Genomic DNA, 43,733 nt, shown 5'->3' with positions numbered 1-43,733 from the left:
CCACTTAGGCTAGATGATTATCAGGTCTTGCCCCGTGCCCCTGAGTTTGAGGGCGATGCTTTTGACAAAAATTCTTGTGTGAGTGCAGGTGGCATGTTGTGTAGGCATAGAAGTAAAACTCATCGCTGAGACGGTTGAGCTTGCTTCTGGCGAAGATGATTTAACGGACTGAATTCATAGTGATACTGCGAAATGTGAAGCTGTCGTATTGAGTGGGGCACGGGGCAAGACTTGACCCCATTGTAGTGCTCTATGCACGGGGCAAGACCTGACCCCGTTTGTTCCGAAGTGGGCAACGCAAACCGGTTTTTATGAGCATACCAACCGGTGTCAACATCTGCAGGCACCGACAGCCATTGCCCGCCCCGCCGATTTGCCCTGACCAGCGCAACCGGAAAAGGGTGACCAAGCTGCTGGCGGTTTTGCCACTTGTTGGCAAAGCAAGGTGTCTGCTCGACAAGAATCAAATTGCTATCATTATAGGAGCATGATCAATAATTTAATTCATCATTTTTCAATCAAAAAAAACGCCACCCTTGTTTGAACATTAATTTATTACTTATCCCTATAATAAATCATAAAAAACCTGGCAACACTAAAAACAGCTAATGTCGCAAAAAATACAACCCAGAAATAGAAAATAATAGGATGCGAATCCTTCGAGTAAAAAGTTCCCTTAAGGTAAATATATCCCTTTTGAAAAATCCACACACTAATAGATGCAAAAGAAAAAAAAGCAACCAATGTTGTTATTATATTTTTCATCACACACCCCAAATAATTTTAATTACCTTGCTTTAATTTTTCTTGGTGAGAAGATACTCCTTCTCCTATTAAGTATCCTGTTGTCCCTTGTGCTAGATCTGAATAAACCCCACCTCCAGGTATGCGCGAACTCCAATATCTGTTAAACATCTCTCCGATTCCATTTGAAATAAGACCTGAGCTACTACCGCTTCGAAGCATATTTACCCCTGCGACTCCCCATGAAAACGCAGAGCATTGTGGCAAACTACAAAATCCAGCAAGCGTCGCAGCATTATCAAGACCAGCAAAGACTGGCTCTGATTTACTGTTAATATGATCTCTTATTACGCCTCTTAATACCTCACTCTGAGTGAAAGACGGGATGCCGATTATGTCCCCAATGCGACTATTGATTCGCTTTAAAGCATCGTTAATGGATACACTATCATAACCAGCATTACGAGCATCAATTAAGCCAGATCGAATATCACTTAGCTGGTCATAGGATAAATCATCTATATTGCCTAATGATACTTGACCACACTTGCTACAGCTTCCTCCAGAAGTTTCGCTGCTATTAAAAGATCCGCTCCGGAACTCTCTAACTGTACTTGCAAATGCGGAGCTAATTGCGCCATTTGCGAACTTGCCACCTGTAAATGAAGATACCGTTCCACCAATTAAACTACTCACAGTAATTCTTGCGTAAGGGTTACTACCACCGGCGCCGGCAAATGCATTGCCAACATAGGAACTGATAAAGCCATGCCCAAACTTCCCTCCACCCAATACGCTGAATATCCCCCCAACAACACCGTCAACTACAAAGTTTAAAGCTGCATTTCCGAGATTAGCGCCACCAGGCATTGCCGCAGACAACGCCCCAGCTCGCAGCCCAGCACCTAAACTCCCGGTTACTGCGGTTGTTTTCAATCCTTGATAAATCGCGGTACACCATCCTTGACAGCCAGGGATAACATAAAGCGCTACTGAAATTATTGCATCCAACACCGGAACATCTGCAATATCACGCAACCACTTACCTATTTTCCCAAGAGAGATGAACCCACTAGGAACGGTATAACTCAGCGGATTATTCAGCACATAGCTATAGCGGTTATAACTCTGGGTATTAGTCGGTGCCTGCACAAAAGGATCCGCCTGCATAAACCTTGCTAAGGTTGCATCGTAAATGCGGCCGTTCATATGAATAATATCCAGGCCTTCCACGTTTTCATGGCCTGTATAAGCACGACGGCTGGCAGCTGGCGCTATAGGGTTAGTCCCGACAAAACCTGTCATAATCTGGCTTTGTTTGCCCCAGGCGTCGTACAGATAATTCGCCATGAGCACGGTTTCCTTGTTGCCTTGCGAGTCTTCAATCTGACGCGTAACGGCAACTGTAGAACCTAAAGCGTCCCCATGCAGTACTTCGTATTGCTCACCCGGGCCACTTTCAAAGTTGGTGATCACCACAGGGCCTATATACCAGCGGTGCTCTATGCTTGGCGTGCTTTGGCTACCGGTCTTTTTATGGTTTTGCTCGTATACTTTGCCGGCGTAAAAGGTTTCTGTAGTTGTCGCCACACCATTTTCAGTGCGGCTGTCTTTACGGTAAAACCTTTGATTATCAGGGCCATAAGCAAATTCAGTGATAGTGCCATTCTGTTCAATTTTCAGCGGCATATCGCTGGAGGAATACTTAAACTCACGCTGGCCATCATGAGTGATATTGCCGTGTGCGTCGTAGACCATGCTGTAGTTTCTGTTGCCTGTCACAGTGTTCAGCTGATAAGGGTTGGTTTGATCATAGGTGTAGATATTGTCTACAGTGCCCGTTTTGCGGGTGATATTGCCAAAACCGTCGTACTCCATGCTTTCAGTGATAGTGCTGACATGGTTACTCAGCGCAGCATTGGTCACCGTCATCACCCTGTCAGTCAGTCGTGAATGACCTTCAGTTGAGTACACAAAGTCTTCACTGATGGTCTGGCTCAGTACATGATTCTGGTCATAATACTGGCTGGTTCTGAGTTCCGTGGTGCCTTTATTATCGTAGTCGTAGCTCACGTTATAAATTGAAGAGCTACCCTTAGACACAGTGATGCTGTCTATAAAACCACGGTCTTGATCAAAGGCTGTCGCGGGTTTTAACCCTCGTTTACCAGTGCATCTGCTACAAGATTTTCTGTTATCGGAATTCATTAGTTATGGTGAATATTTCTTCGCTGTTTAGTTGACAGCATATTAATCATACAATAGCATGATTTGATAAATGAGAAAAAATGCCTCGAAGGTCTGTTGTGTTTTGACTGGGAAGGCGTAATAAAACCATGACAAGGGGAGAGGAAAATATGTTTAAGCGATCCGTCTTAAGCAGTGCGGTATCTATGGCTTTGGTTCTTATGAGTCAGCCAGTTACAGCAGCTCAGCAAGATAACAAAGCAACAAAAGCAACAGAAGTAGAAATTATCGAAGTCAAAGGTATTCGTGGCAGTCTGAATAAAGCCCTGGGCGTTAAAAGGTTCAACGAACAAATTGTTGATGCCATAGTGGCAGAAGATATAGGGAAATTTCCGGATAATAACGTGGTTGAATCCCTGCAACGTGTAACAGGTGTGCAGGTGACGAACCGTGCTTCAGGTGAGGTCGCTTCAGTTTCAATCCGCGGTTTAAGCGATATCACCACCACCATTAACGGCCGTAATATTTTTACAGCAGCAGGCACAGCTGTCGCCTTACAGGATATTCCAGCCAGCTTGCTCAGGCAGGTTGATGTGTACAAAACCCGTTCTGCCAGCCAGATTGAAAGTGGTATTGCCGGTTCTATAGATGTAAAAACCCACAGACCTCTTGATTTTGATGGCGCTAAGTTTATTGCCAATGCCCGTGGCATTTATACCGAGCAAAATGAAGAAACAAATCCAACCTTTAGTGCTTTAGCCAGTAACAACTGGCAACTGGACTCTGGTCAGTTTGGTGCCTTGGTGAACGTCTCCTATTCCAGAATGCGTTATCGTGATCAAAGTGTCACAGCAGGCGCAATGTTACCTTTTATGACGGAAAACCCCACAGCTCCTTTTACTCCCTATGAGCGTATTTTTTTGGACAAGCCTGGAGTGGCTGAAAACCCAATCTGGCAACCTGGTTTATTAGCGGGTTTGCCTTCGAGCCAGGGTTCTACTTTAGATATTAATGGCGTTGCAACGCCTTATATGCTTAGTCGTGACGCCGTATTCCAAAGTGATTACAATGGCGAACGTGAGCGTCCTGCCGCTAATATTTCTTTGCAGTTTGCGCCTAACGAAAAGTCTGAATATGTGTTTGAATCCTTTTACAACGGTTTCCGCAACGAAGGTTTTAACAGTTTGCTGTTTTCTTTTGCTGACTGGTGGGGCAGTTACGCTGGAATGACTCCGGCCCAGGCTGCAGCTTCAGCTAATGTACAATTTCATCCTGGCACAAATATAGTGAAGTCACGTTCGGTGAACGACCCATGGGTGTTTACCAGTGGCGACCTGGCAACAGGTAAAACAGATAGCTACCTGCATGCTTTGGGTGGACGTTGGGAGTTGTCTGATTACATGACATTGAAATCTGAATTGGTGTATCAGGACAGCGAATACAATACTGATTTTTTTGCGATGCGTTTTGTGCGTCCAGGCAATAACTACAAGCTCAATGTCGATTTCAACGAAAGTGGCGGTATCCCTGGTTTTAATTTTGAAGACAACCCGGCTACAGCTGGCATGGATGAATCCAGCATGGCTGATCCATCGGCTTATGTGACAGATGGTATGTACGACAACGCGAATAAAGATGAAGGGGATGCAGTCACCTTTACCTCAGATTTAGCCTATCGTTTGGATGGTTTCTTTACTACTGTGGAAACAGGTGTTCGTTATGACAAGCGTGGCGCCACGACCTCATTTAGCCGTCAGGACCGTGGTGGTGGTGGTATTAATGTTGCCACTCTGGATGGTTTGGCTTCGATCAACAGTGGTTTTATGGATGGTGAAGCCAATGTCCCAACCTCATGGGTCGTAGCGAATGGCCACCTTATACGCAACAACGCCGACCAATACCGTGCTATGTATGGCATGAATAAACTGGATTTACAGCGCTCGTTTGACATAGATTCCACCACTTTGTCCTTGTATTTGCAGGGGAAGTTTGAGACTGAAGTTGCAGGTCGTGCATTAAATGGTGAAATAGGAGCCCGTTATACCGGCATAGATACCGATTCCACTTTCTATCAGGAAAGTGCACCAGGCGCAGCGCAAAACACCAGTCTGGGAGAAAATAAAACCCGTAAAATTCTGCCCAGCCTAACGGCTCGTTATCAGTTAACTGATGATTTACAGGCTCGCGTTGCTTATACCGAAACTTTACGTTATCCGGGCTTTGGCGATTTAAACCCGCTGATTATCTATAACGAAGATGTTACAGGTATTGGTTACGGCACTGCAGGTGGCGGTAATCCTGATCTGAAACCTACAGAGTCACAAAACTATGATGTATCGCTGGAGTGGTATTTTGCCGAAGCCAGCTCGCTGTACGGTACTGTATTCAGACGTGATATCGACGGCTTTGTGGTTGGCTTCCGTCGTTCAGTAACAGCGCCAAAATCTGCAACTGATCCAACTCCATACAAGTTTGTACTCACTCAGCCCTATAATGCCTCTGAAGGGGAACTTTCAGGTGCTGAAATTGGTTTAGTCTGGTTCCCTGATTACTTACCTGAAGCCTTAGATGGTTTTGGTGTGCAGGCCAGTTACACCCGACTGTCGTCTTCGCAAACTACTCCTGATACCAATAGTGAAGGCGAGATCACAGGTTATCGAAATACCGATCTGTTTGGTGTATCTGATTCGTCTTACAGCGTGGTGTTGGCCTATGACAAAAACGATCTGGGCATGAGATTGTCGTATTCATGGCGTGAAGGTTTCCTGGCTAACTATGAAGCGGCTTTGTTTGCCAATCCACTGGAAAGACGTAATAAGTCAGAGGCCAGTATGGACTTCCAGTTAAGCTACAAACTGACAGAACAGTTTGAGCTGACACTGGATGGTACCAACCTGACCAACGAGCTGTATCAGAACTACTATGGCAATGATGCAACCACAGGTAACTTTGGTACCGCTTTGTATAGCCGAACTTTTGCTTTAGGTGTGCGCTACAGCATGTAGTAGTTTTAGTACTACTTTTTTATAAAACACCGGCGCTATGCCGGTGTTTTTGTCTGTAGCATCCGCACTTAACGCCTCCTGTGGGCTATGAGCTTGCCTCCCTGTTACATAAGGCGCTATTTTCCTCATCATTTAACTGAGTTCTTCCTGTATTAATCTGTGAATAGTCTGGTATTCTCGAGCGATGGCTCTTTGTTGCAGATTTTATCGTTTTCAGTGAAGAGTGACCACTTGAGGTTGCAACTACAGAGATATCACAGTGTATGAAGCAGTGGACTTTATTTGATTTTTCAGCAGGCTCTGATATTACAGCTTTAACTGCAGCTCAGCTGAATCGGCTGAAACAAATTGTCTGGATTTGTTTGCTCGCGGTGATTTGTGGCGCCGCGGCCTCTGGTCCTAAATCGGCTACTGTTTTATTGGCTACAGCTATTGGTTTAACATGCATTTTAGTTTTGCTGAAGCGACAAAACCTCCGTTTTGCCATAGGCGCTTTATTGTGGCTGCTGACTTTGATGATCTGCAGTTTGATCAGTATCAATCTGGGTATTTTTGACTTGATGCTGTTGGGCTATCCCTTGGTGCTGGCGTATGCTGCTATGTATAGCGGTCGGCGTTTTTATCTGCTGCTATTCGGATTCATAGTGCTGTTTTGTTCCTGTTTAGCTCTGGCGTCTTTACAAGGCTGGGTATATTTTAAGCCTGCAGTTGTTACATTGAACACCTTTATTAGCTTGAATCTTTTACTGCTGGTCAGTGGTTTTACCATGAGGCTGATAGCCCGCGATACCAAAGATGTACTGCGCCAGCTCAGGCAAGAAAACGACAGAGTGCTGAAGTCTCAGCAGGAAATTCAGCGCTTAGCGCAGCATGACCCGCTAACAGGGCTTGTAAACCGTACTCAGTGTGAACTGGCATTTCAGCGTGCTTTTACCAAAAACACAGAGCAGTCTGTCGCTTTGTTGTTTATTGATTTGGATAACTTTAAGCCTATTAATGACGCTTTAGGTCATCAGGCCGGGGATGAAGTATTACAACATCTGGCGGTCATGCTGCAAAGCCAGTTGTCAGAGCAGGATCTGTTAAGTCGTTTTGGCGGAGATGAGTTTGTCGTGCTGATCAGCCAGTGGCAAGACAGGGCTGAACTTGAGCAACGCATTCAGAACTTACTGCTAAGTTGTCAGCAAGAATTTTTGGTACAACAACATAAAGTTCAATTATCAGCTTCTGTTGGCGTCACTCTTGCGCCGCAAGATGGCACCGATTTTCACCTGCTATGCAAAAAAGCTGATACCGCTATGTACCAGGCTAAAAAGATGGGGCGGAACAGATTTTGTTGGTACAAGGCTGAAATGGAGCAGCAACAGCTGGATAAATTTAACCTGATGATGCGCCTGCGTCTGGCGGTAAAACAGCAGCTTTTTACCCTGGCTTATCAGCCGACTTATGATTTAACCACTCAGAGTATCACTGGGGCTGAAGCCTTGTTGCGTTGGTTTGATGCAGAACTTGGACAGGTGCCTCCTGACGTATTCATTCCTCTGGCAGAGGAAACAGGTTTAATTCAGGAGCTGGGGATCTTTGTTCTGCAAAAAGCTTGCGCTCAGGCTAAATCATGGCAAGAGTCAGGTTTTAGTTTAAATATAGCGGTCAACATCTCCGCCATACAGTTTAAACAAGGGGACTTGCCTGCAGTAGTGACTAAAGTACTGGCTGAAACCGGTCTGGCGCCGCATGCGCTTGAGTTGGAGCTAACCGAGTCTGTGCTGATTGAGGATCGGATGCTGGTAAAACAACAAATGGAGCAGTTGTCTGTGTTAGGAGTGCGTTTTGCCATCGACGATTTTGGTACAGGCTATTCTAATCTGGGGTATTTAAGTCAGTTTAATTTGAACAGTTTAAAAATAGACCGCTCTTTTGTAGCTCGTATCGCTCAGAATGACAAAGACTTGGCATTGGTTGATGGCATTATTCAGTTAGCGCGCAGTTTAGGTCTGGATACTGTAGCCGAAGGAGTGGAAGACCCGCAAAGTCTGAAGCTATTATTACGGGCAGGTTGCAGTTGTGGCCAGGGCTATTTCTGGTCAAAAGCTGTATCTGTGGACGAGTTTTCTGCTTTGCTTTGAAAGGAGCGGTTGCAGGCAACCGCTGTGAGTCAGAGTATTTTTAAAAACTCAGTTAAGGCGTGCTGTTCTGCTTTACTTAACTGTAGTTTTTGCAATAAAGGTGAGTGTTCAGGAAAGGGGGCTGCATCCTCTTTTAAGCCATGTTTTGGCAGCCGGGCTTTTAATCCGGCATTGTTGTAAAAAGCTACAATACCGTCAAATTGCGTAAATAAGCCATTGTGCATCCAGGGGCCTGTGTGAAATACCGCGCGCAAAGACGGGGTGCGGAATTTACCTGAATCAGTGGCGACTTTAGTTTCCAGATAGCGTCCTAAATCTTCGAAAGGTCTGCCATAAAAGTGTAGGCCCGTGACATGAAACTTATTGTCAGACAGCAGTGGCCCCTGGTGGCAGTTTAAACAACGGGCTTTGGTGCGAAATAGATGCAACCCCAACAACTGTGGGTCATTTAACGCTTCGGTGCTTTTATTCTGCCGTTGTGGATCCTTGCTGTAAGCTGCATCAAGGAATTCATCATATGCAGTGCGTGGAGCTTTGATCTGCAGTTCAAAATAAGCTAGAGCGTCGGCTAGCTGCTCTGCATCAATCAGGGTGCTGTTATACACTTGCGAAAACAATACTTGGTAATGCTTCGATGCATTTAACTTTCTGACTGCCTCTTCGATCGGCAGATCCATTTCTATTGGATTACTGATAGGCTGTAAAGCCTGAACTTTAAGGCTTGTAGTGCGACCGTCCCAGAAATAACTATGCCAGAGTTCCAGATTAAACAAGGCAGGCGTATTGCGGTTGCCGGTTTTGCCTTTAATTCCTACTGCTGTGGTTCTGGCATCAGAGAACTGTAGCTTTGCGTCATGGCAACTAGCGCAACTGACGCTATTATCGGCTGACAGTATCACATCGGAAAACAGTTGCTCACCAAGCTGGTATTTCAATAACTCTGTTTGGCTTTGTGGCTTTGCTGTGGCAGGCAAAGGTGCCAGCTCAGCTTGGCTCACTCCTGCGTCCAGTTGAGCTTGTGGCCACTGAGCTACAGGCTGATTGTATAAAGCTCGAAGGGAGGTGGTTTCGGTACTCGCCACCGATAGCAGAGGGCAGAGCATCGCAGTGATCAGCAAGTTCCGCTTTGTGTTTTTAATAATAGTCATACGATATTCCAAACCAGAACTGGCGTCCTACTTCTACACCATTAGCCCCAGGGCTTATTTGATGGGTACGGCTGTCAAATAAATTGGTGATATCCGCACTCAGAGCCAAATTGCCAGTAGCAGATTGATACAATTGATAGTTAATGGCTAAATTCAGTAGCGTAGTGCCGTCCAGTCGCTTTGTGCTGTAAACCGGGACCAACACAGCGCCTGAGCTGCACTCAGGGCACAACCAGTTTGTATTGCCACTGATATCGTACGCCCCTGTAGCGACAGCGGTAGTGTAGCTGGCTTTATAGGTTGCGGTCAGGCTGCTGTTGAGGTTATCTGTCCAATCGGATGACCAGCCAAAATTCAGCACCAGTGGTCGGGCAAAGTTAGTATTTATTCTGTTTAATGCGTCCAGACTGGTTAGTTGCCCGTCCAGAATTACCAGTTCATCCGCTGCTGTATTGTTGATGTTTTCGTCGAACTCATTGCTGCTGCTAAAGGTTTTACTGAAGCTGGTATTCAACCAGAAGCTATGATCTTGCCACTGCTGGCTCCATGACAGAGACAATCTGTTGCTGTAACCGCTGCCGCTATTGGTTTGGTACTCATAGAAATAACCGTCACTTTCCCGCACAGGAGCTGAGGCTGCGGCCAGTTGATCTTTTTTCCAGCGTTTTACGGCTTTAATGCTAAAAGTACCAAAGTGTTCGGTATTCTGCTTAAAGCCTAAGGTGGCTTCATCGTCATAAGGTGTTTTTACATTATCGTACCGTACACGAGTATCGCTGTCGCTAGAGGATCTCAGCCAGCCCTGCAGTACACCGTTACGGATAGGCCTGTATTGCACATAATAAGGCAGTTGTGCCTCTTTAATTTTGTAGCCCAGAAGTCCTGCGTCGTAATAGCGGTTCAGGCCAAATGTCAGCAAAGAATCTGCATCGCCAAATAAGCGATAACCAGCACTCAGACGGGGCGCCAGGTTTTGATTTTTGAAAAAATTGTCGGTGCTGTAGCGCAAGCCCAGATGCCAGTCCCAGTCGCCGGACTCGAGTTGGTCGGTCAGGTACAGCGCATTTTTTATCACTTTTTCATCAATGAATTCAGATGGATACACAAGTCTGGATTCAAAGTACTGAGGGGTGGAGCTAACGTTTTCGCTGTACAGCAGCATGTCTTCAACCCTGGACAAATCCAAGGGTCTGCCCAGCTCTTGTTCTATGTCAGCTAAAGGCCTGAAGAAACCAAGCTCAACACAGTCGAACAAATAGCCGTTACAGTTCAAAGGGGTTTGAGTGCTGGAGTATTGTCGGGCAGCTATATAGTTATAACTGTCATAAAACCGCTGGCGTTTTATGTGTTCAGATTCAAGATCCATACCCAGCAGCATTCGATGCTTTAAGCCCAATGCTTCAAAATCATTCAGTTGCAGGCTGCTTTCTATTCGAATGTTGTTTTGGGTTTTATCCAAATCGCCAAAACCACCTTGTTTTGATACTGGCGTTACTGAGGAGTTGTTTACCTGATCCAGTTGTCCCCAGTCTTTACCTTTGGCTTGCAGCCAGACGTAATAATGATCGGCGGCTTCTCTGCTATTTTCGCTGCTGCTATAGCTAAGTTTACCAGACCACTGACCCAATGCCAGATCCTCAGCCAGGTTCAGCGCAGTACTGAAACCACCGCCTTCCACTACAAACTCGCTGTCTTTGACGTTTGTCTGTATGTTGTGATTTTTATAAGGCGCGTAGGTGGCTGTTAAATCTACGCGGTCAAGCCACAAATCCCGCTGCGAGTACTTCAGCAGCAGGTTGGTGTTTTCCCTTTGTGTATTGACCATCTCACCTAAAGATAACTCACTGACGGTACTTTCCAGATAGTTGATATTGATAAGCAACGCATGATGACGGTTAAAGGTATGACTGGCGGATGCACCATAGCTATTTTTTTCATAAACAGGCGCATCGCCGGTACTGACTTGGGTGGCGTTATCGTTATCACCTGTGATGAGTTTGTAGCGCCCCCAATCACTTTGGGTACCCCGATAACTCAGACTAAAGCTATTTTGATCAAAAGCTGAGCGCGATGTTACATCGACCACACCACCAGAAAAATCACCAAAGTTAGCTGGAATATTACTATCATAGACATCTATAGACTCTACTAACTGACTGTTCAGGGTAAAAGCCTGGGCCGAGCCTCTTACGTCGTTGGCTTCATACAAAGCACCAGAACTTCCGCTCGGATCTAGTCTGCTGTTGTAATTCACTCCGTCGAGGAAAAAACCGGTTTGCCAGGGTTGAGCGCCGGAAATGGATAGCTCTTTTGCCTGAATTTCTGCCGCCTGATCCAAAGCATAGGCCGATTCCGACAACTGCACGCCTGGCATTAAGGCAATAAGCTCGTTAATGTCACCTGTAGATTTTGGGCTGCGCTGAATAAAATTGCGGTCCAGGTGATAACGCCCAACTATTTCTGGAAGTTCTGGGCCTGTATAACGTCCTTTGACTTCAATTTTCTCCATCACTTTAGTTTGCTGCAGGCACTGTTGAACAGCAGCTACTTCCTTGCTTTGTTTCTGACACAGCACCACATCGGCTTCTTTTAACTTGTATTGGCGCATCAGTTGCTGTGTATCCGCGCTGCTGCTTTGTGCGTAGCCATAGCAAGAGACAAATAAAGGCAGCAGCGCCAGTGGCTTATAACGAGAGTTCATAGTCTGCTCCAAGGGTTTCGATCTTTGGATCAAAACCTTGCTGTAATAGGTTAATTGTTTGCAATCAGCGGGCTCAAATCGTCAGCATCGGCAATTCCGTCATTGTCAGCATCATGGTCTGCAGTCAGGCCTGAGGCGTTTATTTGTTCAGCTGTGGCGCTGAGTAAGAAGAAGTTGGGTAACCCATCGTTATCTGTATCTACGTTAGCCACAGTAGTACCCGGGAAATGGTTTTGCAGCGCATAGTGGGTGGCCACCTCAGTGTTGAGGCTTATTTTTTCTGCCGCGGCGACTGCATCAGTCCGTATGATGGACAGGGCTTCCTCGCTCATATCAGACGCCAGATTTAATTTAATCTGGTTTTCATGCAGCTTTTGCTGTTCGTTGACTGACAGTAAAGCAATCTTGGCATTGAGCGCAGAAACCCTTTGCTTTAACGCCTGATAAGCCGCTGGAATATCCACAGTTTTAGCCTGTGCTGAGGCGTAGCGTAAAGCTCTGATATAGTTGCGCTGGTTAAAGATTGTTTCAATGTCTGTTGCTTCGTACAGATCGCCGCTGTAAGTCAGCAGAGCGTTGAGTAGCTCGCTTAGTTGCTCCTGAGTGAGCGAACCAGCCAGTAAGCTATCCAGATCCTGATAGGCTTTAGCCAGCAGATCGGCAGCCTCGGAATAAAAACCTGCGGATGCCAGCAAACTCGCAGCATTGCTGGAGCTGATAAAACGCTGTTGCGTATCAGTTAATGAAGTCAGTAGTGATGTCAGCAATAGAGCGCTGCTTTGTGCTGTTTCTGTACGACCTGCCAATTGAGCTGTTGACAGCAAAAAGCGATACCCAAGGATGGATTGGGATATATCCAGCCGTTTTTTGTCCGGATGGAAATACTGAGCGGCTATGCTTTCGCACTGCAGTGCTTGTTGGGTTGCTAAATCATCTGCCGCCATCTGCTGATAGGCTTGAACCAGTCGATAACAGCCGTTGCTACCCAGCATATAAGGCGCTGTGGGTCGTTCGCTGAAATAGGCCTCTGAATTCAATACAGTGGCAGCAGCCTGCATCAGCTCCAGCGCTTTGTCGCGATGGCCTGAGTAAAACAACTCCCAGGCCAGCCCCGGATTGGCAGAACCGTTTTCGAATAACGCTGGGTAATAATCCCGTAACCTGTTGTAACTGCTTTTCAGCTCAGCCAGCACTGTTGCTGTGTCGTTGCCTGCCTGCAATTTTTGCAATGCTTTATTAACAGCAATATCATTTTTAGCATTGGTTGTCGCAGTGCCAGTGGCGGGCAAAAGTGACAATGGCAGGTTTGTGCTTAAGCTGGGGTAGTGGTATTGAAACAAACCAGCAGACGATTGCAGTGGAAAACTATAGTAGCCTAAGGTGGCTGCGGCATAGTCAGATTTAGTGTAGTTATAGCTAGTGTCATAACTGGTATTGGTGTAAATGGCCAGAGTTTTGGCCAGATACTCTTTGGTCTTTTCAGTGGCATTAATCTGTTGAAAACGCTCAGCTACATAGGATAAATGCAAAGCGCGGTAGCGGTACACTTTTTGGCCTCTGTAGACACCGCTGGTTGGTACTTCATAACTGGTTTGTTCTGCCAGTTCGGCATAAGCCTGAATACTGGATAGAGCAGCCAGATAATTGGCTTCGCCAGGTTCGGCCAGATAGCTTTCGATAAACGCATCGGCATCGGCCTGGTAAGCCGTCAGGAAATTGCCGTAAGTTACCGAGTACACCTCGGTTTTTGAAGCTAACGCAAAGCTGGTTATCTGTGCCATCAGATTATCGGCATCATTGGATGCGCCTGCTCTGCTGTAGTCTCTGGCTAACGACATCAAAAACCGGGCATCTGCTGTGGTGATATTGGCTATGCCTTTTTCCAGCAATTTTTGGGTGTAAAGCCGCGAGGAAATGCTCCGATAGTGGTTACCCAATGTAGTATTTCCGATGGCATCGGCATGAGTGGCTGCTTTTCGGTAAGCCAAAGCCTGGGCTCCAGCTTCAGTGATCGTATTACCAAGGATTTCTTCAGCTTTGGACTGGAACCCCGCAATCAAATAGCCTGAGGCCAGCTCTGTATTGGCTGCGTCTTTGGCATTATCGTCTGATAGCTGGGTAATAACGTCTTCACTTTTCTTCAGGTGCGAGCTGCTACTGCTGTAGTAATAATTTAGTTTATCTGCGTTGGTGATATAGCTGGCTCTGAGTTCTATCTGCTGTGTTACAGCTGTTTCGATAATACCGTCTGTAACCGCCACCAGAAAAGAGCCAGCAATGATGCTGAGTACTTCTGGTGTATAGACAAATTCACCAGTAGAGCCGTTGATCTCTAAAGTGCCATGTTCCGGGCGACTGGCCAGACTAAAGCTCAGAACATCGCCATCCTGATCAAAAGCTTCTATTTTTCCGGTGGTGATACCGGAGCTACTCACTATCACATGGCTACTGAGTATTTTGGGACTATCGTTTACATTGTTGATAGTGAATGCCAAATCAACTGCAGCTTTGTCCTTGCCGTCACTGACAGACAATCTGACGTGGTCAGTACCATGAAAGTCAGGAAAAGGACTGTAACTGAAATGGCCATTTTGTAGGAGCTGAAATACGCCGTTATTGGCAGCTGACTCAAGCATATAGTTTAATGTGTCGCCGTCAGCATCCGTCGCTTCTGCCTGGGCGGTCAGCTTAGTGTCTTCATCTAGCCTGAACACAAGTTCAGTAGCACTAAATGCAGGGGCTGAATTTGAATCTCCGCCACCACAGGCAGTCAATACTGTTATAGCTAAAGCGATTAAGCTAATTTTTTTCAAGATCATGCTGACAACTTCATACATAACAAGAACATCCGGATAAAATGGATGCGCATAATAAATGCATTATCAAATGAGATCAATTATCATTAAGTTTTTAAAGTGTAAAGATTGGCTTATTCCGATTTTTTCCATGCTAAGAATCAGCAAGCTGTCAGGGGTGAGTTACATGTTAAGTTGGAAAGTCGTTGGTGTCGCAGCCTTGTTATGTCAATCGGTTCCCGCTACCGCGAAAGTATGGCTGGACGCAGATCGTGTTTATTACAAAGGACAAATTTCTGCCGAGGACAATAAAAAGTTGATGCAGTTGTATCAGCAGGCTAAAAGCAAACCCACACGTTTGGTGATCCAAAGTGGTGGCGGTAATATTGATCTTGGAATGGATTTGGCAGACTTTGTTATCCAACAGCAACTGGATGTGGAAGTGCCAGAATTTTGTTTTTCCTCTTGTGCCAATTATGTCTTTGTGGCGGGTAAGAGCAAATGGCTGGGTGAAAATGCTGTGCTGGGCTGGCATGGAAATGCCGCATCTGCACGCTGGCTTGATGAAGACATAGATGCCATGGTTAAGAACTTAGAAGGTGAAGAACGTCAGCAGCAATGGCTAAAACTCAGGCTTCATTATGATCAGGTGATCCTGAAAGCAACTCAAAGAGAAGCTTTGTTGTATCAGCAACTTGGTGTGGATCCAGCCTTATTAACTATAGGACTGCAGCCTGAATTACGCAGTGTGGCAAAGCAACAGCGTTACCGGGGCTGGACTTTTAACTCCTTAGTGTTAAATCAATTGGGGGTTCAATCTATCAATCCAGGCACTGCAGCTAAAAATGGCTGGCAGCCTAAACTGCATCCGCGTTTTAAGCTGATGATTATTAGTGAGCTGAGCGCATCCTGATCTGGCGACTTTTGGCTCCCGAACAAAAAAAGGCCGCAATAATGTGCAATGCCGTTGAGATTTAGTCGTTTTTATTCAAAACGGCTATTCACTAGTTGGTGCGGACGCAGCGAAAAAGGTAAAGCCCAGGCTGCCAGGCCTTAAATCCATCCTTGGGGAGAGACAAGCGTGTTGCTCTGTTTCCGGCCCTTTGCAGAGCAAAGTACGTTATTGCGGCGATAAGCCAAATTACTGGTTTATTGAAATCCCGCAATTACCCTGACAGGGGTTGCTTAATGCTTTGCCTTTCCTCGCTTTGGATGGTCAGTTTTTTCAGGCTCAGTGCCAAAAAGTCCATGCGTGCTGTTGAGGGTACAGCCATTCTGTTCCAAAAAAATAATGCCAGTCAGTTTTACTGACTGGCATTAACAATAATCTGGCCTTTTTGATTCAATGATGGTTAATGAGCACTTTTTGTTGTGTGCTCAGGCAACACATCGTCATCCTCTTCGTCCATCACCTTGTCATGACTGTGATCTTTGGCAATCAGCATATAGACCGAAGGTAAAACAAAGAGCGTCATAAAGGTACCTATGGTCATACCCAATACCAGCACTATACCTATGGAGTTACGGGCTTCAGCGCCTGCACCTTCAGCAAAAATCAGCGGCGTGTGGCCTGCGATAGTGGCGAAGCTGGTCATCACTACAGGGCGTAACCTCAGCACTGAGGCTTCGCGAATGGCTTCCAGTTTGGTTTTGCCTTGTTCCTGTAGCTTATTGGCAAACTCCACCACCAGAATACCATTACGCGCTATTAATCCCACCAGTGTGACTAAACCCACCTGCGAATAGATATTCAGCGTACTGGTAAAACCGTCGGTGAAAAATGGCATCGGAGCTGGAATTTTCAGGAAGGTAAAGACCAGAGCACCAAACAGAGCCAAAGGCACTGAACCCAGCAGAATGACGATAGGATCGCGGAAGCTGTTGTACTGAGCCGCCAGTACCAGGAAAATCATAGTCACAGCCAGCGTAAAGGCTGGCAGGAAGGTATTGCCTTCACGTTTTAACTGGCGCGATTCACCGGTGTAATCAATAGAGTAACCACTTGGCAGTAACTTCTTCGCTTCAGTTTCGAGGAAGGTTAAAGTTTCATCCAGAGGTTTAATAGTCACACCACTGATTTTGACCGCATTTAACTGCTGCATGCGGTTGATGCTACGTGGCACAGTGCTATGGCTCAGGCTGGCGATTTGATCCACCCTGATCATCTGGCCTTCAGGGCCTTTGATATAGAGACTGGTTAAATCATCAGGAGTTAAACGCTCCAGACGTTTCACTTGGGGTATCACTTTGTAGCTTTGGCCCGACATATTAAAGCGGTTCACGTAACCGCCGCCTAATAAAGTACCTAAGTCCTGCACTACATCGCGCATATTCAGGCCTAAATCTGCCACTTTATCGCGGTCGATATTCAGTTGATACTCGGGCTGATCCACTTTCATATCAATCAGCTGGAATGGAAACATGCCACTTTCACGCATTACTTGTTCCAGCTTCAGCGCATAGTCGTAAATCTCTTTTGAATCCGCTGTAGAGGCAATCACAAATTCAACAGGGAAACTACCACCACCCGGCAGGGCAGGGGGAGTGATAGGTAAGATCCGTACACCGGAAATTTCCGCCAATTTCTGTTGCACTTCCGGCATGATTTCAAATACCGAACGTTCACGTTCCGCCCAGGGTTTGGTGACCATGCCGCCAAAACCACCAGTTGGGAAGGTGATCTGGAAGGTAAAGTCTGTTTCTGGCACAGACATAAAGGCTTCATTGACGTATTTACCGTAATAAGACGACTGATCAACAGTAGAGTTGGCCGGAGAGTCGACAATACCAAAAATAACACCCTGATCTTCGACTGGAGCCAGCTCTTTCGGTGACATGCTGTACAAGGGCACACAGAGCAGCATAATACCAATCCAGAACACATAAACCCCTGTTCTGTTGTTTAAGGTGCTTTCGAGTTTGCGGCTGTAAAAGCCCTGGAATTTATTGAAAATGCCATCCAGCGGTGCTTTGTTGCTGGTATGAGGTTTTAACATGCGGGACGCCATCATAGGCGATAGCGTAATAGCCACTACGGCTGAAATAGTTACAGCTCCAGCCAGGGTAATAGCAAATTCACGGAATAAAGTACCGGTTAAACCGCCTTGTAAACCTATTGGCACATAGACCGAAATCAGCGTCACAGTCATCGCAATAATAGGACCACCCAATTCACGGGCTGCGACCAAAGAGGCTGTAAAAGGTTTCAGGCCATTTTGGATATGGCGCTCAATGTTTTCTACCATAACGATAGCGTCGTCGACCACCAGACCTACAGATAACACTATCGATAATAAGGTCAGCAGGTTTAAGGAAAAGCCAAAGACTTTCATAATAAACATGGCACCAATCAACGACAGCGGAATGGCAATAATGGGAATAAGTACAGAGCGACTGAAACCTAAAAACAAGAAAATCACTACGACAATGATCAGTAATGTCTCAGCCAGTGTTTTTACTACATCGTCGATGGCGGCTTCAATGTATTTGGTGGCGTCATAAGAAACGCCTCCGGTTAAACCACTTGGCAATTCCGCCTTAATGGCTTCCATTTCCTTGGTGACCGCTTTGATAACATCCAGTGAATTGGCATTAGGTGCTACAAATACCCCCATAAAGACGGCAGTTTCACCTGAATAATTGACATCAACGTTGTAATCGTCAGCGCCAAGTACTACGTCGGCAACATCAGATAAACGTACTATTCCCTCGCTGTTTTGCCGTAAAATCATGCGCTTAAATTCGTCAACACCTTTCATATCGGTGTTGGCGCGCAAATTCACCTGAGTGTAAGCGCCGCGGGTTTGACCTATAGTGGCCTGGATATTGTTGTCTGTTAATGCAGTACGGACATCCGAAGCAGTGATGCCGAGCGCCGCCATAGGCTCTGGTTTTAACCAGACTCGCATCGCAAAAGTGCGGCCACCCAAAATATCGGCTTTTTGCACACCGCTGATGGCGATGAGCCTGGGCTGTACTGAGCGGCTTAAAAACTCAGTGATCTGGTTTTGCTCCAGAATATCTGAACTGAAGCTTAAATAAGCTGCTGCAAACTCACTGTCTGCCGCTTCAATGGCAATAGCTGGTACTTCGGCTTCAGGCGGCAAATCACCGCGCACCTGATTCACCTTGGCACTGATTTCCGTCATGGCTTTCAGTGGATCATAGTTCAGATGCAAGTGGGCTATGACAGTGGAAACGCCCATAGTGCTCTGTGATTCGATGTAGTCGATACCACCGGCTGAAGCGATAGCGCGCTCTATAGGGGTGGTGATAAAACCACGGACTAAATCAGCGTTGGCGCCTATATATGCTGTGGTAATTTTTATCACAGCTATATCGGAACGTGGGTACTGTCGTACCGTCATATTGCTCATCGACTGGAAACCAGCCAATAAGATCAGCAGACTGACCACTATGGCCAGTACAGGCTTTTTAATAAAAATATCGGTGAAATTCATAATCTGCTCATTAATAATGGCTGGTGATTCTATGCGTCAAATCAGGTATCAGCTGGTGTTGGCGTTGTTTTAAATTCTGGTGGCTGCGTTTTACTCAGCACCACAGACTGGCCATTAAATAACTTAAATGCACCTGCGCTCACCACCTGATCACCAATTTTTAAGCCGTCAATCACTTCAACAAAATCACCACGGGCTTTGCCTAATCGAATAAATTGCTGACGGGCTTTTAAACCGCCTTTGTCATCTTTTTCTACCACAAACACAGTGTCACCAAAAGGCGCATAAATAATGGCTGTGCTGGGTACCACCAACAGCTGATGAGGGGCTGTTAAGGTGACTGTGGTAGAAACGGCCATGCCCGGGATCAACACAGCTGCGTTGTTATCTAAAATAGACTGAACCACGACATTGCGGGTACTGGTATTAATTTCTGCACCTATAGCGCTGATTTCACCTTTGACTATGACAGCCCCATCACCTACAGAGACTTCAACAGGTAAACCTTTAGTAATTTGCGTCAGCCAGTTTTGTGGCACAGGGAAATTTACCCGCACTTTGTTAGTCGCTTGCAACGACACTATGGCGGTGCCTGTTTGCAAGTCGGTACCTAAATCAACCTGACGAATACCAATGCGGCCATCAAAAGGGGCACGAATCACTTTTTTCTGCAAAGTGGCTTTTAAGTTGTCTACTTGAGCTGAGGCGCTGTCGAGTTGTTGTTTGGCGTTGTCTAACTCACTTTGAGTGGCAATATTAGAGCGGCGTAACTGCACTAAACGGTCATAGCTTGTTTTGGCTAACTTTAAACTGGCTTCAGCTGAACGTAACTGAGCTTGTTCGTTGGTAGCTTCCTGCTCTATCAGCACTGTACCTGCTGCGACTTGCTGACCATTACTGAAACTGATTTTCTTCACCCGGCCAGCTACTTCGGCTGCTATGACAATACCTTCGTCAGCCAGCACTGTACCTATGGCATTGTAAGTGTTAGGCCAGCTTTGTTGCTCTACACTAAAAGTACTGACGTACTCAGGGGGCGGCACAAAAGTTTCGCCTGATTCGATCATGGCTGCAATCTGGCCTCCTTTGACCCCTGCAAGTACAGCAAACACACAGATCAGGCCCAAAATGGCAAATAAAATGGATTTAAATCTTTTCATAACAGTGACCAGATTAAAAAGTTAATTAAGGAGCCAAAAGCTTTGGCGTTCAACGTACGGCTTGACAGCACTTTCGGATTTCAGCCAGCCACAGGTTAATGTCACTTCATTGTTTTGAACTGATGCATAGCTCAACCTGATATGGGCCTACTAGTTTGCCACGTTTTTTTTGAGTTTGTGACGATTAGTCATAAATTAATAAAAATTTGATAAAACTGAAGCAGTTGGTCTTAATAACACCGGGCAGGTAAAGCGTTCTCAGCCGCTTTTTCGTCGGAAATTATTAGAAAACTGCTGCTACAGTGTAGCGATCAAAATGGCTTTGCCCTACTGAATAGTGGTAGAAAATTGTAAGCAAATGAAGGGATGATTCAGCCACTGCCGTGAAGGCTGAAAAAAATAAAAGCAGTCAGAAAAGTTGATGAGTGTAAGGCCGCCGTCGGGCGGCCTTACACTTTGCATCAGATCACAAACTGATGTTCTGCAGCGGATAACCCAAGGCCTTCAGTTCAGGTGTCAGACGTTTTGCATCACCGACGACTAATATAATCATCTCCTTTGTATCCAGATGTTTAGCTGCCAAGGCATTCACCTGTTCTTTACTGATACTGGAGACAATTTGATTACGCTCACGTACAAAATCCGGCGTTACATTAAACTCCAGAATTTGTGCCATAAAACCTAATTTGGCATTAGGCGTTTCGTACTTCAGCGCATCCGACTGATTGATAGCCAGGCGCATAAACGCCAGTTCGTCATCCTGAATGCCGTTCTGTCTGAAGGTGTCAATTTCATTGATAAACTGACGAATAGAATCGACTGTGGCATCAGCTCTTACTGCTGCTGAAGCTGTGTAAGTACCTGCAAACTTATCGGCGTTAAAGCTGGCTCGGGCACCATAGGTGTAACCTTTGTCTTCACGCAGATTCAGGTTAATACGGCTGTTAAAAGTGCCACCTAAAACAAAGTTCATTAAACTGGCCTGATAAAACTCACCAGTAAGATCTTGCGTCAGTGAACGCTTACCAATGCGAATTTCTGATTGAGGCGCATCAGGTTTATCCAGCAGATAAATAGTACCAGGCTTAGCTTGCATTTTACCTGTATTAACCTGTATCGACGGGCCTTTGCCTTGCCAGTCAGACAACTGATTTTTCAGCTCTGTCGCTATAGTGTCCTGAGTTAAATCGGAGACGACGATCAACTGGCCACCTGCTGGCTTAAAGTGAGTCTGATACCAGCTTTTCACATCGTCCAGAGTCAGTTTACTGACAGACTCCAGAGTTCCCTCGTTTGGAACTGCTGCAATACTGCCATCGTGCATTATTCTGTTATAGGCCGTTGCTGCTATGTACCCAGGGTTAGTAGCGCTGTGCTGAATACCTTGTAGTGTTTGTTGTTGCAGACGGCTGAAGTCTTCTGCTTTAAAACCCGGATTACGTAACTTCTCTTCCAGTAAGACTAAAGTTTGTGGCAGGTTTTTACTTAAGCTGGAGACGAATACATCAACGTAGCTGTCGCCACTGCTGATACTGATACTGCTGCCCAGTTTTTCCAGCTCCAGGCTCATTTGCTCTGTGCTGTAATTTTGCGTGCTTTCGTTCAAGAGTGCAGCCATTAACGCGGATACACCGGCTTTATCTGCCGTTTCATAATAACTGCCAACAGGAATTTTCAATAATAATGAGGTGGTTGGCGTTTCTGTACTTTGGCTACCCAGCACTTTAATGCCGTTGCCCAAATCTGTGGTCCAGGTGGCAGGCAATTCAACAGCTGGATTCATCCCAGCAACAGGTTGCTTGCTGCGGTCAAAATTATCTACTGCTTTCCGTACCTGCAGATCTTCAGCTTTAGTGGTTGAAGGGCCACCAAAATCATGTTGCAGCGGCTTAAAGTTATCTGCTTTGGCAATCAGCTGAGTTTGGCCTCTTGGTACCACACTCATCACCACAGAGTGCTGATTTTTGATGTAGGTATTGTACACCCGCATTACATCGTCTTTGGTTACAGCATTGTAACGGGCTATATCGTCGCCAATAGTGTCTGGCTTACCTAAAAAGGTCTCGCTGGCGGCCAGCTGACTGACTTTGCCTGAAACACTTTGCAGGCCAAAAATACTGCCGGCTTCAATTTTTGCTTTTACTTTTAACAGGTCGTCGTCTGTCACACCCCGTTGTTCAAATTCAGTCAGGCTGGCACGAATGATCTGCTCTATATCGGCCAGGTTTTTACCTGCAGCAGGATTTGGCAAGGCATATAACGAAAACTCACAGGCCAGTTCGCGGCAAGGGTGAGATACCGCAGCCTGCACTGCTAACTGGTTTTTCACCAGATTCTTATACAGCAGTGAGTTGTTACCACCACCTAAAATTTCTGCCAAAATATCCAAAGCCGCTTCGTCTTTATGATGAGCATAAGCTGTTGGATAAGAGATGTAGACCAGCGGTAAATGCACATTGTCTTCCATCGAGATATAACGGGTTTCTGGCAGTTTTACTGCAACTTTGGCGGAGGCTGAAACTTCAGGACCACGAGGAATAGAACCAAAATACTTTTGTACCATAGGTAAAATGTCTTCGGCTTTAACAGCGCCACCTATGGTTAAAGTTGCGTTATTAGGGCCATACCAGCGCAGGAAAAAGGCTTTCACGTCATTAACGTTGGCGCGGTTTAAATCATCCATATAACCAATAACTGGCCAGGAATAGGGGTGACCATCAGGATACAATGCCTGAGATACGCGTTCATTTAAACGACCGTAAGGTTGGTTATCAACGCGTTGACCCCGTTCGTTTTTCACGGTTTCGCGTTGTACTTCAAACTTCTTCTCTGTCACAGCGTCCAGTAAAAAGCCCATACGGTCGGCCTCTAACCAAAGCATTTTCTCAACCTGATTGACGGGCACAGTTTCAAAATAGTTGGTGCGATCGGAGTTGGTGGTGCCGTTTAACGTACCGCCTGCTTCAGTGATGATTCGGAAATGCTCTTCATCACCGACGTTTTCAGAGCCCTGAAACATCATATGTTCAAAAAAGTGGGCAAAGCCTGATTTACCGGGCTCTTCCCTGGCTGAACCCACATGATAAGTCACGTCCACATGCACCATTGGATCGGAATGATCTTCATGAACAATTAAGGTTAAGCCATTGTCCAGCTGATATTTTTTATACGGAATATGAATACCTTGCTGGGGTTTGGATTGTTCAATCAGTTTGATACCAGCTGGTAAGTTCGTTTGTGTCTGTGTGCCACAAGCGGCTAAGGTCAAAGCAAAAGCTATGGCTATTGTCAGTTTAGAATGTTTCATCAGTTCCTCCTTGTCTATTGACAGAATTAGAACACGTTTCCGGCGCGGTAAAAAGCTACAACTATGTAACAAAACGATACAATGCTGCAGAGGCAGGATTAAAAGTACTGGTCGTCGATCGACTTTAGCGCCAGACTAGCAGATTGAGTTCACTGCCGGTTCAGTCAGAGAGCTTAAAGTTAAAGTCAGAAAAAAAGGGGATGATGTGGCAAAGGCTGGTGCTGGTATAAAAAAATCGAAGTCCTGGTTCAAGTGGAATTTGCTGCTGTTGCTGCTGGCAGGCATTTTATTTGCTTTTATTCAGCTGCAGTACTGGTGGAATCAACTGAACCCCAAATGGCAAGGCCTTGATTTATCCTGGGGACAGCTGCGTATTGAACAGCTTTCGGTACAACTGCCGTTTTATGGCAAGCAACTGCTGCAACTGGAACAACTGGAGTTAGGCTGGACAGGCTGGCCCTGGCCTTTAGATCTGGTGCAGGCTCAATCGCTAAAGGCCCAACTGGATTTGCAATTGGCAACTGCTGAAACCCAAGCCGAAACTACGCCTGAAACAAAGGCTGCTACTCTGCCTGCGTTGCCATTGTGGTTGCCACAAGTATTAGTTTTTGAACAGATTGAAATTTCGTTACCTTGCGCCCGTTTAAACAGCAAGCTGAGCAACAGTGTTGAAAACACAGACTGTTTGCTGCTGGGTTTTTTAACCTACAGCGAAAATAGCCAACAAATACAGCTGCAACTGGCCAATCAACAAGCCGTATCTGTTGAAGGCATTGGTGATGTAACGCTGGCTCTAAAAGCCTTGATCCAGCCAAAGGCTGAACAACTACAAATTCCAGAGTTTGAACTGAGCCTTGCAAGCAGCCAGTTAAGCTGGCAACAGCATCAGTTTTCTGAGCTGGATTTAAAGCTCAGTGGCAATGCTGTCTGGCAAAACAATCAACTGAACTTTGAAGCGACTAAGCCTCTGCAGTTGAAATCTGGTTATCAGCATGCGGATCTGAACATACAACAGCTGATGCTGGAAGCTAAGGATTTGAAGCTTCAATTGGATCCGGCACAGCCGGCAACTACGCAACTAAAAACTGAATTGAAACTTGAAGTAAAACAGCTGCAGCATGCTCTGGTAAAAACGCTGGACTGGAATTGGGCGGGAAAAGCCTCGTATCAACAGCAGCAAGCAGAAGCGGAAGGTAGGTTGGCGAACAGTCAATCCCTGGCGTTGGAGCATAAAGTAAAACTGGCTGAGCAGAAAGTTAGCCTGGACTGGACTTTGCCCGAACTGTTTTTTCTGGCGGGTAATCCATTACAAATGGGGCCTTTTTGGCCTGAACTTTTGACATTGCAAAAAGGCAAAGTATCAGGCGAAGGTCAACTGACGTTTGATATGGCCAGCATGACGCTGACCAAACAGCAAACAGCACTGGTAGTACGCGATTTAAGTGGCATCTACGACAGAACTGTATTTAATGGTTTGACTACAAAGTTAAGCTTATTCAGCGAAGGTGCGGCATGGACTGTTCAAACTACTGATTTGAAGCTGCAGCAAGTAAATCATGGTCTGTTGTTTGGGCCTGTAGAGCTTCAGGCCACCTACAAAACCAAAGCGCCAGACTGGTTTGCCGGACAGCTTGATCTAAAGCAATTGCAACTGGCTTTGTTTGGCGGTCAGGTGATGGTTTCGCAGCAGAATATTGATTTAAGCAGGGATGCTAAAGTTATGCTGCAACTGGATAAATTACAGCTAGCTGAACTATTGAAACAGCACCCCAGCGCCGATATGACAGGGCAGGGAACACTATCCGGCACTTTGCCGCTAAGCATAGAGCAAGGTAAGCTGACGGTAGCTCAGGGCTCTGTGGCTGCTTTAGAACCTGGCGGCAAGATTGCATACCAGTCGGATAAAGCCCTGGCTATGGCTGCATCGAATCAGGGCATGAAGATCGTAATGCAGGCGCTGCAGAATTTTCATTTTTCAGTGCTGTCGGCTGGAGTCAGTTACAGCAAAGAAGGCCAGTTGTTACTGGCACTGAAATTGGAAGGCAATAACCCGGAGTTTGAAAAAGGCCGGGCTGTGAATTTCAGTATTAATTTAGAAGAGAATTTACCGGCAATGATCACCAGCCTACAGTTAAGCGGTCAGGTCAGCGAGTTAGTGAAAAAACGGGTTCAACAGCGTCTGGCAGCCCAAAAAGCCAAAGACGCCCGTAAGGAGTGATAATGCGATATGGGCAGGATAGACAATTTTCTCAGTCAAAGTCTGCAAGTCAGAGACGCAGGGTTGGACAGGGTTTAATTTTTTGTTTGGTTCTCAGTGTTACTGCCGCTTGTACCCCAACGGTACAGGTAGCTTTGCCAAATGAGCCAATCAATATCAATTTGAATGTCAAAATTCAGCATGAAATTTTAATTAAAGTGGATAAAGAGCTGGATGAATTAATCAGTGATTCCAGTGGTTTATTTTAGAGGAGGCCAAAATGAAAACTGTACACAAGTTACTGCTATCAGGTGTGTTTGCCATCAGTTTGCCTTTGTTGGCTATGGATTTACAACAAGCCATGTCAGCTTTAGGCCCTGCTAAAACTCAGGGGTTGGTTGGCGAACAACCTAATGGCTATTTAGGTGTAGTTAGCGCTTCGGCTCAGGCGAAACAAATTGCTGAACTGATTAATCAGGCCCGTAAAGCTGAGTATCAAAAACTGGCAGCTAAAAATGGCATTCAATTGTCTGATGTTGAAGCTATTGCCGGCAAAAAAGCTATTGAAAAAACTGAAGCTGGCCAGTTTATCCAACTAAACGGCCAGTGGCAGAAAAAATAAAAATGGGGTCCTATCACATTAGAAAATGTGATCGGACCCCATTTTAATCTGACCCAAATTTAATCTTTAGCGTATCGGGGTTGCGGCATCATGGCCCACTACTGTGTGCCATGGCAGGATACGGTAGCTGCTGACCAAGCCATTGATAACATAAGGATCGGATTCAGCAAAAGCTTTCACTAACGCCGGATCTGCGACCTTAAACAGCAGCATAGCGCTTTCGATAGGCTCACCTAGAGCACCACCCAATATCAACTCACCCCGCTCTGCGGCCCACCAGGCCAGTTGCAAATGTTCGGCCCGAAACAATACCCGCTTTTCCAGATAATCTGCTGATGTTTGATACTGCAATAAATAATGCATTTTTGCTCCTTGTTAGCTAAATGTCCGCTGTCCGGCTGATGTTTGCGGACACTTTTTCTGTCCGCGGACAGTTTTTATATTTTCGAATTAGCCCAGTGTTTCTTTATAAAACAAGGGTTTATCTTTATTTTTCGCCTTGGCACAGTCCCTGCTATCTCTGGTTAATCAGAATGCGGAGAACAGTGATGATCCAGGGTACAGAAAATCAGGATATTCCAATCCAACCAAGTAAAACCAGGCAGTGGCGTCGCCCTGTGCTGGCCACTTTGTTTATGGCGGTTGTTTGTTATATCAGTTATAGCCTGCTTGCTGCCAGCTCAGCTCAGGCTTCTTTGGTATTACCTAAAGATCAGGTGCAACTGGCTATAGTGGAGCGCGGCAGTTTTACCCGCGATTTATCGGTGCAGGGCAGAGTGGTTGCGGCCAATGCACCTACTTTATTTAGTCAGGAAGCAGGCCAGGTGCAGTATCTGAAACAACCCGGAGAAGCAGTGCAATTAGGTGATTTACTGGCTGTGGTGTCCAGCCCGGCTCTGGATAACGAGCTGGAGCAACAACGCGCTTTGCTGGCCAGTATGGAATCCGACTTTGAGCGTTCGACTTTATTGGCCCGCGAACTGCAATTGGATATGGAGCAGGTGCAAAACACAGCTCAGGTCAACTTAATAGCAGCCAAACGTGAACTGGCTCGTGCCGAGCAATCCATTAAAGTGGGGGTGATTCGTCAGTTGGATTACGACGTTGCCAAAGACAAGTTATTGCAAGCTGAACTGGAATTTGATCACGCCAAACGTAAAGTGGCTTTAGCTTCAGATAAGCTGAATTTTGAAAAAAAGTCTGGTCAGTCCGCCTTAGCTCGTCAGGCTCTGGTGGTGGCTGAACTGGATCGCAAACTGGCGGCATTGCAAATTAAAGCTCCTGTCACAGGGCAGGTCGGTAACTGGCTGGCAGAGCAGCAAAGTCATGTATTAGCTGGCACAGGTTTGTTAACAGTGATCGATTTAAGTCGTTACGAAGCTGAGCTTTCAGTGCAGGAAAGTTATATCCGTGATTTAGCTGTTGGCATGCTGGTTGAAGTAAATTTAGGCAATCTGCAACTCAAAGGTGAATTGAGCCATATAGCGCCAGAAGTGAAAGACAACTTAGTCACAGCACGAGTGCGTTTTTCTCAAAACGACAGCACCAGCTTACGTCAGAACCAGCGTTTATCAGCCCGCGTTATTATTGAACAAAAAGACAATGTGCTGCGCATCAAGCGTGGCGACTTTGTCGGCTCTGGTGCCAGCCGTATTGCTTATCAGGTGACGAACAATCTGGCGGTAAAAACCTCAGTGGTTTTAGGGGCATCGTCTGTGCAGTACGTCGAAATTTTACAAGGTGCCAAAGAGGGAGACCAATGGGTCATCTCTAATCTGGATGAATTTAAACAACAAGACAGAGTTCAGTTGAACTAAGGCTTTCACAGGACTAAGGCTTTCACAGGACTAAGGCTTTCACAGGAATCTGGGGCTTACGCCCTAAAGGAGTAAACCATGATTAAAATTAATAACTTAAGCAAAATTTTTCGCACTGATTTAATTGAAACTCATGCCCTGCGTCAGATTAATCTGCAGGTAAATGAAGGCGAATTTGCTGCTTTAACAGGCCCTTCAGGTTCTGGTAAATCCACCTTGTTAAACGTGCTGGGTACCTTGGAAAGTTTTGACGAAGGCGATTATTTATTGGATGGCCGTTCTGTTAAAGGTTTATCGGACCGGGAATTATCAGCTCTTAGAAACGAAAAAATAGGCTTTATTTTTCAAGGCTTTAACCTGATTAAAGATTTCAGTTTGTTTGATAATATCGAGCTGCCGCTACGCTATCGCGGTTTTAGTTCGGCTGAGCGTAAGCGTCGTGTTGAACACGCATTAGAAACCGTAGGTTTAGCGGCGCGCCGTGATTATCACCCAAGTCAGCTTTCTGGTGGTCAGCAGCAACGTGTGGCTATAGCCCGCGCTATTGCGGGTGAGCCGCGTATTCTGCTAGCGGATGAACCTACAGGTAACCTGGATTCGTTAATGGCTCGTCAGGTGATGGAATTGCTGGAGAAAATCAATCAACAGGGTTGCACCATTTTAATGGTCACACACGACCCGGATCAGGCCCGTCGTGCCAACCGGCATATTCAGATTGTTGATGGTCAGTTGAATGACGCCACTTTATATGAACCTCTGATTGCAGCGGGAGCTTAAGATGGAAGCCATTATTCATAACCTGAAGCTCAGTTGGTTCAGCATTAAAAGAGCCCCTTTACCTTATGCCTTAACTTTGCTGATTTTAAGTTTAGGGTTAGGCACTTTTTTCAGTAACGCTACTTTGTATTACTGGATGAACCGAGACCCAATACCGGAAAAAAGTCAGACACTTTTTATGGCGCGCATTAACTCTTTGCCGGGGGATTGCACCGACTGTCTTGAGCCGTCACGTGTGATGAGTTATATGGATATGCAGAAAATGAGTGGTAGCGGCATTACCTCTGCTGAAGCTGCGATGTTCTCCAGTGATGCCTATGCCAAAACTTTGGAAAACCAGCAGGCAACGCCGGCAAAAGTCGCTTTGCGTATTACCCAACGTGACTTTTTTGCCTTGTTTAATGTGCCCTTTTTATATGGCGAAGCCTGGCCTGACAATAAAGCCAGAATGGAAGTGGTGATCAGTAAAAATACCGCAGTTAAATTTTTTGGCCGTATTGATGTGGTAGGGCAAGACATGCTGTTGGATGATCAGTTATTCAAAGTGATAGGGGTTTTGGATGACTGGAGTATGTTGCCACGTTTATATGACGTCAATGGTCGCCGCTCTGCAGAACCGACAGAAGATATTTATATGCCACTGGAAACCGCCTATGACTTAGCTATTCAGTCCAACACTCAGAATTCATTCACCGATGTTGACTGGGATGGCAATATAGCTACATATCCACACATGGCCAGAACCAATTTTGCCAACATGCTGCAGTTTTGGGTGCAATTGGATGGCCCGGAAAAAATACAGCAATATCAACAATTTTTAAAAAACATGGTGGCAGATGAAAAGGCTGCAGGCCGGCACCCAAGACCAGAAGGAAATAGGCTGGACAATATTCTGGATGTACAAAAAGCTATGCGTGCTACTAATGATCAACTGGACGCCTTTGCTTTAGTGGCCTCATTATTCCTGCTGGTTTGTGTAGTCAATGCCAGTCATCTATCACTAAACCGTTACATGGCGAATCAGTATGAATTCAGTCTGCGTCGCGCTCTGGGCGCCAGTCGCTGGCAGCTACAAGGCCAGATCCTGGCTGATGTGTTTGTCAGTTCAGCCTTAGCTTTTGTTGCTGCTCTGCTATTTGCTCGGTTAGGTCTTTGGACTATCAACGCTTTATTACCAGGTACGCGGGCATTAGCCAGCTGGGATTGGCAAATGTTGGCGGTGATGGCTGTGTTTGTTTCGCTGGTCAGCTATCTGGTGACCTTGTACCCAGCTTTAAAAACCTCATTCAGCCCGCTGAATCAGCAGTTAAAACAATAAGGAGTCTATTATGTCAGTTCATTTAATTTTCAAATCCTTATTGCGTCGTAAAGTGGTGACAGCTTTGTTGCTGTTGCAGCTGGCCGTGACTTTAGGCTTAGTGGTGAACTCTTTATTGCTAGCCGGCGCCGCCAGACAATTGGTAGAGCAACCTACAGGGTTGGAATTAGAGCAGTTGTTAACCCTTTGGGTGAAGCCTACCAGTGCTGCTATGCGTCTTGAGCCTGCACTTTCCGAAGTTATCAACAGGCAATTGGCTGCTGTAAGGCAAATGCCCGGGGTTGACTCCGTAGCCTATGCCAATCAGATCCCATTGCGCCAGGGCGGTTCAAACTGGAATATTTTTGAACAGGATCGTCAGGATGAGACCAATATAGAGTCCGTACCTTATTACAACAGTTCAGAGTCGATTTTTCAGGTATTGGGCATAGAGCTTATTACAGGACGTCTGCTGACGGAGCTGGACAGAGGCACTACAAACATAGTCATGACTGAGAAATTGTCGAGGCAGTTGTTCGCAGAACAAAATCCTATAGGTAAGGTAACCAATAATGGAGTCGTAGTGGGTGTGGTGTCTGACTTTTTCTCTCAGCGTTATGCAAGTGATGCTTTTTATGGTCAGATTTTGATGGCTCCACTTCACAGAGCAGAGCAAGGTTATCATCTGATCGTCCGTGTCGCTCAGGGGCAGTCAGATACAGTGCGCAAGCAATTAACAGAAGTGATCAGAAATGCTGAACCCCAAATGGATATTGGTACTGTGCTGCGGATGGATGAAAATCGGGACGAAGTATTTCGTTCTGAAATAGGTTTAGCCACCTTATTAGCCGTATTAAGTGGTTTGATGCTGCTGGTGGCCATGATTTCCGCTTATAGCCATGCGCATTTCCACGCCTTGCAAATGCAAAAAGAGGTGGGGATTAAACGCGCTTTGGGCGCCAGTAAAGCCCGCGTTTTGCTGGATGTATTAAGTGAAAGCTGGTTAACCACAGCTATAGGTGCAGGCTTTGGTATTCTGGTCTGTTACGGCTTAAATATCAGTCTGGCTAAGGTGATTAGTATCCCAGCAGTGCCTGTCTGGTTGCCGCTGCTGACTATGGTTTTATTGCTGCTTTGTGTCACGCTGGCCACATGGTATCCTGCCAGAATAGCAACCAGAATTTCGCCAGCGACAGCAACTAAGACTTTGTAAGTACTATAAAATAATGAAAAAACTACTGGTCATCGATGATAACGAGGCGGTCTGTACCGCCCTGATGACCCTGTTTCAGTTGCAGGGCTATCAGGTGTTTGTTGCACAGCAGCCTCATCTCGCCAAGAGCATTTTGCAGCAGCAATCTATCGATTTGATTTTGCAGGATATGAACTTTGCGCAGGGCGAAATGAGTGGTGCCCAGGGCAGAGAGCTGTTTTATCAGCTGCGCTCTGAGCATCCAGCTATTCCGGTGGTGCTGCTCACAGCCTGGACTCATTTGGATATGGTGGTGGAGCTGGTCAAAGCCGGTGCCACCGACTATATAGCCAAACCCTGGGATGATCAGCGTTTGCTGACCACTGTGGCTAATGCGCTGAAAATCAAACAACTGACAGAGCAAAACTTAAAAGCCGAGCGCAAGCAGCAGGAAAGATTAGGCCTTTTTGCCGGTAAAGACTTATGTGGTCTGGTGTTTGCCAGTACCGCCATGGAGCAACTGCTACAAATGGCATTGCAACTGGCGCCGAGCAATGCTGCAGTATTGATCACAGGTGAAAATGGTGCCGGCAAAGAGGGCATAGCTCAGGTGCTGCATGCCAATTCCTGCCGTAAACAGCAGCCTTTGATTAAAGTGAATATGGGCGCTTTGCCTGCCGATTTAATGGAAGCCGAGTTGTTTGGCGCTGAAGCTGGTGCCTACAGCGGCGCCACTAAAACCCGGATAGGCCGTTTTGAAGCTGCAGATGGCGGCACTTTATTTCTGGATGAAATAGGTAATTTGTCGTTATCAGGCCAGATGAAATTACTGCGGGTGCTCCAAACCGGAGAATTCGAACGTTTAGGCTCAAGCCAAACCCGCAAAGTGGATGTGCGTATTATCAGCGCCACCAATGCAGATTTAACTAAAGCCATAAGCCTTGGCCAGTTCCGGCAGGACTTGTATTACCGTATCAATGTAGTGCAGCTGCATTTACCATCACTGAAAGACCGAGTGGATGACATAGTGCCTTTGGCACGGCATTTTTTAGCAGGGCAAAAAAGCTTAACGAAAAAAGCTGAGCAAGCGCTGCAAAGTTACTCCTGGCCTGGCAACGTGCGTGAGCTGCAAAATTTATGTCAGCGCGCTTTATTACTGACCTTGGCCGATGAAATTGACGCTGATGATCTGGCTTTACCACAAGAGCAACTCACAGCAAAAAAAGCTTTGGATGATTTGGATAAACAGCAAATTGAACAAGCGCTGCAGCAGGCTCAGGGCGTGGTTGCGCGTGCAGCTAAACAATTAGGCATCAGTCGTCAGGCTTTGTATCGAAGAATGGAGTTTTATGGCATTGAACCTGCGTAACAGCTTATGCAACTGAGCAGACGTTTATATCTGCTGGTGCTGGCTTTGCTAATACCAGCTTTTTTGCTGTTGCGGTATTTGGACGCGCAGCCGCTTTGGTACGGGCTTTTTGTCGGTTTTGATCTGCTGGTGGTACTGGTGCTGCACTTTGCGCTAAAACCTTTGCTGCAGGAAATTGAAGCACTGAATTTACACGCGCAAAATTTGCAGGATGGCAGTTTTAATGTCGATGCCAATCGCCAGCTATTACGTGAACTCACACCTTTAGCTGAAGTATTGCAGCAAATGTCAGCGCAACTCCGGCAGGAACGCGCCACTTTGTATCAGCGTGAATTGCTGCTTGATACTGTGCTGCAATCCAGCCCCAGCGCTTTGGTATTAACAGACCAAACAGGCCGGGTGCTGATGACTAACCCGGCAGCTCGTGTCTTGTTGCATCAGGGCCATAAGTTCGAAGGCTTGCTGTTTTCAGACATAACTTCAGCATTACCTGAACTGGCGTTGGCGATTCAACATGGCCAACAAGGTTTATTGCATTTGGGTGAACCAGTGTCGATTTGGCATTTGTCGGTCAGTAGTTTTTCGCTGAATCAAAAACCACATCAGCTGCATTTATTAAAACCTATGACCCGCGAAATTCACCGCGAAGAAGTCAAAGCCTGGAAAAAGCTGCTGAGGGTGATAGGGCATGAACTGAACAACACCTTGGCACCTTTGTCCTCTCTGGCATACTCTGGCCAATTAGTGGCGACAGAACTGCAGCATCCGCAGCTACAACAAATATTCCAGACCATCAGTGAGCGCCAGCAGCATTTAAACCAGTTTTTGCAATCCTATATTCAATTTGCCAAATTGCCGAAACCTGTTTTAGCACCAGTGCAATGGGCACGGCTGATTAATCAGCTGCAGGATCAGTATGAGTTTGAATTAGAGGGCGATTTGCCGCGTCGTGTCTGGCAGGCCGATTCGCTGCAGTTATCACAGCTGCTACTAAACCTGTTAAAAAACGCCCATGAATCAGGCTCAAACCCAGAACAGATTCAACTAAGTTTTACCGAAATGCCAGAGCAATTACTAATCCGTATTCAGGATGCCGGCGGTGGAATGACTAGCGAAGCTCTAGCTCATGCTATGGTGCCTTTTTACACCAGTAAAGAAAATGGTTCAGGCATAGGTTTAACTTTATGTCGCGATATAGCTGAAGCCCATAGCGGTAGTTTAAACCTGCAAAATCAGGGCGCAGGGTTATTGGTAGTGCTTACATTACCAGTTGCAGCTACTGGTAATTCAACTGCTGAACAGGCATGATAAAGCCCGAACTAAAACAGGGTGTTATGGCTGTGTCGGCTACTGAAAAACCAAAAAAACTAAACTTAAAAACTGTGGCCTCCTACTTAGGGGTGTCGGTCGCTACTGTCTCCAATGCCTACAACAGACCAGACCAACTCTCCCCAGAATTACGCCAACGTATATTGCAGCAATGTACTGAATTGGGTTACGACGGCCCTAATGCTGCAGCCCGTAGTTTGCGTACTGGCCGTTCTGGCATAGTGGCTGTGTTATTGTCGGACACTCTGGAATATTCAGTCAGCGATCCTGTGGCGAATCAATTTATTAAAGGGGTAGCTGAAGTGTTGCAGGAACATGGCATGGATATGCTGTTGTTATCAGGCCGGCATAACACCAGCAGCAGCAGTGCTGAAGCTGTGCCCGACGGCTTTATTTTGTATGGCGCGCCCAGTAACCCTGAGCAGCTGCAACGTATTATTAAAAGCGGCAAGCCTTTAATTACTGTGGACTGTAATTTGGATAATGCAATGTCGGTTAACGTAGATAACTATGCCGCAGCCCATCGTATTGCTGAACATGCCTTTAATAAAATGCAGGGCAAAGTGGCTGTGCTGGGGCTGCGCTTAATTGAATCAGACCGAGTGTGCCGTATTCAGCCACATGAGTTATATAGCACTGAACAAGCAATATCCCGCCGTCGTTTAGATGGTTACCTGGCAGCTGCGATAGAACAAGGCCGTGATTTACCCGCCGATGCGGTCTGGCATATTCCGGTTAATACTCACCCTTTTGCCTTAGTGGCCGCCCGTGAGGCTTTAACTCAGTACCCCAGACCCAGCGTGCTGCTTTGCATGAGCGATCGTATTGCTTTGGCTGCCATGGCTGTAGCCCGTGAGCTGGACATCAGCATACCTGATGATCTAGTAGTGGCAGGTTTTGACGGTATTGAGGAAGCTGAACGTGCTTACCCCAGCCTGACCACTATTGCTCAGCATAGCGACGAAAAAGGTCGTACTGCAGCCCGTATCTTATTATCGGGTGATTTAGGCGCTGATCTGCTGATGCCTTCCGAATTAATAATTCGGCAAAGTTGTTAGACTAGTCTGGTCGCTTGTTTTTAACCCAACAGGCTAAGTTTATGAAAGTTTTGCTGATTTTTTTGTCCTTGCTGCTAGTGCCGCAATATGCGTTTGCCGAATCACTCAAATTAATGAGCTACAACATTCGTTGTGGTCTCTGTGAGGCTGAAGGTACGCCGCAGTACTGGCCAGAGCGTAAGTTCTTGCTGGCACATTTAATTCAAACTCAGCAGCCAGATTTAATTGGCTTGCAGGAAGCCGAATTGTTTCAGGTGCATGATTTAGTAGCTATGTTGCCGCAGTATCAATGGTTTGGTGAAGGCAGGGACGATGGTAAAACCAAAGGCGAAAGCACTGCGGTTTTGTATCGCAAAGACAAGCTGCAGCTGCTTTCGGCCAAAACTTTATGGCTGTCAGAAACTCCGGAAAAAGTATCCAAAGGCTGGGATGCAAGCCTGAACCGCACTTTTACCAAAACTCAGTTTAAAGCGCTGAAATCCGGCCAAAGCTTTTACTTTTTTAATACCCATTTTGACCATATGGGCCAGCAAGCTCAGTTACAAAGTGCTTTGTTGCTAAAAGCTGAAGTGGAAGCTTTACCTGAAAATGGTAAAGTGCTGCTGACTGGCGATTTTAATGTCGATCCCAGCAGCGAGCCCTACAAGGCGCTGAGTAAAAGCTTAAACGACAGTGCTTTAGTGGCGAAAGATAAGCTTTCGCAAAATGCTGGTACTTTTAACGGTTTTGGCCGCGAAGCCACTAGCCTAAGCCAAACTATAGATTTTATTTTTGTAAGTAAAAACCTGCAGGTCACCAGTTATCAGGTGGATAACAGAAGATACAACGGCTTGTATCCTTCTGATCATGAAGCAGTAGTAGCGGTGATCGCGCTTAAGTAAACCTAAACAAGGATGTTGTAATGAAAACCTCAGTAGTATCTTTATTTTTAAGCCTTGCCTTCAGTGGTGCTGTTGTAGCTAAAACGCCTTTGGCTCAAGCTTCGCTGACAGAGCCCAAAGGTCAGTTTGAACTCTTCAGCACTGCAGCCAGTCTGCAAAAAAGCCGAAGCTGTTTTAGTGGCCCCTATCAAAGTTATGACAGCTTTATGGCTATGCGGATAAAAATGGGCAAAAATCAGCCAAAGTTTTCCGAAGCTACACTCAGAGCTGAACTACCAAAGGCAAAGTTTGAGCTTTTCCAGCAGACGCTGGATTGTCAGGACTTTGTGTATAGAGTAGGGGACTTACCTGTTCGTGGTTTTATGATTAAACCTAAACAGATCAGCGGTAAAGCTCCAGTGGTTATTTATAACAGGGGCGGTAATGGCGATTATGGCAAACTGACCTTTAGTTTTGTTATGAATAATCTGATGCCAGTGGCTGAGCAAGGTTTTGTTATCCTGGCCAGCAATTACAGAGGCCAGCACAACTGGAACCAAAACAGTGGTGTAAAAGCCGGGTTTGATGAGTTTGGTGGTGCCGACTTAGAGGATGTAAAAGCCTTATTGCCCATAGCTCAGGGCATGAAACAGGCGGATGCTAATCGTCTGGGCATGTGGGGCCACAGCAGAGGCGCTATGATGACCTATATGCTGGCCAAATCTATGCCTGAACTGAAAACCATAGTAGTAGGCGCTGGCCCGACAGATTTAGCCAAAGAACTGGAAATTCGCCCTGAGATGGAGAATGTATTTAAAGGCAGGATCCCCAACTACAACATCAATAAAACTGTAGCTTTAAAAGAGCGTTCAGTGCTGTTCTGGCCCGAGCAGTTACCCGCCGACTTACCTATTTTGATCCAGCACGGTGATAAAGATAAACATGTACCTGTGACCAGCTCTGAACAATTATCAATGAAACTCAAAGCATTACAGCATCCACATAAACTGCTGATTTACCCTGGCGCTGATCATGGTTTCAGACCTGTGCAGGCAAAAGCGCAGCAAGATAGGATTAACTGGTTAAAGCTGTATCTAGGCTAAGCTGTTTTAGTCCATCGGTAGAATAAGGTTTAAAGGGGCATGATGTGTAAAGCTAGGTTATTGATCATATTGCGGTTTTTGCTCTTTAACGCCTTTACTGCAAAGGCGGGCATAGTGCTGTTTCGTTCGTATAACTGGTTTTGATTATAGCTCTGGCTTAATACACAGTGTTATTTGTTCTAACTGTCTTACGCATGTAGCTGCGGAATCATCAATATTAAAGAAGTAATTACGGGATCTAAGCATGTCTTTGTAGTCGGTGTTAAGTCTGTAAAAATTGGAAAACCAAATAAAGACCACATGAAAAGTGTGGTCGCCGAGTTCGAACTAATAGAATCTCTAAAGGGAAACTCAGAAGAAATTAAAAAACTTTATAGCAGGTTTGGTCGCGGAGACTGCGGAATACCTTTAAATGTAGGTTGGCAATATATTGTTTACACTAACGACGGTGTGATTTCCGTTTGTTCTGGCAGTCGTCCTTATCCTGGAAAAGAAAACGATGACGGATACACTGAGGCAGTTCGTGCCTATATCAAAAATGGTACTGATTTTAATACGGAAGACTTTTTCTTTATTGTGCCGTCAGATATCGAATGTGAAAACTAAATCTATAACAATGCATCGCACCTGATTCATTGTAAGATGAGATATTTGCAATATCGCTGCACGCAGTTTATCGCAACGAGCTACTTACAATCCGCAGGTGAGTACAACCTGTAGTAGGAGAAAACATTGAGTTATCTTTTGATCGTTGAGACCAATATTGCAGAACCATCATGGGTCAATGAATATCTTCGGAAAGTTACACCGCTGGTCAATTCTTTTGGTGGGAAATATTTAACCAGAACGTCAGCCATTGAGTTACTGGAAGGTACTGAAAAACCGCAATTCAGCGTGGTGGCACAATTTCCAACTAAAGAAGATGCTTTAGGTTTTTACAATTCAGAGGAATATAGGCCGTTCAAGCAAGCGAGGCAGTCTGGATCAGTGAGTAAATTTTTATTGGTGCCGGTTGAAAATGCTACTGCATAACAAAGGCCATCAAAACGCTAGGCCGCTCTACTTACTGCAAGTTACTCTGCTGGCTTGCGGGCGTTAAGGGTGAAAGTATGGAAATCAGATTTTTATCAACAGATGATGCAGCCTTAATTTCTGACTTTTACCTCAGGAATGAAGAACACTTGCGCAGATGGGAGCCTCGTAGAGAAGAAGGGTATCATTCAATTGATGCGTGGACACTGCGATTACACGAGCGTGAAAAAGAACTGGTTGAAGGCAAATCAGCGCATTTTATTTACTTTAACCCGCAAGAAGGAGACATAGTAGCCATATGTTCTCTAACCAACATTGTTCGAGGCCCCTTTATGGGGTGTAACATGGGGTATGCTGTTTCAAAGACGTATCAAGGCAGGGGGCTGATGAAAAAATTATGTGTTCATGTAATAGGTTATGCTTTTTCAGAGCTTCATTTAAATAGAGTTATGGCTAATTATATGCCTTCCAACCAAAGGTCAGAAGCATTACTTGGGCATTTGGGTTTTGTTAAGGAAGGGCTTGCAAGAAGATTTTTAAAAATTAATGGGAATTGGGAAGACCATGTTCTCACATCATTGGTTAACCCAAACAAGACCTAACAACTGCGCCAGCGGCGCTCTATGTCTAAAAGGCTTGCTCGTACAGGTGTGTGAGTTAGCAAATCTGTTAAATTTCAACGTAATTGCTAAAGAGAATCTTAAAATGGCACAAAATCAATCCTCTGAAGTTTTTCGTAAGTACTTTATTTACGGTGTTTTGTTTGGCATTTCGCTGACATTGATTGCTTGGTTTTCTTTCAAGTTTTTCCAGTAATACATGCAGTGGAACTCCTGTTTTTGGCGAAGGATAAGACATAATTGCAGCAATGCAACTGTAAGACCATGTTGCTGTATCTGGCAGTGCAGACATTGATATGAGCATTTCAATCGTCTCGGCCCCAAGCTACTTTGCAGCATTCCCTACTACAGCTATTCAGGGTATTGAATGGGTGCATGGCATGAAGAGAAAACAATACAGAACCCATAGTGTGTTATTCAGAGCATCTAATCTCTGCGATGTACACAAGAACTCGTCGCTTCAGCCGTCGGGTTTAGCTATGAACAGGAGGCAACAGTGAATGTTACTGATATAAAAGCTTTTGTACCTAGTAAAGACTATGAGGTTTCACAGTCATTCTATGCAGAAATCGGGTTTGAAGCAGAGTACGTTTCTGAGGATTTAACATTATTTAAAAACGGAGACTGTCTGTTCTTTTTGCAGCGTTTTTTTAACCATGAATTCGCCACTAATTTTATGCTGCAGGTGTGCGTGTCGAATATAGATATTGCTTACAGTCTTTGCTCACAATCAAAGTACAAAACAAAAATAACACCAATTCAGCAGGAGTCTTGGGGCAAAGTGTTTTACTTGTGGGGGCCAGTTGGTGAGCTTTTGCATATTACAGAGTTAGGCTGCTAACAGCTATGTTTTTGCTATTGAGCGTTATAGCAAAGTTGTTGAAATATCAGTGATGCTGTTACTCAGCATAGGTCTTGCTGCTGTTTTCTGGAGGGGGGCTTCGTGGGATCCTATTGTGCTATCGGATGCGGGGCGAGTAAGCTCAACAAACAACTATAACAGCAGGCAAAACCAGGGTTCATCTCAAACCACAGCTATGCTTTGCAGGTTAAATGATCGTCTTTTAGTTTTGGAGGAAGCATGAATCAAAGTCTTAAATGTTTATCTGTATTAATTGTTGCTACTGTCGTAGCGGCCTGCTCTGGCAAAGCTAAGGAGCAAGTCAATTTACAGGCACTACAGGATAACATTGAAAATTTATCTACTTTGGCTGCACTTTGTCTGGAGCAAAAAGCAAGAGGATCAGAGCCATGCCTTAGTTTCGTCCGGCAGTACGAAGCTGATGGTGCTGACCAGATAAAGCGAGTCAGCGATCACTTACCTGAGTTTTTGGAAAAAGACCTGGACGCAGCGCTTGTAACTACGGAACAAGTTTTAGTGATTACTAACGCGGTGTTATTTATGGCCGAATAGCAAAAAAGCTTTGGTCTCAGGTCTTGCACCTTGCCCCAAAAGACTTTATTGCTTTAGTTTCAATGAGTTTAATGAACGTAAAAACAGAAAAGAACAGAGAAAATAGCCAATCAATCTGGCTTCCATTTAACGGTGCAAGATCCAAGACCTAGCCTTTATAGATTGGTAGCAACAGTTTAGGCACTGAGTAAAGCCCAAGGTTGTACCTCCATATAAATGTGAGATAACAAACTGAATTAAAAGGAAAAATAAGTGATGGAGCGTATTTGTCTGTTCGTTATTTTGCTGCTTTGCGCACTCACTATGAGTAGCAAGAGTTATAGCCAGGATCAATTTCCTGCCCTTAAAGGCCCTTATCTGGGGCAAACACCACCAGGTTTAACTGCCATGCCTTTTGCCCCCGGCATTGTGAATACAGCAGAATGGGGCGACGCTGGTGGTTTCTCTGCTGATATGAACGAGTTTTTTGTCAGCAGATGGAAACATTCTCGTGATGCCAAAGCACCTGAATCTGTCATTTTTCGAAGGGCGGGCGAGCAGTGGCAGAAGATAGCGCTGCCGGCTGGAGAAAGCAGACCCTTTTACGCCCCAGACGGTAAAACCCTGCATTATGGTGCCAGGTATAAGCAGCGCACAGCTGATGGTTGGTCAGAGCTGAAAAGCCTTGGTCCTGCTTTTGAAGCACTACAGATTATGAGTCTTGCTGCCTCAGCTAAAGGTACTTTAGTTCTGGACGAAAGAGGCAGCTCAGCTGGTGATGGAATTCTGCGGTACTCAAAGCTGGTGAGTGGCAAATGGCAAGATCCGAAGCCGCTGCCGAAGCAGGTTAATACCGGCATATGGAATGGTCATCCATACATAGCCCCTGATGAGAGCTACCTGATATGGGACGGTGAAAGAGCGGGTGGCTTTGGCGAGGCTGACCTCTATATCAGTTTCCGCCAGAAAGATGGCTCTTGGGGGGAGGCTATTAATCTGGGAGACAAGATAAATACAGCAGCTGAAGAGAGAGGCGCACAGGTCACACCTGACGGTAAATTTATCTTCTTCAATAGAATGGCGCCCCATACAAACGGCAAGCCAGGCTTTCAATCAGATTTATACTGGATTGATGCGCAGATCATCGAAGAGCTGAAGCTCAAAGCATCATCTTTCTAACAATCGCAGAAAGTGCGACGCCAAAAAGGCTTTGGGGTCGGGTATTGCACCTAGCCCTAAATGCTTTGCAAATGGAGTTCCAATGAGTTTAACGAAAATAAAAGCCGAAAAAATCTGAGAGAATAGCGCTCTGATCTGTCCCTGATGGTGCGCAGGGTCAAAATTCTACACAAGCAATAGATATCTGCATGTGTCAGTTATTCGAGCTGTTTCTATAAATACTGACTGGTTTACGGTTTGCTAATCAACAGGTTGCCATCGCAAGTGAGGTCGCAGCGCAATTGATAGAGTTCACGTAGACGCCGCCGTAAATAGGTCTATATACGGCAGCGTTAGTTTGTTGTTTCGCTATTTCTGCGTAGCTCTATGCCCATCCTCGCTGTTGCGGAATCTGGTTTGCCCTAAAAGCTGACATTTGACGGAAACTTAGAGCTTTCTCCATAATCTCTTGACTCTCACGCTACGTTATACTGCAACCTGCCAATCGTTGAAGTTAAGAAGTGTGTAACGTGAACGAGATAAAATTCTATCAGATTAAAGAGTTAAGCAAGCTAGCCGATGTGAGTGTGCGAACGCTGCATCATTATGATGACATCGGTTTATTAAAAGCGAGGCGAAATCATCTCAATGGGTATCGTTACTACACCTTAGATGATGCTGTGCGTCTTCAGCAAATCGTTTTCTACCGAAAACTTGACCTTTCTCTGGAAGAAATAAAACGTATCACCACAGCCTCATGTTCCGTCATGGAAATGCTCAAGGGGCAGCATGCTCTTTTACTTCAACGCCAAAAAGAAACTCAATCAATTATTGAAAATTTGGAGATGGCAATGAGTACATTACGCGGTGAGCAAAATTTGGATGTTTTATTTGGTTCAATGCCGAAAGAAAAGGCAGAGCAATGGAAAAAAGAGTTGGTTAACACAGAAGGTGGGACTTCAATACTTCAGGCATTCGCAGGATTCTCTGAATCTGACATGAGAACGAAAGAAGCGATCTCAGATGATTGGTGTAGGCGTTATGTTGAAGTTCTGGCAAACCCGATTGAAGAAGAATCGGTGCAGCAATTAGTTGGCGAGGCTTACGTCATCTCAAACCAAGCAATTTCAGAGATTAATCCTGAATTTGCTAATAAATTTTTAGACAGTGAGGGCTACAGAGGTTTCACTGAATTAAGTAAAGCAAATAGTGTTTTTGAAGATATGTATGAACACTATGCCAAAGGTTTTGCTGAACATTTGTATAGAGCAACGCTCTATTTTTGTGATAACCAATTGAAAACTAATGCCCAATTTTGGTTGGCACAAATACGTTAGATGAACATATAGATCTGATATGCCGCTCGCATTGAACGCAGAGCGGCTGCATTTCTCGACACCATGCCTGTCATATTTCTTATGCTTTACAGTCTGAAAGCCTCAGGCAGGTCCTGCCTCTTGCACAAAAGTTAATACTGTATACCGCACTAGCCAATTTGGGAGGCTGACCCTAACTCCCAAATACTAAAGCTCACCCTGCAATAACTTAGTACGGATCTCCTCTAACTTTGTCCGGCGTGCATCATTGGTTTCCGGATAAGCTAAATCCAGCCCGGCCAGAGTTTCGTTAATAATGCTGGAAATGATTAAGCGGGCATTTTTCTTGTCGTCGGCCGGTATCACATACCAGGGCGCAACTTTGGTGCTGGTATTGCTTAAACACTCGGCATAGGCACTCATATAACTATCCCAGTGTTGGCGCTGTGCTGTATCGGCTTCGGAAAATTTCCAATTTTTTTTGGGGTTGTCGATACGGTCGAGAAAACGGCGGCATTGTTCTTCTTTCGACAGGTGCAAAAAGAACTTGATGACCTTGGTGCCGTTGCGCACCAGATGGGCCTCAGATGCAACGATAGAGCGGTAGCGATCACGCCAGAAGCTACCGGAGTTCAGGTTTTTATACGGCAGTTTTTGCGCCTCTAATAGCTGTGGTTGTACCTTTACTATCAGTACTTCTTCGTAATAGGAACGGTTGAAAATCCCTATTTGTCCGCGCTCGGGCAGAGCGCAGTGGCTGCGCCAGAGAAAATCGTGCTCCAGTTCGGTGGCACTTGGGTGTTTGAAACTATGTACCCGACAGCCTTGGGGGTTTACGCCCGACATCACATGGCGAATTGCGCCATCTTTACCTGCTGCGTCCATCGCCTGGAAGATAATCAGCAGAGAATAACGATTGTCGGCGTAAATGTCAACAACAGTCTAAAAGTGATCCACAGC

At 45.6% G+C, this 43,733-nt stretch carries 32 protein-coding genes; 22 read left to right on the top strand and 10 right to left on the bottom strand.

The features are described 5' to 3' along the window. Positions 1 to 783 precede the first annotated feature (783 nt). Positions 784 to 2,847: an RHS repeat domain-containing protein gene (locus EMM73_RS17115; protein WP_186435274.1), complete on the bottom strand. Its 2,064-nt coding sequence runs from the start codon at positions 2,845 to 2,847 to the stop codon at positions 784 to 786. Positions 2,848 to 3,101: 254 nt separating this feature from the next. Here EMM73_RS17115 and EMM73_RS17110 point away from each other — a divergent pair, with 254 nt between their 5' ends. Further along, a complete protein-coding gene (locus tag EMM73_RS17110; RefSeq protein ID WP_127688025.1) occupies positions 3,102 to 5,936 on the top strand; it encodes a TonB-dependent receptor in 2,835 nt (944 codons plus the stop codon). Here EMM73_RS17110 and EMM73_RS20100 read toward each other — a convergent pair. After that, entirely contained in the window at positions 5,913 to 6,068 is a 156-nt protein-coding gene (locus EMM73_RS20100; RefSeq protein WP_186435273.1) for a hypothetical protein, read from the bottom strand. The genes EMM73_RS17110 and EMM73_RS20100 overlap by 24 nt on opposite strands. A gap of 131 nt (positions 6,069 to 6,199) precedes the next feature. On the opposite strand from EMM73_RS20100, the gene EMM73_RS17105 reads away from it, so the two are divergent. Continuing rightward, positions 6,200 to 8,062 carry a putative bifunctional diguanylate cyclase/phosphodiesterase gene (locus EMM73_RS17105; RefSeq protein ID WP_127688024.1) on the top strand — a complete coding sequence of 621 codons (1,863 nt, stop codon included), beginning with the start codon at positions 6,200 to 6,202 and terminating at the stop codon, positions 8,060 to 8,062. Between the two features lie 29 nt (positions 8,063 to 8,091). Here EMM73_RS17105 and EMM73_RS17100 read toward each other — a convergent pair whose 3' ends face one another. From EMM73_RS17100 to EMM73_RS17090, 3 genes are read right to left on the bottom strand one after another with little or no spacing between them, the layout of a single operon-like run. Beyond that, on the bottom strand, positions 8,092 to 9,210 hold the full coding sequence (locus tag EMM73_RS17100) for a cytochrome-c peroxidase (RefSeq protein ID WP_127688023.1): 1,119 nt from the start codon (positions 9,208 to 9,210) through the stop codon (positions 8,092 to 8,094). Further along, entirely contained in the window at positions 9,197 to 11,911 is a 2,715-nt protein-coding gene (locus tag EMM73_RS17095) for a TonB-dependent receptor plug domain-containing protein (RefSeq protein WP_127688022.1), read from the bottom strand. Before EMM73_RS17095 ends, EMM73_RS17100 begins: the two co-directional genes overlap by 14 nt. A gap of 50 nt (positions 11,912 to 11,961) precedes the next feature. Then, complete coding sequence (locus EMM73_RS17090; protein ID WP_127688021.1) at positions 11,962 to 14,730, bottom strand: Ig-like domain-containing protein; 2,769 nt, start codon at positions 14,728 to 14,730, stop codon at positions 11,962 to 11,964. A 163-nt stretch (positions 14,731 to 14,893) separates the two neighbouring features. Between EMM73_RS17090 and EMM73_RS17085 the strand changes: the two genes are divergently transcribed. Next, positions 14,894 to 15,619, top strand: coding sequence for a hypothetical protein (locus EMM73_RS17085; protein WP_127688020.1), 726 nt, complete (start codon positions 14,894 to 14,896; stop codon positions 15,617 to 15,619). Between the two features lie 439 nt (positions 15,620 to 16,058). Here EMM73_RS17085 and EMM73_RS17080 read toward each other — a convergent pair whose 3' ends face one another. The 3 genes from EMM73_RS17080 to EMM73_RS17070 all read right to left on the bottom strand — a co-directional run bounded on the left by EMM73_RS17080 (position 16,059) and on the right by EMM73_RS17070 (position 23,633). Further along, a complete protein-coding gene (locus tag EMM73_RS17080; RefSeq protein ID WP_127688019.1) occupies positions 16,059 to 19,166 on the bottom strand; it encodes an efflux RND transporter permease subunit in 3,108 nt (1,035 codons plus the stop codon). Between the two features lie 41 nt (positions 19,167 to 19,207). Beyond that, positions 19,208 to 20,326: an efflux RND transporter periplasmic adaptor subunit gene (locus EMM73_RS17075; protein ID WP_127688018.1), complete on the bottom strand. Its 1,119-nt coding sequence runs from the start codon at positions 20,324 to 20,326 to the stop codon at positions 19,208 to 19,210. A 466-nt stretch (positions 20,327 to 20,792) separates the two neighbouring features. Continuing rightward, positions 20,793 to 23,633 carry a M16 family metallopeptidase gene (locus EMM73_RS17070; protein ID WP_127688017.1) on the bottom strand — a complete coding sequence of 947 codons (2,841 nt, stop codon included), beginning with the start codon at positions 23,631 to 23,633 and terminating at the stop codon, positions 20,793 to 20,795. 205 nt (positions 23,634 to 23,838) lie between these two features. Here EMM73_RS17070 and EMM73_RS17065 point away from each other — a divergent pair, with 205 nt between their 5' ends. From EMM73_RS17065 to EMM73_RS17055, 3 genes are all read left to right on the top strand, one after another. Next, positions 23,839 to 25,851: a YdbH domain-containing protein gene (locus tag EMM73_RS17065; RefSeq protein WP_127688016.1), complete on the top strand. Its 2,013-nt coding sequence runs from the start codon at positions 23,839 to 23,841 to the stop codon at positions 25,849 to 25,851. A 134-nt stretch (positions 25,852 to 25,985) separates the two neighbouring features. Further along, positions 25,986 to 26,099, top strand: coding sequence for a YnbE family lipoprotein (locus EMM73_RS17060; protein ID WP_409994314.1), 114 nt, complete (start codon positions 25,986 to 25,988; stop codon positions 26,097 to 26,099). 11 nt (positions 26,100 to 26,110) lie between these two features. Beyond that, positions 26,111 to 26,452 carry a YdbL family probable chaperone protein gene (locus tag EMM73_RS17055; protein ID WP_127688014.1) on the top strand — a complete coding sequence of 114 codons (342 nt, stop codon included), beginning with the start codon at positions 26,111 to 26,113 and terminating at the stop codon, positions 26,450 to 26,452. Positions 26,453 to 26,518: 66 nt separating this feature from the next. Here EMM73_RS17055 and EMM73_RS17050 read toward each other — a convergent pair whose 3' ends face one another. Continuing rightward, complete coding sequence (locus tag EMM73_RS17050; protein ID WP_127688013.1) at positions 26,519 to 26,815, bottom strand: YciI-like protein; 297 nt, start codon at positions 26,813 to 26,815, stop codon at positions 26,519 to 26,521. A gap of 185 nt (positions 26,816 to 27,000) precedes the next feature. On the opposite strand from EMM73_RS17050, the gene EMM73_RS17045 reads away from it, so the two are divergent. The 16 genes from EMM73_RS17045 to EMM73_RS16970 all read left to right on the top strand — a co-directional run bounded on the left by EMM73_RS17045 (position 27,001) and on the right by EMM73_RS16970 (position 42,794). Next, entirely contained in the window at positions 27,001 to 28,269 is a 1,269-nt protein-coding gene (locus EMM73_RS17045; RefSeq protein ID WP_127688012.1) for an efflux RND transporter periplasmic adaptor subunit, read from the top strand. Between the two features lie 78 nt (positions 28,270 to 28,347). Further along, positions 28,348 to 29,046 carry an ABC transporter ATP-binding protein gene (locus tag EMM73_RS17040; protein WP_127688011.1) on the top strand — a complete coding sequence of 233 codons (699 nt, stop codon included), beginning with the start codon at positions 28,348 to 28,350 and terminating at the stop codon, positions 29,044 to 29,046. Between the two features lies 1 nt (position 29,047). Further along, the gene (locus EMM73_RS17035; protein ID WP_127688010.1) at positions 29,048 to 30,364 is read left to right on the top strand and encodes an ABC transporter permease; all 1,317 of its coding nucleotides are present in this window, start codon (positions 29,048 to 29,050) and stop codon (positions 30,362 to 30,364) included. Between the two features lie 10 nt (positions 30,365 to 30,374). Further along, entirely contained in the window at positions 30,375 to 31,556 is a 1,182-nt protein-coding gene (locus EMM73_RS17030; RefSeq protein WP_127688009.1) for an FtsX-like permease family protein, read from the top strand. 13 nt (positions 31,557 to 31,569) lie between these two features. Beyond that, positions 31,570 to 32,904, top strand: coding sequence for a sigma-54-dependent transcriptional regulator (locus tag EMM73_RS17025; protein ID WP_127688008.1), 1,335 nt, complete (start codon positions 31,570 to 31,572; stop codon positions 32,902 to 32,904). A gap of 6 nt (positions 32,905 to 32,910) precedes the next feature. Continuing rightward, complete coding sequence (locus tag EMM73_RS17020) at positions 32,911 to 34,212, top strand: sensor histidine kinase (RefSeq protein WP_186435272.1); 1,302 nt, start codon at positions 32,911 to 32,913, stop codon at positions 34,210 to 34,212. After that, positions 34,209 to 35,291 (top strand): LacI family DNA-binding transcriptional regulator, encoded by a 1,083-nt coding sequence (locus EMM73_RS17015; protein WP_127688007.1) that lies wholly within the window; start codon positions 34,209 to 34,211, stop codon positions 35,289 to 35,291. The genes EMM73_RS17020 and EMM73_RS17015 overlap by 4 nt, the downstream gene beginning before the upstream one ends. Before the next feature lie 41 nt (positions 35,292 to 35,332). Next, on the top strand, positions 35,333 to 36,172 hold the full coding sequence (locus EMM73_RS17010; protein ID WP_127688006.1) for an endonuclease/exonuclease/phosphatase family protein: 840 nt from the start codon (positions 35,333 to 35,335) through the stop codon (positions 36,170 to 36,172). A gap of 20 nt (positions 36,173 to 36,192) precedes the next feature. Beyond that, the gene (locus EMM73_RS17005) at positions 36,193 to 37,254 is read left to right on the top strand and encodes an alpha/beta hydrolase family protein (RefSeq protein WP_127688005.1); all 1,062 of its coding nucleotides are present in this window, start codon (positions 36,193 to 36,195) and stop codon (positions 37,252 to 37,254) included. Between the two features lie 300 nt (positions 37,255 to 37,554). After that, positions 37,555 to 37,860 carry a hypothetical protein gene (locus EMM73_RS17000; RefSeq protein WP_127688004.1) on the top strand — a complete coding sequence of 102 codons (306 nt, stop codon included), beginning with the start codon at positions 37,555 to 37,557 and terminating at the stop codon, positions 37,858 to 37,860. Positions 37,861 to 37,986: 126 nt separating this feature from the next. Next, positions 37,987 to 38,286 (top strand): DUF1330 domain-containing protein, encoded by a 300-nt coding sequence (locus EMM73_RS16995; RefSeq protein WP_127688003.1) that lies wholly within the window; start codon positions 37,987 to 37,989, stop codon positions 38,284 to 38,286. Positions 38,287 to 38,363: 77 nt separating this feature from the next. Next, the gene (locus tag EMM73_RS16990) at positions 38,364 to 38,888 is read left to right on the top strand and encodes a GNAT family N-acetyltransferase (protein WP_127688002.1); all 525 of its coding nucleotides are present in this window, start codon (positions 38,364 to 38,366) and stop codon (positions 38,886 to 38,888) included. A gap of 514 nt (positions 38,889 to 39,402) precedes the next feature. Next, positions 39,403 to 39,747 carry a VOC family protein gene (locus EMM73_RS16985; RefSeq protein WP_127688001.1) on the top strand — a complete coding sequence of 115 codons (345 nt, stop codon included), beginning with the start codon at positions 39,403 to 39,405 and terminating at the stop codon, positions 39,745 to 39,747. 240 nt (positions 39,748 to 39,987) lie between these two features. Next, positions 39,988 to 40,320: a hypothetical protein gene (locus tag EMM73_RS16980; protein ID WP_127688000.1), complete on the top strand. Its 333-nt coding sequence runs from the start codon at positions 39,988 to 39,990 to the stop codon at positions 40,318 to 40,320. Positions 40,321 to 40,575: 255 nt separating this feature from the next. Next, the gene (locus EMM73_RS16975) at positions 40,576 to 41,478 is read left to right on the top strand and encodes a TolB-like translocation protein (RefSeq protein ID WP_127688027.1); all 903 of its coding nucleotides are present in this window, start codon (positions 40,576 to 40,578) and stop codon (positions 41,476 to 41,478) included. A 509-nt stretch (positions 41,479 to 41,987) separates the two neighbouring features. After that, on the top strand, positions 41,988 to 42,794 hold the full coding sequence (locus tag EMM73_RS16970; RefSeq protein WP_186435271.1) for a MerR family transcriptional regulator: 807 nt from the start codon (positions 41,988 to 41,990) through the stop codon (positions 42,792 to 42,794). 186 nt (positions 42,795 to 42,980) lie between these two features. Here the strand turns inward: EMM73_RS16970 and EMM73_RS16965 are convergent, their stop codons facing one another. Next, positions 42,981 to 43,703 (bottom strand): PPK2 family polyphosphate kinase, encoded by a 723-nt coding sequence (locus EMM73_RS16965; protein ID WP_261373480.1) that lies wholly within the window; start codon positions 43,701 to 43,703, stop codon positions 42,981 to 42,983. Between the last annotated feature and the right edge of the window lie 30 nt (positions 43,704 to 43,733).

Source organism: Rheinheimera sediminis, from assembly GCF_004005375.1.
GTDB lineage: Bacteria > Pseudomonadota > Gammaproteobacteria > Enterobacterales > Alteromonadaceae > Pararheinheimera.
The sequence above is the reverse complement of the archived record's forward strand: the minus strand, read 5'-3'. Positions and strand labels throughout refer to the sequence as shown.

What these genes read in the sequence shown, in the direction of transcription:
- EMM73_RS17110 (WP_127688025.1), top strand. Translation starts at nt 3,102, where the DNA reads ATGTTTAAGCGATCCGTCTTAAGCAGTGCGGTATCTATGGCTTTGGTT.
- EMM73_RS20100 (WP_186435273.1), bottom strand. Translation starts at nt 6,068, where the DNA reads ATGATGAGGAAAATAGCGCCTTATGTAACAGGGAGGCAAGCTCATAGC.
- EMM73_RS17105 (WP_127688024.1), top strand. Translation starts at nt 6,200, where the DNA reads ATGAAGCAGTGGACTTTATTTGATTTTTCAGCAGGCTCTGATATTACA.
- EMM73_RS17100 (WP_127688023.1), bottom strand. Translation starts at nt 9,210, where the DNA reads ATGACTATTATTAAAAACACAAAGCGGAACTTGCTGATCACTGCGATG.
- EMM73_RS17095 (WP_127688022.1), bottom strand. Translation starts at nt 11,911, where the DNA reads ATGAACTCTCGTTATAAGCCACTGGCGCTGCTGCCTTTATTTGTCTCT.
- EMM73_RS17090 (WP_127688021.1), bottom strand. Translation starts at nt 14,730, where the DNA reads ATGATCTTGAAAAAAATTAGCTTAATCGCTTTAGCTATAACAGTATTG.
- EMM73_RS17085 (WP_127688020.1), top strand. Translation starts at nt 14,894, where the DNA reads ATGTTAAGTTGGAAAGTCGTTGGTGTCGCAGCCTTGTTATGTCAATCG.
- EMM73_RS17080 (WP_127688019.1), bottom strand. Translation starts at nt 19,166, where the DNA reads ATGAATTTCACCGATATTTTTATTAAAAAGCCTGTACTGGCCATAGTG.
- EMM73_RS17075 (WP_127688018.1), bottom strand. Translation starts at nt 20,326, where the DNA reads ATGAAAAGATTTAAATCCATTTTATTTGCCATTTTGGGCCTGATCTGT.
- EMM73_RS17070 (WP_127688017.1), bottom strand. Translation starts at nt 23,633, where the DNA reads ATGAAACATTCTAAACTGACAATAGCCATAGCTTTTGCTTTGACCTTA.
- EMM73_RS17055 (WP_127688014.1), top strand. Translation starts at nt 26,111, where the DNA reads ATGAAAACTGTACACAAGTTACTGCTATCAGGTGTGTTTGCCATCAGT.
- EMM73_RS17050 (WP_127688013.1), bottom strand. Translation starts at nt 26,815, where the DNA reads ATGCATTATTTATTGCAGTATCAAACATCAGCAGATTATCTGGAAAAG.
- EMM73_RS17045 (WP_127688012.1), top strand. Translation starts at nt 27,001, where the DNA reads ATGATCCAGGGTACAGAAAATCAGGATATTCCAATCCAACCAAGTAAA.
- EMM73_RS17040 (WP_127688011.1), top strand. Translation starts at nt 28,348, where the DNA reads ATGATTAAAATTAATAACTTAAGCAAAATTTTTCGCACTGATTTAATT.
- EMM73_RS17035 (WP_127688010.1), top strand. Translation starts at nt 29,048, where the DNA reads ATGGAAGCCATTATTCATAACCTGAAGCTCAGTTGGTTCAGCATTAAA.
- EMM73_RS17030 (WP_127688009.1), top strand. Translation starts at nt 30,375, where the DNA reads ATGTCAGTTCATTTAATTTTCAAATCCTTATTGCGTCGTAAAGTGGTG.
- EMM73_RS17025 (WP_127688008.1), top strand. Translation starts at nt 31,570, where the DNA reads ATGAAAAAACTACTGGTCATCGATGATAACGAGGCGGTCTGTACCGCC.
- EMM73_RS17020 (WP_186435272.1), top strand. Translation starts at nt 32,911, where the DNA reads ATGCAACTGAGCAGACGTTTATATCTGCTGGTGCTGGCTTTGCTAATA.
- EMM73_RS17015 (WP_127688007.1), top strand. Translation starts at nt 34,209, where the DNA reads ATGATAAAGCCCGAACTAAAACAGGGTGTTATGGCTGTGTCGGCTACT.
- EMM73_RS17010 (WP_127688006.1), top strand. Translation starts at nt 35,333, where the DNA reads ATGAAAGTTTTGCTGATTTTTTTGTCCTTGCTGCTAGTGCCGCAATAT.
- EMM73_RS17005 (WP_127688005.1), top strand. Translation starts at nt 36,193, where the DNA reads ATGAAAACCTCAGTAGTATCTTTATTTTTAAGCCTTGCCTTCAGTGGT.
- EMM73_RS17000 (WP_127688004.1), top strand. Translation starts at nt 37,555, where the DNA reads ATGAAAAGTGTGGTCGCCGAGTTCGAACTAATAGAATCTCTAAAGGGA.
- EMM73_RS16990 (WP_127688002.1), top strand. Translation starts at nt 38,364, where the DNA reads ATGGAAATCAGATTTTTATCAACAGATGATGCAGCCTTAATTTCTGAC.
- EMM73_RS16980 (WP_127688000.1), top strand. Translation starts at nt 39,988, where the DNA reads ATGAATCAAAGTCTTAAATGTTTATCTGTATTAATTGTTGCTACTGTC.
- EMM73_RS16975 (WP_127688027.1), top strand. Translation starts at nt 40,576, where the DNA reads ATGGAGCGTATTTGTCTGTTCGTTATTTTGCTGCTTTGCGCACTCACT.